Below are 57,671 nucleotides of genomic sequence, written 5' to 3' on the forward strand. Positions count from 1 at the left end.
TCGCCCCGCAGAGTTTCCGTGTAAAATGTTTGCTGCTCCGGCAAGGCAAAAAGCATAAAGCCCTTCAAGTAGGCCTGTTGCTGCGCGATAAGGGAAATAAAACGCTCGTGCACCGCCGGCGCGAAGGCGCCCTTGCCGAAGCCGGCCGCGCCCATGGCGCGCTCGATCCCGGCGCGCTCCTTGGCCTGCAGAAGATTAACGTAGGCCGCGATCTCGTCCGTGATGTGGACCTCCGAGCTCAGGATCGCCATGTCGCCCACGATGTCGAGCAGCTTCGTGATGGTGCCGGTGTAATACTTCGCCATATCGGGCACGGTGAAAGAAAGATCGCTTACCGAAGCCCGCTTCGCATCCAGTTCTGCGACGCTGGCGCGGGCCGATTTCAATTTGTTCGCGAAGTCCGCGCCGAAGCTCGCCGCATCGAAGGCGTCCATGATGCCATTAAAGTGAGTGCGAATCTTGTTGGTGGCTTCGCGCTGCGCCGTGAGCCGCTCATTGAAGACCGCCCCCCCTTGAGAGGCGATGAAACCGGCGGAGTTCCCACGTTCCTTTTGCAGTTCGTGAACCAGATCACTGATATCCGGCGCGACCTGTGCCAGTTCCTGGAGGTGCGACAGATCTCTCGAAGCGGTGTACTGCTTGACGACATTGATGCCGGCAAAGGCCAAAAAGCCCAAGACAGGCAGCAATAGCGCCAGGGCGATCCGGCTCCTGATTTTCAAGTTTTTCAGGAAATCGAGCATTGATTTACCACCTCAAGTAGCTATTTGTTGGCTCAATACTTGCCAATAAATTGTTTGACTAAATACAAGATACGCGGTTGTTCGTGAAGACGAGGTAAATTTGGCTCAAGTCCGTTAAAACAACGGAGAGGCAAAAAGTCATTAAGAGAGGACGCGTTATTTACCGGTAGTCAATATCGGTCGGGCGGTTTGTGTTGCCGCCACGCCAAAGAAACAACAAGTTTTGTCTTTCAGCACGTCGCAGACCTGAAGTCTAAATCGGCCCATTCTAGCGGAAGCGATGCACCGCCGCCCGCGCTATCCAGGGCGCGTCTGTCCAGGCGCCCCCCGATAGCGTGGTGCTCAGGCCTGGCGCAGAAGCTCGTCCGACACCCGGCTTCCGGAGTCCCGCAGCTCCTGCAGAATCCGGGTCATGCTCTGATCCAGTTTCTCAATATGCGCGGAGGTCGTGTCCGCATTTTCGGTGACGCTATTGGAGTGCGCGCTGACCTGTTCGGTTTCGCCCGCCACGTCGGCGATCTGAGTGGAAACCTCGGTCATATGCTGAACGGTGTTCTGTACACTGGAGCTGATTTCCTGGGTTGCATGGCTTTGCTGGCCGACCGCCGTGCTGATGCTCTCGGAGATTTCGTTGATCTGTTTGATGGTGCCGCTGATCGAGCGGATCGCCCCGACCGCGCCTTCCGTCTCGCTGCGGATACTGCCGATCTGTGAGCTGATTTCCTCGGTCGCCTTGGCGGTCTGATTGGCCAGGTTCTTGACCTCCGCGGCGACCACCGCAAAGCCCTTGCCCATTTCTCCTGCCCGGGCTGCTTCGATGGTGGCGTTCAGGGCCAGCAGATTGGTCTGCTCGGCGATATCCTGGATCATGTTGATCACATCGCCGATCTTTTCGGCTGCCTCGGCGAGACCACCCACGGTCTGATCGGTACTCTCCGCCTCTTTAGCGGCGGCCTGGGCGATGTTGGAGGACTGCCCGACCTGGCGGGTGATTTCGTTGATCGAGGTTGAGAGTTCCTCGGTTGCGGAGGCGACAGTCTGCATGGAATTGTTTGCCTGGTCCGCCCCCTCGGCAACCGTCGAGGTCCGCTCGCTCAGGCGGCCGATAACGCCGTTCATCTCCGAGGTGCTGCCCTTCATGCCGTCAGCCTTCTTGCTGATTTCCGTAACGGCCGCCTTTACCTCCTTATCAAGATCGTCGGCGATTTGGTTGAGCCGGGCTTTCAATTCCTCTTCCTGACGGATTCGATTGTCCTGCTCTTCGATTTTCAGGCGCTCCACCTCACAGATGTTCTCCTTGAACACCACGAGCGCCTGGGCCATTTCGCCGATTTCGTCCCGACGGCCCGTCGAGGGCACCTCCTGCTGTGTGTCGCCCTTTGCGAGTGCCGACATAAACTCGGTGACCTGACGGATCGGCGTCGCCATGCCCCGGGCAATCAGGAAACCGAGTAGCCCGACAGCGATCAGCAACCCGCCACCGATCATCAGCATCTCAACCAGCATCTGTTTGACCGGCGCCATGACCTCACGCAGTTCCGCCTCGACGATCATCGCCCAGGCGACCCCATTGAATTCGAACGGCCTGTAAGCCGCCAGAACCGTCTCACCCCGGTAGCCCTCGACGATTTTGACGCCGTCTTCCCCCGCAAGAGCCTCGCTGACTGCCTCGTTGGCGACCTCCTGTACCAGGATTGTCGGCTCCTCTTCCAGGCGCGCCTGGTTGCGCATCAGATTGTCGGCACCGACAATGAAGGCCTGTCCGGTGGAACCGAGGCCCGCCGGGTCGTCCTTTTCAGCCGCCTCATCCTTGCCGGCTTCCTCATCCTTGCCGGCGTCCTCATCCTTGCGGGGGTCGGCACGCATCACCGCGTTGATGCGGTCGATCGGCATCTGAAAGACCAGGACACCCTTCAGGCTGCCATCGGGCGTCATCAACGGTGTGGACATGAAGCTCGCCGGCGCGCCATGGCTCGGTCCGTAGGGTTTGAAGTCGAAAAAGGAGATCGACCCGGCCTGCGCGTTTTTCAAAGCGGCCCGGAAGGCATTGCCCAGATCGCTGTCTTTCCACTCGCCGCTGTTGAGATTGGTCGCGTAATCGAGTTCCTTGAACACGCTGTAGATCAGGTTACCGTCCGTATCGAACAGGAAAATATCGTAATAAGAACGCTCGAGCAGAAACTGGCGGAACCAGGGATGATAGGCCGCGTGCACCCTGCTGTAGCTGGAGCCATCGTCCGCAACGTCCAGCAGGTGCTTTTCTCCAAGGGCATGATCGTTTTCGGTGATGTAGAGCTTTTGAAGTGTCTCGGTCTGTCCCGAACCAAGATCTTGCCAGGCGGCCTCAAAAGCCCGCTGAGCCTCAAGCACCGCGGGATTGGTCGCTGTATAGCGAATATCCTGCTCGATTGAAGTGAGGTAATCGCTTAATGCGACCGCGCGCCCCTCAACGATCGCTGTCAGTTTTTGCTCAACGCCCTCCTTGACCTGGATGGACGCAGCCCAGTAATTGCTGATGCCTATTCCGGCCCCGAGAAGTAAAGCCGTTCCGACAATTGCGATCGGCAACTTCTGAGAAATCTTCAAATTCGCCATTAATGAAAACATGCCCGCGCGCTCCTCCATCGGTCAGCGCCTGAGCCGACCCCCGATATTCAGCCTTCGTTTCGGGACCTGTCCGCAGACAGCAGGTTTCCCGAACGAGGCGTCGCAACTACCCAAACAGATCTTGAGTTGTTGTGATAGAGCAGACTAATAACAACAACAGGTTTTAATAAAATCTAAGCGGTAGTTGTTTTTTCTTCAAAACACCTGAAAATTGTATATGAGCATATTATGATCAAAAATTATGCAGCGGCACAAATCAACCGGAAGGCGATCCGGCGCGTTTAATCGACAGGCATTTCCTCTTTTTTATGTTATACATCAGTATATTAAACTGTTTTTGCACAATTTTTACGCAGAAAGGTCCGGACAAAGGAGCATCCACTAAAATGCACGCAAAACCTGTGGTTAGACAATGACTCCCCACGCCGGAGGTGTGTTTAAGCGCAGGGATTTTTTTCGATTACTTACTAAAATTCTTTGCTGCAACCACTTCTATTTCCACTTTGAATATTTCTCGCGCGAAACCCGATACAATCATTAGGGTCGAAGCCGGCGGCGGCGATTCAATGAAGCTGTCCCGCACTGCCATATAGGCCGGAAGATAGGACCGGTCAGTGACAAATGCATTGATCCGGACCAGATCTTCGAAGCCCATTCCGGCATCGCGGAGTAACTTGCCAATACTTTCGAAACAGAGTTCGGCCTGCGCGGCAGCGTCCTCGGGAATCTTGTCGTCCTGGGTAATGCCCAACTGACCGGACCCGAACAGGACATGAGTTCCCGGCGGCACGACAACGCCATGGCTGTAGAGCGCGAAGGGCGCGCGCATAGACTCAGGTGTGTGGTGGCTCAACATTGCGCTACACTCAATCATGATTACAGTTCAACAAGAGGGCCTGATTACAGCCCGACAAGAGGGTAGGTAGAGTGCTGCGTTATTGGCAAGACCTGACAACCGACGACTTCGAAGACCTGGACCCAGCCATCACTGTGGCGGTCATGCCGCTGGGCGCTATCGAGCAGCACGGCCCGCATCTGCCGGTTTCCACCGATGCCGTGATCGCGGAGGAGATGGCTAAACGCGCCTTGACGCAGTTGCCCGCCGACGTCCCCGCGCTGCTCATGCCGACGCAAGCGATCGGAAAATCGAACGAGCATCTGGCCTTCGCGGGCACCTTGACCTTGAGCGCCAAGACTCTGATCGATGTCTGGTATGAGGTCGCCGAAGGCGTGAAACGCGCCGGACTCGCGAAGATTTTATTCATCAACGCCCATGGCGGCCAGCCGCAGATCATGGAAATCGTTGCCCGCGAGCTGCGGGTCAAACAGGAGATCCTGGTGGTCAGTTCCAGTTGGTGGCACATGGGCTTGCCTGAGGGGCTGGTCGATGCGGAGGAAGTTCGGCATGGCATTCATGGCGGCACCATCGAAACCTCGATCATGTGCCACCTGCGCCCGGACCTGGTCAAAATGGACAAGGCCGCCAACTTCGTGTCGATCCTGCCCGAAACCGAGGCGGCGAACGAACGCCTGCGCTATGTCGGCGGGGTCGGCATCGGCTGGCAGGCGCAGGATCTGCATCCGCTGGGCGTTGCAGGCGATGCGAGTAAGGCAACGCCCGAGATCGGCCGGGCCGTGGTCGAGCATGTGACCGCGGGGCTGGCGCGGCTGATCACCGAAGTCTCGCTTCACCCGCTGTCCTCACTGGTTTCGCGGTAGCGGCAAATCGCACCGCCATTGGTCCATCTGTTGTTCGAAAAACAAGCATGCTAGGCTACTGGTCAAACAAAGGGCAAATGACCAAAAATTAGACTGACTTGGGGAATACCAGCCTTCAATCCGGCTTGCCTGCATAAGAATTCCAGTCAAACGCACTGGCACCGGACTTGCAGCAAGCAGCAGGTTGGACTCAACGAAAACACAGTGCAGGCGCCGGTTCCTCTCCGGCTCCACCCCCGAAAGCAAGAACAAGGGAGACCCGGGACATGCAATTGGTGAGAGATAACCTTTATGTCGCAGAAAAAAGCGTTGCAGCCTTCAAAAAAAGCCTGAAACGCGCCGCCGCCGGGACTCTCGCCGCCGGCCTTTTTGTCCTGACAAGCATCACCGCGGCAAAGGCGCTGGATGAAGTGACCTTCGGCACCAACTGGGTGGCCCAGGCAGAGCACGGCGGCTTCTATCAGGCGGTTGCTGATGGCACCTATGAAAAGCACGGCCTGAAGGTCACCATTCTGCCGGGTGGCCCGCAGGCCAACAACCGCCTGCTTCTGCCCACGGGCAAGGTCGATTTCCTGATGGGCGGCAACATGCTGCAGGCTTTCTCGGCCGTGGAACAGGGTATTCCGACCAAGGCGATCGCGGCGGTCTTCCAGAAAGAGCCGCAGGTCATCATGACCCACCCCGGCCAGGGCCTGGACAGCTTCGAAAGTCTGAAGGACATCAAGCTTCTGATCGGCAAAGGCGGTCTCAACAGCTTTTATCAGTGGATGATCTCGGAATACGGCTTTTCAGAAGACCAGGTGCGGCCCTACACCTATAACTCCGCGCCCTTCCTTGCCGACAAACGGCTCGGCCAGCAGGGTTATCTGACCTCCGAGCCCTTTGCGATCGAACGTGAGACCGGCGTTGAACCCAATATCTTCCTGCTCGCCGACTACGGCTTCGATACCTATTCCACCACCATCGAGACCAGAAACGAATTGATCGAAGAAAATCCCGATCTGGTGCAACGCTTCGTCGATGCCTCGATCGAGGGCTGGTACAACTATCTCTATGGCGACAATTCGGCGGCCAACGATCTGATCAAGACCGACAATCCGGAAATCACCGACGAACAAATCGCCTTTTCCATCGCCAAGATGAAGGAGTACGGCATCGTCGATTCCGGCGATACCGAGGCCCTGGGGATCGGCGCCATGAATGACGAACGCATGACCAGTTTCTTCAACAAGATGGTCAAGGCCAAGGTTGTCAGCGCCGATGTCGATTACAAGCAATCCTACACGCTGGATTTCGTGAACAAGAAAGTCGGACTGGACCTGCGGCCGAAGTAAGTGGTGGGCGTCATGGCCGAGGTTAAAACAGCGCAGGGAAACGGCAATGTCGTTTCCCTGCGCCATGTCTCCAAGCGCTTCTCCAACGGCACTCTTGCCCTGCAGGACATGTCGCTCGACATCGGCAAGGGCGACTTCGTCAGCCTCCTGGGCCCCTCCGGCTGCGGGAAGTCGACGGCCCTGCGGATCATCGCGGGCCTGGGAGACACGACAGAAGGACAAGTTCACTGGCCGGACGGCAAGCCCGAACGCGGAGACATCGGTTTCGTGTTCCAGGAACCGACCCTGATGCCGTGGGCCAATGTTTTCGAGAATGTCTGGCTGCCGCGGCGCCTGGACGGCGCCTCGAAATCGACGGTCCGCGACGAAGTCAGCGAAGCTCTGGAGATGGTTGGCCTCGGCGGCTTCGCAGCCGCCTATCCGCGCGAACTTTCAGGCGGCATGAAAATGCGCGTCTCCATTGCCCGCGCCCTGGTGACCAAGCCGAAGATTCTCCTGATGGACGAGCCCTTTGCCGCCCTGGACGAAATTACACGTTTCAAGCTCAACGACGATCTTCTGCATCTCTGGGAGGCGCACCACTGGACGGTTGTCTTTGTCACCCATAGCGTTTTTGAGTCTGTCTACCTCTCGAACCGCATCGTGGTGATGGCAGCACGTCCGGGCCGGGTGGCCCAGCAACTCGGCAACGATGCGCCCCATCCCAGGGGAGATGGCTTCCGCACCTCCGAGGACTATGCCCACCTCTGCCGGAACGCGTCGGATGCGCTGCATGCCGCCATGGATGAACACACGACCCGAGCGGAGGTCACGGCATGAACGTCTCACCGACCGACCCGGCCGGTGGTACCGGCCCCAGACCAGCCGAAGCAGCGGGCTCAAGATCAAGTAAAGCGGGGAACATGACCAGCGCCCTCGAAGAAACCGCCTTAAAGTCCGGTCCCGACTTGAGAGCCGCCGCGGAGCGCCGGGACCGCTGGCTGCGGATTATCCTTCCCGTGGTTATCCTGACGAGCGCCATTCTCGGCTGGGAAGCGCTCGTGCGGATACAGGAAATTCCGCATTACATCCTGCCGGCGCCAAGCCTGATTATGGAAACCCTGGTCAAGGACTGGGCGGTGCTCTCCGGCTCGCTGATCACGACGCTGCAAATCACCTTTGCCGCCCTGGCAGTCGCGGTCGCGGGCGGTGTCGGACTGGCGGTGCTTTTCACCCAGTCGAAATGGGTGGAAATCAGTTTCTTTCCTTTTGCTGTCATCCTGCAGGTTACGCCAATTATCGCCATCGCGCCGCTGATCCTGATCTATGTGGACAGCATCCCAGTGGCCCTGCTGATCTGTGCCTGGATCGTCGCCTTTTTTCCAATCCTCTCCAACACGACCCTGGGTCTGAATTCGGCCGATCACAATCTGCGCAATCTATTCCAGCTCTACGGCGCCTCGCGCTGGCAAACGCTCTGGCACCTGCAGCTTCCCGCCGCCATGCCCTACTTCCTGGGTGGCCTGAAGATCGCCGGCGGATTGGCCTTGATCGGTGCGATCGTCGCGGAATTCGCCGCCGGCTCGGCAGGGCGCGGCGCGGGACTGGCCTACCGCATTCTGGAATCCGGTTACCGCCTCAACATTCCACGCATGTTCGCCGCACTGCTGCTGATCTCCGTAACCGGTATTCTGATTTTTCTGACCTTCAGCCTGCTGTCCCATCTGATGCTGAGAAAGTGGCACGAAAGCGCCATAAAGCGGGAGAACTGATCGTGCGCGAAAAGGCTGAACAACAGCACACCTGGATTACCAACGCAAAGCTGCCGGTCGCCCTGCTGGAGCCGGACACGGCCCTCGACCTTCAAAGCGCCGACCCTGAAGGGCTGATCTCAGCGGATATCCGCATCGAAGGATCGCGCATCGCCGAAATCACACCCCCGGCACGCCGGCAGGGGAAAGAGCAGATCGATCAGCGCGAAGGAATGATCCTGCCCTGCTTCGTGGACATGCATACCCATATCGACAAAGGCCATATCTGGCCCCGCAAACCCAATCCGGACGGCACCTTCGATGGAGCGCTCTCCGCCGTCCTGGAGGACCGAGAGGTTAATTGGGACGCGGCGGACGTCCGCCGGCGCATGGACTTCTCGTTGCGTTGCGCTTACGCCCATGGGACTGCCGCGCTGCGCACTCATTTGGACTCCTCGGATCCGCAGCACAAGATTTCCTGGCCACTCTTTGCCGAAATGCGTGAAGAGTGGGCGGGCCGGATCGACCTGCAGGCGGCCTCGATCCTGGGGATCGATCGCTTTCTCGAAGGCTTCGGGCCGGAACTGGCGGATCAGGTTGCGGCCTGCGGCGGTATACTGGGGGCTGTCACCTTCATGATGCCGGGCCTCGACGAAGCTCTGGATATCATTTTTCAGCTGGCCGCGGATCGGGGGCTCGACCTCGACTTTCACAGTGATGAAAGCCTGGACCCGGAGTCCAGGAGCCTGCGGCATGTCGCCGAAGCCGCGATTCGCAACGATTTCCCCGGGCGTGTCGTCTGCGGCCACTGCTGCTCGATAGCCTACCAGCCACCCGAAGAGGCCGAAGCCTGCCTCGACCTCCTGCTGGAAGCCAAGATCGCGATCGTTTCCCTGCCTATGTGCAACATGTACCTGCAGGACCGTGCCGAGCAGCGCACGCCGCATGCGCGCGGTGTCACACTTTTGCGCGAAATGCGGAACTGGGGTATCCCGGTGGCCGTTGCCTCGGACAACACGCGCGACCCCTTTTATGGCTATGGTGATCTGGACGGACTGGAAGTTCTCCGCGAGGCCATACGCATCCTGCAGCTTGATTGCCCGGTGCGCGAGTGGGTCTCGGTCATGACCCGCTGGCCCGCGGATATCATCGGCCGCCCCGACCTTGGACGTCTGGCGGTCGGGGGCCCGGCGGATCTGCTGCTGTTCGACGGACGCAACTACTCGGAGCTGCTGTCCCGCCCGGAGAGCGGACGGCGGGTAATACGAAGCGGCCGCATCATCGACAGCAGCTTACCGGACTACCGGGAACTGGACGATCTGATGACCGGAAAATCACTTAAGGGAGCGGCATGAGTCAGTACGAAATCTCCGCGTTGAAGCAGGAACTCACCGGTCTCGCGATGGTCGACGATCCGCGCCTCGTACGTCAGAAAAGCCGCGACTTCTTCTGGTATTCGCCGGTCCTGAAACGTCAGCTTGATCATGTTTCGGGCGATCTGGTGGTCACGCCCCGAAACGAGGCAGAAGTCATCCGGGTCCTCAAAGCCTGTTACGCCCAAGGGGTTCCGGTGACACCGCGCGGTGCAGGCACCGGCAACTATGGCCAGGCCATGCCGTTATCCGGCGGTGTCGTCTTGAACCTCGCGGAGATGCGGGCCGTACGCGAAATCGGCGAAGGCCGCGTGGTCACCGAGCCCGGCGCGATCATTGCCAAGATCGACGAAGAGACCCGCGCCCACAGCCGCCAGGAAATGCGGATGTTTCCCTCGACCTACCGTACTGCGTCGATTGGCGGATTTATCGGCGGCGGGTCCGGCGGGGTCGGCTCCATCACCTGGGGCGGACTGCGCGACTTCGGCAATGTTCTGCGCCTGCGCATCGTCACCATGGAGGCTGAGCCGAGACAGCTGGAACTGACCGGTGAAGACCTGCACAAGGTCATGCACGCCTACGGCACCAACGGCATTATCACCGAGGTCGAGGCGCCGCTTGCCCCAGCCTATGACTGGACTGAGGTCATTGTGGGTTTCGATGATTTCATGACCGGGGCGCGCTACGCCAACGACCTCGCACGCCAGGACGGGATCCTGAAAAAGCTGATCACGCCCATCGCCGCGCCGACCCCGCACGACTATCTGAGCCGAGACCATAGCTTTGCGCGCCGCGATCAATCGGTGGTGCTGTTGATGATTGCGCCGCATGCCATGGACGCTTTTTTGACGTTCCACCAGCGCGCAACCGGGAACGCGGCTGCGGGCGGCAAAAGCGAGATCCTGTTCCGTTCGGACAAAACGACGGAGGAAGAGCGCAAGAACCTTCCGCCGGTTTACGAACTGGCCTGGAATCACACGACCCTCTGCGCCCGCAGGGTCGAGAGAGACATCACTTATCTTCAGGTGCTCTATCCTTTCCCCGGTCAACTTGAACTGATTGAAAAGATCCACAAGCACTTCGGCGACGAGGTGCCGGCGCACCTGGAATTTGTGCGCTTTGACGGCGACATCACATGTTTCGGCCTTCCACTGGTGCACTTCTCGGACGAGAAGCGTCTGGAAGAGATCATGACCATCCACGAGGACATGGGTGCGCCGATCTTTAATCCGCACCGCTTTACGCTCGAAGAGGGCGGTATGAAGCAAACCGACGCCGTGCAATTGGCGTTCAAGCGCGAAGCCGATCCGCGGGGCCTTCTCAATCCCGGGAAAATGATTGCCTGGGACGACCCGGAGTTCGATTACAGCAGCCAGAAGACCTATCTCTTTCCTGGCATGCAAAGCGCTGAGTAGGCCGGGAAATGCGCGTCCTGGTCCTTTTCGCACATCCCGTCGAAACCTCATTCCAGGCCGCCCTTCACAGCCGTGTCGTCGAAACCCTCACTTCAGGCGGGCACGAGGTGGATGATTGCGATCTCTACGCCGAAGGCTTCGACCCCCGCCTGACGCGCGCCGAGCGCCTCGCCTACCACGACCTTACGGCAGACCGCTCCCCGGTGCAGGAATACATCGACCGCCTTCAGGCGGCGCAGGCTCTGGTACTGGTCTTTCCGGTCTGGAATTTCGGTTATCCGGCGATCCTGAAAGGCTTTTTCGATCGTGTTTTCCTGCCCGGAGTCGCCTTTCGCATGGAAAACGGCAAGGTCAGGCCGTCACTGGGTAACCTCAAACGCACGGCGGCCGTCGTGACCTATGGCGGCAGCCGCATGCGGGCGTTTTTGCTTGGGGATGCGCCCCGCAAACAGGTCACCCGTGTGTTGCGGGCGCAAACATTGGGCACTCCACAGGATTATCTGGCACTCTATGACCTTAACCGCGCCAGCGCAGATAAGCGCGCCGCGTTCTTGCAGCATATTCAAGCCGTGATGGAAAATTTTAAGTGAGAATTTTACTTGTCTACAGTCACCCGGTCCCGGAGAGCTTCAACGCGGCGGTAAGGGACACGGCCGTGGAAACCCTGAACCGGGCCGGACACGATGTGAAGCTGCTCGATCTCTATGCCGCCGGCTTCGACCCGGTGATGCATATGCAGGAGCGGCGCGATTACCACACCAGGGACCTCAACGAGGACCCGGTCAAGGACCACATCGAGCTGCTGAGATGGGCGGAGGGTTTGCTCTTCGTCTATCCGACCTGGTGGTACGGTTTGCCGGCGATGCTGAAAGGCTGGCTGGACCGGGTCTGGGTACCTCACGTTACCTTTACGATGCCCGAGGGCAATCAGCCGATCCGTCCGCTCATGACCCACATTCGCTTTCTGGGCGCGGTAACGACCTGCGGCGCACCCTGGTGGTGGAGCAAGGTCGTCGGAGAACCGGGACGCCGCACAATCCTGCGGGGTATAGGTGCGCTCTGCGCGAAGCGCTGCCGGAAGCTCTGGCTGGCGCATTACAAGATGGACGCTTCGACAGACAGCAGCCGGAGGCTTTTTCTCGAACAGCTGCAAAGCAAGCTCAGGCGGATTCGATAAAAACCGCAAATCGCCGGAAGCTTAAACCGGAGTGCGATCGCTCCCGATTCCGTGGATCACGCGGGAGCATCGCTCTCTCAGATCAACGCAAGGGGCTGGTTCTGCTTCAGACTCACTGCGATGAAGAACAACCAGCCTCTTTTCCTGTTCAGCCGTCTGCCAGAGTCCGGCAAAGCTGACGCAGAGCAAGCTGATGCTTGGCGTTCTCGATCCGGGAAAAATTCCGCACGAGATCCATGTGGTGCCGCTTCGGGCCGGTCTCATCGGCTTCGATGCCCTGCTCGATGCCCTCGTAAAAGTAGCTGACCGGAACGCCCATGACGCGGGCAATCTCGAACAGCCGACCCGCGGTCACACGGTTGGTGCCGCGCTCATACTTCTGGGCCTGCTGATAGGTCACTTTAATGCGCTGAGCCAGCATCTGCTGGGTAAAGCCAAGAGCAATACGCCGTTCGCGGATCCGGTTCGCGACATACTTGTCGACCTGCTGGTTGCTTGGCTCTGTGGCCGGTAATTCCTGATACATTTTTTTGATCCTTCTGGTCTCTCACACTCGGTTCAATTGGTCGGCCGGGCCATCGCATCGACCCGCGGTTCAACGAGGCTTCAACAGCCTCTAGGGTCGGCCTCGCGAGCAGCCAACCGACGGGACAGCAAAGAGCTGACATCCGCTTTGCTTATGGGTTCAACCATGACGTCAACATCCAAACCTACTTTCGCGGATGCGAGCTCACGGGCCGCACCTAGGAAAAAACTCTCCTTGCTCGACGTCAGGACAACGTGCGCACTCGAATCACGAGCATCCAGCCAGTTGACCAACTCAAACCCATCCATGCCTTGCGAAAAGAAGTCATAGACGATGACCGAAGGTGCGAAGCGCTCGTAAATCCGCAGAAACTCGCGGGTACTTGATGTCACCTCCACCTGATAGCCAAGGGCTTCGCCAACCTCGCGTGTTAGCTTTAGAAAGGAACAAGCCCCATCGAGCACCAGAAGTCTGCGGCCCAGATCACCCTTCGCCGGAGCGGCATCACCGTCCGTTGAATTGTCTGGGTTCGAGTGTGCAAACATTCCAGTGGTCTCCAAGTTGTTTGTTGCTAATAGCAAAGATACGTTTTACGTGTGCTCGCGTCAATAGATTTGTTGCTATTAACAACGATAATTAGTATGGTTTTTCTATGAGGGAAAATACCTATGCTCAATCCAAGTAGGGCCGATATGGGTCTTTCGCTGCTTCTCGAGCAGACGGCGCGGTCGATATACGACAAGCGTGGACCTACTGATATTCATCCGGGTCAGTGGTCAGCCTTGCGCTATTTTGCCCGCGCCAACAGAAAAGCACGCACGGTCGCGGGACTGGCAACATTCCTTGGGGTAACCCGTGGCCCCGCGTCGCGCGCAGCAAACAGCCTGGTCAAACAGGATTTTCTGCAGTCGGAAATCAATCCGCAGGATGGCCGCTCGCCGCTTTTCACCGTGACCGAGAAAGGCCGCGATGCTCTAAAGCATGATCCTATTATCCGGCTCGCCCGGGCGATCTCCGATCTGAAAAAGGATCAAAGGTCAGACCTCGCCGAGAGTCTGGAGCAACTCTACAGCTCATTGAACGGGTAAACCCCCGTTTCACAGACATCACTGTCGCCTCCCAACAGTCTCACTCCCCGACCTGTCCAGGCGTAGAAGTTCGCACTGAAGTCCAGATTTCCTCGAATTCGGCCGGAGGTCCCGGAACAGTCGGAACCGGGGCCGGGGCCGGCGAGCAACTTCCGTATCCCGGCACAGCCTCAAAGCAGCTCAGCGCACCTTGAGCCCGGAACAGCCGGAACACACACCACAACAGCGGCATGGACAACGCAGTTCCCAGCACCATAAAATTGCATAGAAATGGCCCGGCAAAGAATCTTGGACAGACACTCTCGCCGACCGCGGGCTTTGCGCTGACTGTTTTGGAAGCATCATGTGGAACTTCTCGCTAAGACGCCAGACAGCGGCTCGAGCGCCCGCTAACGAAGACGACCTGGCCGAGAAGCTTGCTGAACTGACAGAAGCCAACAAACAACTGCAGGCCCAATTAGAAGAGCAACGCAGAAAACAGATCCTCTTGGAGGAGAGTGAAGCCAAACTCAGCGACCACGCACGCGCCGCATCCGACTGGATGTGGATGCAAGACGAGAATCTGCGCTTCAACTACTTTTCAGATGAATTCGCCCTCGCGAACGGGAACACGACGAGTGAGTTTCTAGGGAAAACCCGCTGGGAGATGGGTGAAGTCGACCCAAGCAACGAAGAAAAGTGGCGCGCGCATCGGGCCTGCCTCGAAGCCCGTAAAGCTTTCCGCGATTTCCGATTCAGTTGCCGCACTCAAGACGGCAGGGTGCAACACTACAAGAGCAGCGGCGTGCCCTACTTTGACCGTGCCGGAAAATTTCTCGGGTACCGCGGAACCGGGAACTGCGAAACCGACGAGGTCTTGGCGCAGCAAAAAGCAAGGCAGCTTGAGCAGAGTTACCGCGAGATCTACGAGAACGCCGCTGTCGGCATCTTCCGCGCAACTCCGGAGGGCAAGTTCCTGCAGGCCAACCCGGCCCTTTTCAAGCTCTTTAATTTTCCCGACGAAGAAGAGTTCCTGGAAGCCGTCAACACCGCGCCGGACAACCTGTTTCCTGAGCCTGTCCTTCGGATCGCCGTCAAGCGGGAGATCGACAAAAAGGGCGTGCTCGACGGCTTCGAGACCAAGCTGCGGGACAAGACCCATGCAAAAAGTGTTTGGGTCAGCATCACCGCGAGCAAGATCTTAGACGAAAAGGGTGATGTAAAATATTTCGAAGGCATGGTTCAGGATGTCAGCAAGCATAAGAGCGCTGAAGCAGAGCTGAAACGGCGTGAGCGCGAACTGACTCAGGCCCAGCGCATCGGCCGCAGCGGCCATTGGCGCTGGTACATCAAAGAAGGTGTTATAGAGCGTTCCGAGGAAATGTGCCGACTGCTCGGCATCTCGACCGAAAATACGCTCTCATCCAAAGAGGATGGCGACGGATTCATCCACCCGGAGGACCGGGCAGCCTTTCAGGCCCGACAAAGGCATGCCATCGACCAGGGCATCGCCTACAAAAGCGAACACCGCGTGCTGATGCCCGACGGTGCGGTCAGATTCCACTCCTGCGAAGGCCACCCGGAACGCAATTCCGCCGGAGACATCGTCTCTATCTTTGGAATCAACCGGGACGTCACGGAGAAAAAGGAAGCCGAAAACGCACTGCGCGAGAGCGAGCGGCAACTCAATGAAGCCCAAAGACTCGGTCATATCGGACACTGGCGCTTTTGCGCCGGGCGGAGAATGACACAGTGGTCCCACGAGCTCTGGCGAATTTTCGGCCTCGAGCCTCAAGAGAGAGAACTGACGCTCGACGAAGTCTTTTCGAAAATGCATCCGCAGGACCGAAAGGCGATGCAGGATCAAAGCCGCAATGCCTGGGCACAGCAGCAGCATTTCATGCAGGAGTATCGAATCATCCGCCCGGATGAATCGATCAGATACGTGAAAGTCGAAGGACACCCGGAACTCGACAACAATGGCGACCTGATCGCTTATTTCGGCGTCACTCAGGATGTAACCGAACAAACGGAAGCGGATGCCGCGCTGAAAGAGAGCAATGCACGGAATCAGGCCATTGTGGAAGCTTTGGACAGGGCCAATGTCGGCCTGAGTATCGCGAACATCGAGCGCGGCATCATTGACGTCAACTCGGCCGTCCTGAAGATTGCCGGTCTGACCAGGAAAGATCAGATGATCGGCCTTAAACTGACCGATCTGAATCAATACAGCAAAACCGACTTTGCCGCGCTCCGGCGCGAAAACTATGATGCCATTGAAAAAGAAGGCAGTTGGGTCGGCGAATTCGATTGGCAGCGGCCGGACGGCGAAGTGCGAAGCCTCAGCGTCCGCTCAGCGCCCTTCATCGGCGATTCGATCGTGCATCTGATCGCGGATGTCACCGAGCAAAAAAGACGGGAGCGCCGCGAGGCCGAACTGGAAGAGGGGCTGAAGCAGAGCCAGAAGATGGAAGCGCTCGGTCAAATGGCCGGCGGGATCGCACATGAAATCAACAATCTTCTTCACCCGATCATTAATTTTACCAAGCTCACGTTGAACAAAACGACAGACGCACAGCTCAACCATTACCTCTCGCGCGCACTGGAATGCAGCCGCAAAGCTGCAGATATTGTGAATGATGTCCTAACTTTTGCACACAAGGGCTCGGGCGAACGTACCGCGGTGAACCTGGCGGAACTGACGGCGCGCACCATGCGCTTCGCACAGGACATCACCCCTCCCGACATCAGACTGACTCTCGAAACGAATGAGGACAACGTACCTGCGGAGGTTAACGAAACCGAATTCATTCAGGTGGTACTTAATCTTGTGCAGAATGCCAACGATGCCATGGGGGGTGCTGGAGAGGTCAAACTAAAACTGGACTGTGTTACACTGGCCCCGGGAGAAACGGAGAGATTGGAAATCGAACAAGGGCATTATGCGCGCATCACCATAAGCGACCGGGGACAGGGGATTCCCGACGATATTATGGATCATATTTTCGAGCCCTTCTTCACGACCAAGGAGGTGGGTCGCGGCACGGGTCTCGGTCTGGCCGTCGTCTATGGTATAGTCAAAGGCTGGAAAGGCGCTATTTCAGTAAACAGTGAAAAAGATGTAGGCTCTTGCTTCGAAGTTTATGTTCCTATCGTCCGCGAAGCTGCAGCAGCCCCGGAGAGTAAAGGCGTATGAAGAAAATACTGGTTGTAGATGATGACGAATTTGTTCGGGAAAGTATCTGCGCCGTCTTGAATGTGTCCGGCTATCAGACGCTGGAAGCCGGAAATGGCGAAGAAGGCGTCGTGCTCATCAAGGAGGAAGCCCCCGACCTCGCAATCGTCGACATCTGGATGCCGAAGGTTGACGGTCTGTCATTGCTACGTCAGGTGCGCTCGGAAAACTCCGATCTGCCCATCATTATCGTGTCCGGCGGCGGCCCCGGCGAGACACTCGAGCGTGCGACCGCCATCGCCGACGTCCACAGCGCCGACCATGTCCTCTTCAAACCCTTCGAAGACGACGAGTTGCTCGAGATGATCGAGAAACTCCTGGCGTGAACCCAAGCCCCCGTGCGCGAAACGACCGGCCTTCATACGGCATAGCCTGGCGAAGCCCGGCCCCACGCCCGGAACGCTGACAAACCCAATGGAACAGATCCGGCCCAAGTCTTACAGTTAGATCTGATCTAAGGCGCGGTGTAGCTGGTCTTCACCGTGGTATAGAACTCAACCGCATAACGTCCCTGTTCGCGCGAACCATAGCTGGAGCCTTTGCGGCCGCCGAACGGTACGTGATAGTCCACACCGGCGGTCGGCAGGTTGACCATGACCATTCCCGCCTCGGCATTGCGCTTAAAGTGGCTGGCGTGCTTCAGAGATGAAGTTGCGATACCTGCGGAGAGTCCGAAGCTTGTGTCATTGGCCGTCGCCAGTGCTTCATCGTAGTCCTTCACCCGCAACACGGTCGCCACCGGACCGAAGATTTCCTCACGGTTGATGCGCATGTGATTGCTGGTTTCGGTGAAGAGTGCCGGCTGCAGATAGAATCCCTCAGTCTCACGGTTCAGCCGCTCGCCGCCCCAGGCCAGCTTCGCGCCCTCTTTCTGACCGACGTCGATGTAAGAGAGATCCTGGTCCAGCTGACTCTGGTCGACCACCGGACCAATATGGGTCGAAGGGTCCAGGGCATTGTCGACTTTCAAGTCCTTGAGTTTCCCGATCACCGTATCGACGAAGCTGTCATGGATGCCCTCGGTCACGATCAAGCGGGACGACGCCGTGCAGCGTTGGCCGGTCGAAAAAAAGGCGCCGTTGACGGCCGCATCAGCCGCGACGCCGACGTCCGCATCGTCCAGAACCACAAAGGGATTCTTGCCACCCATTTCCAGCTGCACCTTCTTGAGGCTCTCCGCGCACTTGGCAGCCACGTGTTTGCCCGTGGCCACAGAACCGGTGAAGCTGATGCCATCGACCTCTGGAGAAGAAAGAAGTGCTTCGCCCACCACCGATCCGCGTCCCATCACCAGATTCAGCACGCCGGCAGGAAGACCCGCACGCACCAGAATATCCGCGACAGCCCAGGCGCAGCCCGGCACCAGATCGGCGGGCTTCAGCACGACGCAGTTCCCAAAAGCCAGCGCGGGCGCAAGCTTCCAGGCCGGAATTGCGATCGGAAAATTCCAGGGCGTAATAATGCCGATCACACCGAGAGGCTCGCGCGTGATCTCCACATCTACGCCGGGCCGGATTGAAGCGACTTTCTCGCCTGGCGTCCGCAGCGCTTCACCGGCAAAGAACTTGAAGATCTGGCCGGCACGCATAGTTTCGCCGATGCCTTCCGCCAGGGTCTTGCCTTCTTCACGGGAGAGCAATTCACCAAGTTCGGCTTTCCGGGCGATGATTTCGTTGCCGGCGGCGTCCAGGATATCAGCGCGCTGTTGTGGCGTGGTCGCCGCCCAGGCTGGGAATGCATCGCGAGCGGCGGCGATTGCCTGTTCGGCCTGGGACGCCGAGGCCCGGGAATAATGGCCCACCACATTGGAGAGGTCGGAGGGATTGATATTGTCGTTCGCATCGCTGCTCTCGATCCACTCTCCGCCGATGTAATTTGCCTGCACCTTCATAACGTAACTCTCCTCTGTCCAGGTCTTTCAAAAACCGCGGCTATAACCCAGATGCGTCGCGCCACTGCGAAATACCATTCATATCAGAGGCATAGCTTCACGGCGCGTGAAAGCAGCCGGTCAAGACAGCACTCCACCCGGCTCCGGAACCGATCCGGCAGGAATTGATTAACAACTTCGGAACGACAATAGCCGACGGCCCCGCTCCAAAGCAATGCGGGCCGTCCGACAAACCAATAGAGGCCGGAAGCGATGGGTGCCCATGACTTGGGGTATTTGTGGTCTGGAGTGGAGCTGTGTAAAAGAAACGCCGGGGAACGACGACAGATCGACCGGCGTGTAGATCGGATCGGAGCAGACTGAACGAGGTGAAAAGTCGCCGTCAGCGATTTTATCTGGTTGAGATCTGCTCCAGATGCAGGAGGACTCAATGCTGAAACGAGCCCTAAACGCGGCGGAAACATCGATCACGGCATTTGTCGGCTCTGCGGCGCGCGGCGCGTCAGACAAAGCCGTTAAAATCGACAGTCTTGCGGAATTCTCTGAGTGCTTCGGCGAAGTGTTGGACAAATATCCCCTCAGCCATGCAGTACGGCAGTTCTTTGAGAACGGTGGCCGGAAAGCCTTCGTCGTGCGCGTCGCAAACGAGAGATTCGCTGAGCCTTCCTTGTCGATTCGCCAGCAGGGACTCTGGGCGTTGGATCAGGTGGATGCCTTCAACCTGCTCGCCATCCCCCCTCTTGAACCGGGAAAGGATATTGATGTCCGCAGCCTGGGCACGGCATTGGCCTACTGTAAAAGCCGCCGTGCGATCCTTTTGGTCGATCCGCGGAGTAAATGGTCAATGCCGGTATCGGTCCTGGACCCTCAGGGCGGTATCGAAAGCCTTGGCCTGCGCGACCCCAACGCAGTTCTTTACTACCCCAACATTCTCGCCGCGAGTGCTTCGAACCGGGGGAAAAGTATCGCCTGCGCCCCCTGCGGCGCGATCGCCGGACTGATCGCACGCACCGACGCCTCCAGGGGTGTCTGGAAAGCGCCGGCGGGCGTTCACGCTGGCATCCTTGGTGCTCAAGGGCTGGAGCGGAACGTGAGTACGGCCGAGAACCGCCTTTTGAATCAGGCCGGGATCAACTGCCTGCGCAGCTTCGCGAAGACCGGCATCGTCAGCTGGGGCGCGCGCACACTCGACGGCGCCGATTTCCTGGGCTCGGATTGGAAGTATTTTCCCCTCCGCCGGGTGGCGCTCATGATCGAGGAATCGCTCGAGCGTGGTCTGAACTGGGTTGTCTTCGAGCCGAACGACGAACCGCTGTGGGCCGAGATCAGCGAGGCCGTCGAAGACTTTATGTTCCAGCTTTTCCGCGAGGGGGCTTTCCAAGGCAAAACGCTGAACGACTCATTCTTCGTGCGCTGTGACGACACAACAAATACCGAAGCGGACATCGACCGCGGCGTGGTCAATTTGCAGGTCGGCTTTGCACCTTTGCGACCTGCCGAGTTCACCATTCTGAATTTCCAACTGAAAACTGCTTCCTGTTCGGACGACGATCGCGCTCGTTGACTCATGAATGCCTTTGCGCAAAGGCGGCGGACCGGCGCAAGGTCGGGAACCGATAGTTTTGCCTTCAAGGCCGTCAAGGAGTTCTCAACCTAGAGCAGATCCGGTTTAGATGGAATCGCCTTCGGCGATCCGTCGTACCGGTGAATCTGCTCTAACACTATGATGTAGAGCGGGTTCACATGTTTTAGCGAAAACACAGAGTGTTTCCGTTAAAACATGACGCGCTCTAAGGCTTCGGTCCGGCAACGCCGGCTCCACCGTCGATGCCGCGCTCCCGCAGCGTCTCGGCCTGTTCTTCATTGACCAGACGGGAACTGCGCAATTCGCCCCGCCGGCTCAGGATCGGGTAGGCGACCGACGTCAGGTGCGAGTTAATACGCTTAAAATCGCGGAGCATGTCGAGGTGCAGGCTGCTGGTCTCGATGCTTTCGATCATGCCCGAGCGCAGCCTCTCGAGGTGCCATTCCGTGCCCTCCAGCTCCATTTTCCGGAACTGGTCTTTGCGCGCCAGAAGCAGGCGTGCCTGCTGCGCGTCCGGCGCGATGAAGACACTCAACGACAAGCGGACGGTCTCCATCAGCATGGAATGCACATCGGCCAGCTCCGCAAGGCCCTGGTCGGAGAAACTCAGCTTCCCTTTGATCTTTTTGGCGGCCAGTTCCATCAGGTTCTTGTCGATGATATCGCCGACATGTTCCAGGTTGGTCGTGAAGGTAATGATCTCGATGCAGCGGCGGCTCTCGTCGTCCCCCAGTTCATCCTGGGAAAGACGCATCAGATAGAGCTTCACGGCTTCGTAGAGCTGATCAATCTGCTCTTCTTGCGCTTCCACCTCTGACAACAACGCCTTGTCGTCTTCACGGAAGACCCGGATGGTCTTTGCCAGCATATCCTCGATGATATCACCCATCCGCAGGGTTTCGCGCGTCGCGCTGCTCAGAGCGAGTGAGGGCGTCTCCAGCAGGTGTTCATCCAGGTAGCGCGGCCCGCTGTCGCTCAGCTCAGCGCTCGGTTCGGGCAGGATTTTCTCCGTCAGCGCCGCGACCGGTCCGATGAGGATCAGGGACAAGACACAAAGAGCAGCGTTGAAGGCGACGTGAAACGCCACCACCTGCGCAGCAGGGCCCGGAACCAGCCGCGCGAGCTCGGGGGCCAGCCAGGGCAGCGCAATCCAGCAGGCGACAACGCCGATCAAACGGAAAATCAGATTACCCAACGGGATGCGGCGCGCCGACACCGGTTCCGCGATCGTTGCAGTGATCGCTGGCAGCGCGGCGCCCAGATTGACACCCAGAACGATCGTCATGAGAGCTTCGAGCGGGAAAGCTCCTGCTACAGCCAGGGATGACACCAGGAGCACGATGGCGACGCTGGAATAGGCCATCCAGGTCAGGACGACACCAACCACGACCGCCAGGAAGGGTTCGCTGGCCATGGCGTTCAGGATCAGGCCGACGATCTCACTCTCGCCGAGCGACCGCGAAGCGCCGCCCACCATATTCAGGGCAACCAGCAACATCGCAAAGCCGATCAGAATACGGCCGATATGCTTGATACGCGGGCTGCGTTTTGCGCCGGCCACGTGAATGACGTAGCCCAGGAACGCGAAGATAGGCCAGATCACGGCAATGCCGGAAGCCACGACGACGACCGCCGCCGCAGACCCCAGATCCGCCCCCAACATCACGGCAAGGGCAGGTGCCGTGGCGAGCGCGCCACGGCCGACGAAGGAACAAACGATCAGCGCCGTCGCGGTCGAACTTTGAATGAGCCCCGCAACAAGCGTACCGGCGCCGGCGGCAAAAACTCTGTTACTGGTGCAGGAGGCGACGATGCTCCTCAGCTCGGTTCCAAAGGCACGTGTCATGCCGGTCCGAATCATCCGGGCGCCCCAAAGCAGCAGCGCCACACCCCCCAAAATCGTCAAGAAAACTTCTGTACCGCTCAATCCTTGTTCCTTCGTTCAGTTCTTTCCATCGCATTTTAACCGGGCCATCGCGCTTCAACCGGGCCAGGGCAGCGAATAGGTTTTGATATTGGAGAAGCTCTTCATGGCTTCGAGCACGCCCTCCTTATACCCTAAACCGGAATCCTTAATACCACCGAAAGGCGACATTTCGATTCGATATCCCGGCACTTCCCAGATATTGACCGTCCCGACATTCAGGCCATTGACGAAAGCCGTGATGCGATCGAGGCGGTTTGTGCAGACTCCCGCGGAAAGACCGAAAGCCGTCGAATTGGAGATCCGCATCACCTCCGCATCATCATTCGGCACACGCACAATCGGAACGACCGGACCGAAGGTCTCCTCCATGACCAGTTCGGAGGCGTGATCGACTTTGTCGATGACAATCGGCGGCAGCAGAGCGCCCTGACGCCCCGGATTATAGAGTATTTCCGCGCCGGCTTCTGCAGCTTTATGAACGCGCGCCTCGAAGAGCTTCGCCGCTTCCTCATGCACGACCGTGCCCAGGTCGGTGTCCGGGTCAAAAGGATCGCCGAAAACGATCTTTCTGGCGCGCTCCTCCACCAACGGCACAAAGCGCTCCGCCACATCCTGCTGCACCAGGATCCGCTTGACCGCGGTACAGCGCTGACCCGAGTTCTTGGTTGCGCCGGCCACCGCAAGATCGGCGGCTTTGGCCAGATCATCGTCCGAAAGATCGTTCAGGATGATCAGCGGATCGTTACCCCCCAATTCCAGAACCGTCCGCCGGTAACCAGCGCGGTTCGCGATCAGCTTGCCGACGGGAACACCGCCGGTGAAGGTGATCAGCTCGATGTTGTCGTTGGTGATGAACTCATCCCCCAGATCCTCGGGCATGCCGGTTAGGACCGACAGCATTTCCGGGGGCAAACCGGCCTCGTAAAGAATGTCAGCCAGGATCAGCGCCGTCATGGGTGTCAGATCGGTGGGCTTGCAGACGATACAGTTGTTGGTCGCAACCGACGGTGCAATCTTATGGGAGATCATGTTCAGCGGATGATTGAAGGGTGTGATCGCGCTGATCGCCTTTAAGGGTTCGCGCATGGTGTAGATTCGCCGTGCCTTGCCCTGCGGGCTGACGTCGCAGGAGAAGATCTCGCCGTCGTCCCGGATGCAGAGCTGCGCGGTCAGAGTGTAGACGTCATAGGCGCGGCCCACCTCGTAGAGCGAATCCTTTTTCGAGAGTCCCAGCTCCAGCGAGATCAGATCCGAGATTTCGTCCCGCCGGGACTGAATGATCTCCGCGGTGCGGAAGAGGATCTGCTGCCGCTCGTAGCGGGTCAGTGTGGGCGTGTAGGCGCCCGCGATTTCGAAAGCTTCGCGCGCGTGGGCCGCGGTGCCCCGGGGCACGGTCCCGATCACCTGATTGCTGTAGGGGTAACGGACCTCGATCACGCCTTCGGCGTCGACCTTGCGCCCGGCGATGCGCATCATTTCGTGGCGCGGCTTACCAGCCATATCTTCGGCAAGACTCATTTCGTAAATTCCCAAGTGATGCTCGTAAATTCCCAAGTGATGCGGCAGTTGGCCTGCCACAGTGTATCAGAGTAATCTAATTCGTCCCGGATTCAGGAAGCGGTCCTTTAGTCCCGTCGTTACTGGGCTGCGCTCTGAACTTCGACGATGTGGTTTAGAGCAACATCGAAAGCATCGAAGTTCCTCAGCACACGATTTGTAAGATCCCGTACGGGCCGGTTCACCATAAGCGGCACGGTTTGCTCGGAGATGCCGCCATGAGAGCGCAAGGGCACCTCCAGATTGGAAAGATCGTGGCCCGACTGGCTGGTTCCCAGAACAACATGCCGTTTTGAGACCACGACCAAATCTCCGACCCGGTCTCGCGGCAGCTCGAAGCGGACGCAGGCCTCCGCATTCCGGGAGACGTATTCGATACCATCGAGCGCAGAGAGTCGATCGATCAGTGCCCCGGCATCGGCAGAGCCCGGCAGATAAACCGTGGCGAAGGACCCCAGTGCCCCATGATGAACCACATAGGGATCGGTGATCGGCAGAATGACACGGGCGACAGCCGCCCCCAACCAGCCGTCCAGCAGATCCTGCAGGTAGATCACGGAAGGCGCGCCGTCGGAATCGTGCTTGGCATTCATACCATGGTCCGCGGTCAGAGACAGGATACATCCCATGGCATCGAGTTGAGCCCAGTAACCATCCATCATGGCATAGAAAGCGTTCGCGCCCGGAGTTCCGGGTGCATGCTTGTGCTGCACGTAGTCAGTGGTGGAAAGGTACATCAGATCCGGTCGGTCACGCTCCATAAGCTTGACGCCCGCGGCGAAAACAAATTCGGAAAGCGCGGCGGAATACACATCGGGAACCGGCATACCAACCATCTCGACAACATCTGAAATGCCGTTCTCAGCCAGATTGGCCTGATCCGATTTCTCTGAGGAGAAACAGGTCGCCCCTTCGGCACCCAGGGTCAAGTCATGCCCGAGCAAACGGCGCAGTTTATCCTTCGCGGTGACGATCGCGATCTTCGCGCCCTGCTCCTGGAACGCCTTGAAGATGGTCGGCGCGCGCAGGAACTTCGGATCGTTCATCATCACTTCCTTACCACTGTCGGGATCGAGGAAGTAGTTACCCGAAATGCCGTGCACGGCAGGCGGCTGGCCGGTGACGATCGAAAGATTGTTGGGATTGGTAAAGCTCGGCACCACGCACTTCGCCCGCAAGTCAGCGCCTTGCGCCAGCATTGTGGCGGTAAAGGGCATGACACCGTCCGCGATCGCGGCTTCGATGTAGGCAGGTTCCGAACCATCGATGCAAACGACAACGACCGGCTGTGCCGGCCAGTCGTAGCTGCGATCGTTAACGGTGACTTTACGGTTCATGCTTTCGTCCTCACTTCATCGTCCGGTACTGACCCAAAATCTATTCTGCATCTACTCTGCGGCGGTGGTCTCACGTGCCGGCGCGGCGTCCCGCACGCCCATCTCGTTCAGCACGCTCCGCACAGCCTTCAGGAGGCCCCTGATATCCTCGGCCTCGATCGCGCCGATCGTGCCAATTCTAAAAGTCGGCGCGACGGTCAGTTTTCCCGGATAAACGACGAAACCGCGCGCAGCCAGAAGGTCGTAAAACCTCTCAAAACTGAAACGGGAGTCAGCCGGTTCCAGAAATGCCGTAATGATCGGTGACTGGACGGCATCGGCAAGCAGGGTTTCAAAACCCATCTCCCGCATGCCGCGAACCAGAACACCGTGGTTGCTGGCGTAACGGCCACCGCGCCCTCCTACACCACCTTCACCGGTATGTTCATCTATGGCCACGGCCAAAGCAGCCGCAGAGTGGGTCGGCGGCGTAAAGCGCCAACGGCCTGACTTTTCCATATAAACCCACTGGTCGTGCAGATCGAGTGACAGTGAATGCGCGTTCCCGGCAGTCGTTGCCAGAGCCTTCCTGCGCAGGATTGCGAAGCCCATGCCGGGCACACCCTGAATACACTTATTTGCAGAGGACACCAAACCATCGCAGGGCAACGCACGGACATCAATCGGCAGCGCGGCGAAGGAACTCATCGCATCGACCAGCAATGCACGTCCGTGACGTGCCGTGACGACGGCGATGGCATTGAGTGGATTGAGAACCCCGCTGGTGGTTTCGCAATGCACCGCGGCAACATGTGTGATCGTGCAGTCGTCGCGCAACGCCTCATCGAGCGCTGCCACGTCGTAGGCTTTCGTCTCAGGGCTGCGCAATATCGTGCAGCAGCGTCCCATGACTTCAAGGATCTTCACGATCCGCTCGCCATAAGCGCCATTGACCAAAACCGCACAGTGGCCGCCACGCGGCACCATCGTGCCCAACATCGCTTCGACGGCGAAAGTCCCGCTGCCCTGTATGGGCACACAGACGAAATCGTCTCCGCCTCCGGCCATGGTGTTCAGACCAGTGCAGATTTCAGCGGTCAGATCGATAAAGGGCTGATCCCAGGACCCCCAGTCTCGCTGCATCGCAGCCTTTACGGACTTAGATGTGGTCAAGGGGCCTGGCGTCAGAAGGAATTCGTGATTCTCCCCGGTCCGTCCGGCGCGTTCGAGAACATTGTAATCGGCGGCCATGGCTCTGAACTTCCCTGCGTCGTACATGTTGCATCCACCGGCAGAGTACGCTTGATGAGTTTCATATGTAAAATCGATGTTTTCGATATATATTATATTCCATGTCTATGATTTATTCTCAGATCCGCGCCTTTCATGCGGTCGCCAGTCACGGCAGCTTTACCCGCGCGGCGGCTGCGCTGAGTGTTTCTCAGCCGACTCTCTCTTCTCAGGTCAAGGCACTGGAAGCGAAGTATGAAGTCGACCTCTTCATTCCGGCGGGCCGGGGCATCGAGATCACCCCCTTGGGCCGGCGGCTGCACGCGATTACGCAAAAACAATTCCGCCTGGAAGCCGAAGCCGAACTCCTGCTCTCCGAGACCCGCAGCCTGAAAGCCGGTTTTCTGAGGATCGGCGCGGATTCACCCTATCACGCGCTGCCCCTGGTCGCGCGATATCAAGAGCGATATCCGGGCATCGAGATTTCGATGAACTTCGGCAATTCCCGCGATACGCTGGCAGATCTGATGGCGCGGCGCATCGACGTTGCAATCATCCCGCCGCCGCCCGAAGACGACCCGCGCCTGATTTCGCAACTGCTCATCGCCGACCGACTCGTCGCTTTTGTCCCCAAGGCGCATAAATGGGCGAAACAAAAAAGCGTAAACCTCAAACGGCTTGCCGGTACCCGGGTCATCTTGAGAGAGGAGGGATCCACAACCCGCGCCGTATTCGAAGCCGCCGTCGCCGCCGCCGGAATGACCCTCAAAGATGTTTTCGAGATCGGCAGCCGGGAGGCCGTCCGCGCCGCCGTTGTCGAAGGGTTGGGCGTCGGTGTGGTCTCGGAGGCGGAGCTGATCCGGGGCGATAATATCCACGTCCTCCCGATTTCCGGCGCAGACCTCCGGGTTCCGGAGCATCTGGTTTGCCTGGCCGAATGCGCCCCGCAGCGCACGATCAAAGCTGTATTTGATCTGCTGGAGGATTAGGTCGAAACCGCCGCGGCGCTCAACCCAGAATATAAACAACGAATTAGTCCACAAATTATCCACGGCAAATTTAACAAAAAAGAAAAGTTTTCGTCACATCTCCGTCAGCGCTTTTCGCCACCCTCTTTCGCAGATAAACGGGGAGAGTGGGGTTATGGGTTCAGCCATTAAGGTCGATGGGCTGTCGAAAACCTTTCGGAAACATCGTGCGCTGAATAATGTCTCGCTAACGGTTGATCGTGGCGAGATGGTTGCGCTGATCGGTGCATCCGGGTCGGGCAAATCGACTCTGATACGTCTGATTTCCGGACTGGAGCGCGGGGACAAAACCGGCGCCGCCAGTCAGGCGGGAAACAGTGGCCGCATTCAGGTGCTGGGTTCACCGGTCCAGGACGGCGGCCAGCTCAACCGGAGCATCCGCAATCTGCGCGCCCGCATCGGCGTGATCTTTCAGCAATTTAACCTGGTCAACCGGCTGTCGCTCTTGACCAACGTGGTGCTGGGTGTTCTGGGCCGCATCCCGGCCTGGCGCGGTACGCTCGGTCTCTTCACCCGCGAAGAAAAAATGCTGGCCATGGAAGCCTTGCGCCGGGTCGGAATGGACCAGTATGCCGGGCAACGCGCCTCGACGCTCTCCGGCGGCCAGCAACAGCGCGCAGCGATCGCACGTGCCCTGATGCAAGGCGCCGAAGTCCTGCTCGCCGACGAGCCTATCGCGTCGCTCGACCCCGAATCAGCCCGCCGGGTCATGGAAAATATGGCGCGCATCAACCGCGAAGACGGCATTACCATCGTCGTGTCCCTGCATCAGGTCGCCTACGCCATGCGCTACTGCCCGCGCACAGTTGCACTGCGTGCCGGTGAAGTGGTCTATGACGGGCCCAGCGAAGCGCTGACACCAAGCTTCCTGCGTGAACTCTACGGCGCGGACAGCGAAGAACTCGTGATGGACGAAACACTCAGCGGCGCCATTCACGGGGTCGAAGCACCACAGCAAATGCCGATTGCCGCCACGGCTTAACGACCCGGCCGCCCGCAAGAAAATGTGGCGGCAGACGCCGGGACGAGCTCGAGAAACGACCAACAAATATCTGTCTTACAAGGAGAAACTCATGTTCGCTAAATTCGCCGGCGCCGCGACCATCGCAGCGACCGCCCTCGCCACAACTCTGGCCTTCACGGGGTCCGCCGCGGCAGAAAAGCTTGAGACGCTCAACTTCGGCATCATCTCGACCGAGTCTTCGCAGAACCTGAAGACCGTCTGGGATCCGTTCCTGGCCGATATGGAAAAGAAACTCGGCATGAAGGTAAAAGCCTTCTTCGCGCCTGACTATGCAGGCGTCATCGAAGGCATGCGCTTCAACAAGGTCGACGTTGCATGGTTCGGCAACAAATCGGCCATGGAAGCCGTCGACCGCGCCGGCGGTGAAGTCTTCGTTCAGACCGTCGACGTCACCGGCAACCCCGGATACTGGTCGCTGCTGCTCGCTCATAAGGACAGCAAGCTCGAGAAGCTGGAAGACGTCCTGAGCTGCCAAGGCGACCTGGCTTTCGGCAACGGCGATCCGAATTCCACCTCCGGCTTCCTGGTGCCGAGCTACTACGTCTTTGCACAGAACAACGTCGACCCCAAGAACTGCTACAAGACCGTCCGCAGCGCCAATCATGAAACCAACGCGCTGGCCGTCGCCAACAAGCAGGTCGACTTCGCGACCAACAACACCGAGAGCCTGAGCCGGATCAAAGAAAACAATCCGAAGGCCTTCGAAAACCTCAAGATCATCTGGCAGTCTCCGTTGATCCCCGCAGATCCCATCGTCTATCGCACGAACCTCTCGGACGAGACCAAGGCACAGCTTAAAGCCTTCTTCCTCGGCTATGGCCGCCTGGGTACGGACGTCGAAAAGGAAAAGAAAATCCTCGCCGACCTGCAGTGGGCGCCGTTCCGCGACTCCTCCAACGCACAGCTCTACCCGATCCGTCAGCTGCAGCTATTCCGTGACAAAGTGAAGCTGCAGGGCGACGACCGGATGGACGCGAGCGAGAGAAACTCGAAGATCGCGGGCATCGAAGAGAAACTCGACACCCTGAAAATCCTGGCCAACAACTAAGGCCGGAATGGATAAAGCGGACGGTGGCGCTCCAATCGGGCGCCACCGTTTCTCTATCCGCTCTGGCTGTCGAAGCACTGGGTTGAGCACTCACAAGCACGCAAAACAAACGGCAGCGAAACCATCGCCGTTTGTGAGTCCTGAACCCCAGTGTGGTGGAACTGGTTCCACCCTACAGACCACTCTCAACTCCCGGACCCAGACCATGACAGACATCACGCAACACAATGGCCGGCAGAGCGGCCAATTCGGCACCCCCGGGGGTGAGAGCAAAAGCCTGGAACTTCCGCCACGTGATCTGAAGCGCAGCGTAACAAGTCTGCTCGGCTGGGGACTGTTCTTCCTGGTGCTGATGTGGTCCTGGGAAGGTGCTGAGATGCGTCCGCTGGACCTCTTCATCTATGCCGGCAACATGAGCGAATTCGCGGCCGGTTTCTTCCCGCCCGACTTCCACGAATGGCCAACCTTTCTGGAGCAGATGCTCATCACGGTCCAGATCGCCGTCTGGGGCACTGTGCTGTCGGTCATTTGCGCGATTCCCTGCGGCGTCCTCTCCGCCGAAAACGTTGCACCCTGGTGGATCGTGCAACCCATGCGCCGCCTGATGGACGCAGCGCGCGCGATCAACGAAATGGTTTTTGCCATGCTCTTCGTCGTGGCCGTGGGCCTCGGTCCCTTTGCCGGTGTGCTTGCGCTTTGGATTCACACCACCGGCATTCTCGCCAAGCTCTTCTCGGAAGCCGTGGAAGCCATTGACCCGCGGCCCGTCGAGGGCATTCGCGCCACCGGGGCAGGAAAGGTGCAGGAAGTGATCTTCGGCGTGATCCCCCAGGTCATGCCACTTTGGATTTCTTACTCGCTCTACCGCTTTGAATCCAACGTGCGCTCGGCCACGGTACTTGGTATTGTCGGCGCAGGCGGCATCGGAGTGGTTCTCTGGGAGTACATCCGCGGCTTCTACTACGCCGAGACCGCGGCCGTGATCATCATCATTATCGCTACGGTGACCGTGCTCGACTTAATCTCTCAACGTCTGCGCAAGATGGTTCTTTAATCTTGAGACAGAAGCCTCGCGGCACACTCGTTTTGGTGGTTGGGCCCTCTGGATCCGGCAAGGACAGTATTCTCAGCGGCGCAGAGGCCGCTCTTGGAAAGAATGATCTTTTCTTCTTTCCGCGCCGGGATATTACCCGTCCGGCCGCTTTGGGACACGAGCCCTATCACTCGCTTTCGCTGGAGGCTTTTGAAGACCGGCGCGCACGCGGCGCTTACAGCCTATCCTGGCCCGCGCACGGGCTCTGGTATGGCATACCGAGTGCCATCGAGAGCCATCTCGAGGATGGCCGCCATGTCGTGGTCAACGTCTCACGCGGTGTCATCCCGGAGGTGCGCCAGCGGCTTCAGCCGGCCCGGATTGTCTCAATCCAGGTGCCGCGCGAAACTCTGCGCGCGCGCTTGAAGGGACGGGAGCGTGAGTCCGAGAGTGATATCGAAGCGCGCCTGGAACGCGCTGCGACCTTTCACATCGACGGGCCGGATGTGGTACGGCTGCAGAACGACTCAAGCCTGGAGGCAGCAATCAACACCTTCGTTGCTCTGCTGACGAACCTCAACCCAGTAGAGGAAAACGCCCTCGCTCGATGAAGCGCGCGCCAGATTCCGGCTGCTCGACGAGGGAAACCGCCTCAATCGTGATCGGGTTTTCAATCAGCGGCGAGACAATGGGCCTCAGGATGGACAGCAGGCGGGACTGTCCGGTCTCGTCAAGCCGGGTGCTGAGCGTCATGTGGAAACGGAACTCCTCCATGACGTAGGGATAACCCCACTTCACCAGCAAGGCTTCCTGGCGTTCCGTCAAACCGACGCCACGGCGCAGCGCCAGTTCCTCGTCCGAGGCCGGCCGACGAAATTCATCAAGAGAGCGGACGGCGTCGGCTGCCAGAGCATCAACTTCCTCCAGCGGCTCTGACAGCCCAAGTGCGAGAAAATTACCCAGGACCTCGAACTGCAAATTCGGCAGGAGAATACGCGGGCGCGCGGCAGCAAACTCGGCAACCGCTGTTTCCAGCTCGGCAAGCTCTTTCCCCGATGCAAGAAAAAAGGGCGGCTTCAGGGTTGCGTGAAACCCGTAGGTCCGCGGTGCGGAGGTAATGGAACGCCGGTAGTCGGGATCGATCAATCCCGACCAAGGCACCTCGTCGCCGAACACCGTCGCCCCAGGCTCATCGTTGATCCAGGCATTGGCAAAGCGCGCCAGCTCACTGGAACGGTCGGGGGTAAAGTAAACTGCGTAACGCTGGGTCACATTATGTTTCTTTCAATTCAGGTCGGTCGAGCTTAAGCACGCTCTCGATATGCTCTTTGTAAGCTTCAAAACCGGGCACCACGGCAGCCACATCCTTTGCAGCATCGTCCCAACGGCGCAACTCTACGGCGTCGGCGGCACCCGGCTGCCGGTACCAGGCCTCCGCTTCTGCTGCCGAAAAAGCACCGCCCTGCAGTTCGAGGCTTCGAACAGATGCCGGCGAAAGAATCTCAGCATACCCCGGTTCGGCTGTGACAAGATAGCGCTTCGCGGCAACGTGATGACGGATTGCCTCGGTCACCTCGTCCCTGAACCATCGGCTCAAAAAGGCCGCGCCGCAACTCTCGTGCAGCGCATCTTCGCCCCGTTCTGCAGCACCCCGTTCATCACCGTTCAAAAGGTGACCGATATCATGCAATAGCGCGGCAACGATCAGGTGAGACGGGGCTCCGGATCGCTCCGCCAGCGCCGCCGACTGCAATCCATGTTGAAGCTGGGTGACGGCCTCGGCATCGTAAAGCTGGCCACCACCGTTCTCGTAGATGTCACGCATCAGTTCAAATGGCTTTTCCATCACGCCCTGATCTCCGATTTCTCCGCGCTCAGCAGTTTTGGCTCTTAGACGACCCGGACACCTTCGCGCCAGACGCAACGGACGACCGGCATGTCCTGGTGATCACTGACCCGCACCAGATCGGCGCGCAAACCCGGCGCAATCTCGCCGCGGTCATTCAATTCCACCATACGGGCCGGGTTCTTTGTTACGATCGCCAAGGCGTTCGGAAGCGGGAGTCCCACACGCCGGTGCAGGACAAAAGCGCCGTGCAGCAAACTGATCGGCGCGTAGTCCGACGAGAGACTGTTCAGGAGGCCCTGGCTCGCCAATTCCGATGCGGAAACATTGCCCGAATGCGAGCGTCCGCGAACCACGTTCGGCGCGCCGGCGACCGTTGCCATTCCCCGTTCGCAGGCGGCGCGCGCCGCCTCGAGCGTCGTGGGGAACTCGGAAATGGTGATGCCGAGCGAGACCGCTTCCTCGACATGATCTTCCGTGGCGTCATCGTGGCTGGCCATGGGTATGGATTGCGCGCTGCAGATCTCGGACAAGGCCTGCCGGTTCTTGTCGGCGTATTTAAAATGCTCTTCCAACTGGCTGTCGATGAAGCTCTCCAGCTCCGCATCGCTCATCTTATATTTTCCGCCGTAGTAGATCTTGAACTGCTCCAGGTCGACGAACTGGCGCTGTCCGGGCGTGTGATCCATCAGCGAGACCAGCTTCAGCGACGGTGCATCCTTGATGTTGTTAAAGCAATCGACAACGTTCTCGGTCGCCAGTTCACAGCGCAGGTGAATGTAGTGCTCGCTGCGCAGCAGGCCATGATCCTGGGCCTGCTCAATCCCTTCGATGGCCGCGTTGACGGTTTCCTCCATCGCGATATCAGAGGAGCGGTCCCCAATGCGAAGAGCGTCGAACACGGTCGTAATCCCGGCCGCGGCCAGAACCGAATCATGGGTAAAGAGCGCGGGAAGCATTGGCCAAACGACCCCCGGCCGAGGACAGACATGGCCTTCCAGGTTATCGGTGTGAACCTCGATCAGGCCGGGAACCAGATAGTCACCCTCCAAATCTACCGCCGAGGGGACCTGACTGTTACGCCCGTCGATATCCTTGATCATCCCGTCCTCGAGCGTCACCGACCCTTCGATGACGGCATCCGTTGTGACGATCTTGGCGTTCGTAAATATCGTTTCCGTTGTCATCCCGCGAGATCCTGTCTGTCGCCGCTGTTCACTTCATCTGCTCTCATGGAGGGTCCGTCGGCCGCCGCAGGCGCTGCGACCTGGTGCTGGGCGCTACAAACCGCATCACGCACCTCCTCGTCGTGGAAGATCCCAACGATGGCCGCGCCGCGTTCACGGGCTTCCAGAATTAAATCGATCACTGTGTGGCGGTTCTCGGCATCCAGGGACGCCGTGGGTTCATCGAGGAGCAGCACGGGATAGTCTACCACCATCGTGCGCGCGATGTTGATTCTTTGCTGCTCACCGCCGGAGAAGGTCGCCGGCGCCAGAGACCAGTGGCGTTCGGGAATCCGCAGCCGGGTCAGCAAGGCAGCAGCCTTTTCCCGGGCAGCTTCCGGATCGGCCCCGAGCGTCACCAGGGGCTCGCAAATCAGATCGATGGCCGGAATTCTCGGAATGACCCTCAGAAACTGGCTGACGTAACCAAGGGTCTCGCGCCGGATCGCCAGGACGTTGCGCGGCTCCGCACCCACAAGATTGATCATATGTCCCTTATGCCGGATCAGGATTGCACCGGCCTGCGGCAGGTAGTTCCCGTAGAGGCAGCGAAGAACCGTCGATTTCCCTGCCCCGGATGGCCCCATCAGTGCGACGCATTCGCCCGCCGACACTGTCAGATCGGTAGAACACAGAACATTAAGTTCGATACCACCCTGTGTGTGCAGGGTGAAGCTTTTGTGAAGATTGCGAACCTGGATCATCGGGGCCGCAGGCTCGGCGCGAGGCGTATTTTCAATCATTTCGGCTGCCGCCTTTTTCAATCGTCATGGCTTTCGCTCCCACAGGCATCACACCGGCAGGATCGATGAGACCAGCATCTGGCTGTAGGGATGCTGCGGATCGTCGAGGACCTGATCGGTCAGGCCGGTCTCGATGACCTCACCGCCCTGCATCACCATGATGCGATGGGACAGCAAACGCGCCACCGCCAGATCGTGGGTCACAAGAACGGCAGAGAGTTGGAGCTTACTCACCAGACTGCGCAGCAAATCCAAAAGTCTTGCCTGTACGGAGACATCAAGACCACCGGTGGGTTCATCCATGAAGACGAGGCGCGGGTGGGTCACCAGATTGCGGGCTATCTGCAGACGTTGCTGCATGCCGCCGGAGAAAGTGCCCGGCTGATGATCCACGCGTCCGGGATCCAGCTCGACCTGATCCATCCAGTTCTCTGCTGTACCGCGAATCTTGCCGTAGTTCCGTCCACCGACCGCGATCATGCGTTCCGCTATGTTGGCGCCCGCACTCACCCGCATGCGCAAACCATCGCGTGGATTCTGATGAACGAAGCCCCAGTCGGTGCGCATCAAAAACCGGCGTTCCGCCTCGCTGAGGCCATGGATATCCCGCAGGATACCGTCACGCATCAGGTACTCGATCCGGCCGTCATCACAGGCGAGTTGAGCGGAGATACATTTCAGCAATGTCGTTTTGCCCGAGCCTGATTCTCCAACGACAGCCAGTATTTCTCCCGGCCAAAGGTCGAAAGACACATCACGGCAGGCAGCGTTGCCACCATAACTCTTGGCCAGATTTGTAACGCGCAGCAATGGCTGATCGAGCGTTTCTTCTGTGGAACTCATTCCGCGGCCTCCCGATTGCGGGTGCAGTGATCCGTATCGGAACAGACGAACATGCGCCCACCGCGGTCATCGGTGACGACCTCATCGAGGAAGGTGTCCGTTGCGCCGCAAAGCTCGCAGGGCTGTTCCCATTGCTGGACCTCAAAGGGATGATCCTCGAAGTCCAGGCTGTAGACCGCCGTATGCGGAGGGATGGCATAGATCCGTTTTTCACGGCCCGCGCCGAAAAGCTGGAGCGCGGGCATACGGTGCATCTTCGGATTATCGAACTTGGGTGTCGGCGAAGGATCCATGATGTAGTGGCCGTTCACCTTGACCGGATAGGCGTAGGTGGTCGCGATGTGTCCGTGAGTGGCAATGTCCTCGTAAAGCTTCACATGCATGAGGCCGTATTCGCCCAGGGCATGCATCTTGCGCGTCTCGCTCTCGCGCGGCTCCAGGAAGCGCAACGGCTCGGGGATCGGCACCTGATACACCAGGATCTGGTCTTCGCTGAGCGCTTTTTCGGGGATCCGGTGCCGCGTCTGGATAATCGATGCATCCTCGGTCCGGGTCGTGGTTTCAACGTCGGTCGTGCGCTCAAAGAACTGCCGGATACTCACAGCGTTGGTTGTGTCGTCGGCCCCCTGGTCGATGACCTTCAGAACGTCATCGGGTCCGATGATACTGGCAGTGACCTGCACGCCACCCGTGCCCCAGCCATAGGGCATGGGCATTTCACGGCTAGCGAAAGGCACCTGGTATCCCGGAATCGCCACAGCCTTGAGCATCGCGCGCCGGATCATGCGTTTGGTCTGTTCGTCCAGATAGGCGAAGTTGTAATTGGGGTCCGGCCCGGAGCCGGCATCAATTTCAGCCGGCTCATCCGGTATTGCGGCTCGCTGTGCTGCCTGCGTCATGGTTTTGCTCGGCTCCTATTCCGCCGCTTCGACGATTTCGTCGTTCGCATTATCGGCGTCCGCGCGTGCCGCCTTGCGCCGCATCTTGCGGACCAGCTCCAGTTCGGCCTGGAAGTCTACGTAGTGCGGCAGCTTAAGATGCTCGACGAAGCCGGTGGCCTGGATGTTGTCGCTGTGCTCCATGACGAACTCCTGGTCCTGGGCCGGTCCTTCCACGGTTTCGCCCAGCGCACGCCCCTTCAGAGCGCGGTCGACCAGTGCCATTGCGATGACCTTGCGCTCACAGTGTCCGAAGCTCAGGCCGTATCCCCGGGTAAACTGGGGCGGGGCCTCGGCCGAACCCTTAAACTGGTTGACCATCTGGCATTCGGTGAGGGTCAGCTCCCCGATCTCAATCGGGAACCCCAGATCTTCAGGCGTAAACTCCACAGCAACCTCTCCCAGCCGGATTTCTCCGGCAAAGGGATGACTGCGCCCGTAACCACGCTGGGTCGAATAGCCGAGCGCCAGCAGAAAACCCTCGTCACCACGCGCCAGGTTCTGCAGCCGGATGTCCCGCTCCACCGGGAAGCTCATAGGCTCGCGGGTCAGGTCGCCCACGTCTTCATCGCCGTCGCCCGGCTGCTCGTCCTCGATGAGCCCTTCGTGCTTCAGGAGATCGACGACGCGTGGCATGGCCTCGTCCAGCAAGGCCTTCTCGCCGATTGAGCCGGCATCCTCATCAAGCGGGTTCCCGTCGCCGCCACCGCCTTCCGCAGCGAGCTTAAAATCGAGCAGGCGATGCGTGTAATCGAAGGTCGGCCCCAGGATCTGGCCACCGGGAATATCCTTGAAGGTCGCCGAGATCCGGCGCCGGATCCCCATGACAGCCGTATCAACCGGGCGCGAGGACCCGAAGCGCGGCAACGTCGTCCGGTAGGCGCGGATCAGAAAGATCGCCTCGATCAAATCGCCACGGGCCTGCTTGATGGCAAGCGCGGCCAGCTTGCGGTCGTAGAGCGAGCCCTCGGTCATCACCCGATCGACCGCGAGGCTGAGCTGTTCGTCGATCTGGTCGACAGAGAGTTCGGAGACAGAGGGATCGCCCCGGCGTTCTTCCGCCAGGAGCTTGTGTGCTTCGTTGATCGCCGCTTCACCGCCTTTGACAGCAACGTACATCGCTCACACCTCCACTTGCGTCGAACGGGGCAGCGCAGCAATGCGATCCTGCGCGCAGAAAATCATGTCGACACCCCGCGGAAAGCCGGCGTGATTCTCCTGCACCTGCTGCCAGAAACCCTGCGGCAGGCCCTTTGCCTGAAAGGTCTGTTTGCACTCAATTCCGGGTCCGCGCAGGATCACGCCACGGCTGTCGTCCAGGCGCTCAACCTGAATCAGCAGGGTTGCGGAACGATCGGGATATTCGTCGGTGCCGGCCGCAAAGCTGTCCAGCGGCGGAAGCTCGGCAGGGTCTGAAATGATGGCAAAGGCCGCATTGCCGATGGCCTCGACAAGCGGACAGCCACAGTGAAAACGCAGGTAGTCACCAAGCGCATGCGCCGCAGCGGCACCGGGATTCAGCCAGAGCGGCGTATCGAAATCCAGCAGGGTGAGCGCCGCAGCGGCGGTGGTCGGCCAGAGTGGGGTCGGAACATCCAGCGACAGTTCACAGGATAGGATACGTCCAGGCTGCGCCATGGCGCCAAGAAGCTTGCGATACATGGCCTGAGACTGCAGAACGGGATTATCAAAGCCTGCATTGGGTGCCCCGATGCCGTTCAGATCCAATCCTGAGGCCTCGGTGTCTGCTCCGATCATCAGTCTTCCCCCCTGACAAGCGTAAAGAAGTCTACCTTGGTCGCGGCTGACTTTGCCGAAGCCGCGCGCCGCCGCGCTGCAAGCCCGTCCGCGAGAGGCTTGAGGAGCGTGTCTTCCAGCGCGGAGCGCCTGGAGGAATCCTGCAGAAGAGCATCGAAAAGCGCGGCCAGCTCCGCATGACGGCGATCCCGTCCCGCCAGATAACCCTGACCAGTAAAACCTTGGTTGCCATCACCACTCTCGGTGACGACCGCGCAGCGGGTCACGGTCATCTCGCCAAGATTGAACGCGGCGCCGGTCCCTCCGGCGCGGCCGCGCACCATGACAAGGCCGGTCTCGGGTTTTCGCAGCCAACGCCACGTGGGTTTGTCGTCCAGGCTGTCCCAGGCGCGGCTCAATTCGCCGGGGTCCGCCTTCGCGAGGATCGACATCCAGGCGCCGCGGTCGCTGTTTTGCGCGTTGGCATTGCCCGGCTCTCTCTGATCTTCGGAACTTGATGCTATATGATTTGACATATTCATCTATTCATCCATATGATTTAATCTAAAGTGAGGCAAAAGACCTGCGCCGTAAAGACTCAAAAAGTGAAGTTTTGATGACTTCGCGTTTCGACGGCAGAGATGAGGCATTTGCTGACGGTGCGGCAAAAGACAGAAACGGCGTTGACGACATGATCGAACGGGGAACGGGTATCGCGCTGTGGCGCCAGATCGAACAGCAGCTTGCGGAGGATGTCGCGGCGGGGGTCTATCCGGAGGGCAGCCGCCTGCCCACGGAGCCCGAACTGGCCGAACGCTTCGGGGTTAACCGGCACACACTCCGGCGCGCCGTCGCGGGCCTGGTCGAACAGGGTTTATTGCGCGTCGAGCAGGGACGGGGCACCTTCGTTCAGGAGCACGTGGTCGACTACCTGATCGGCAAGCGCACCCGCTTTAGCGAGATCATAACCAAGCAGCACCGCAATCCCGCGGGCCGCCTGCTGCGCGCGCAGGAATTCGAGGCCGATCAGACCGTTGCCAAGGGCCTGAAACTAAAACCGGGGACGCCCTGTATCTTGCTGGAGACCCTCAACGACGTCGACGGGCGGCCACTATCGGTTTCCTCGAACTACTTCCCCGCCGGACGTTTTCCTGAACTGATCCCGGTCTATGCCGAGACCCGTTCGATCACAAAGGCCCTGACCCATCACGGCGCCGGAGACTATACCCGCCGCACCACCAAGGTCATGGCCCGCCTGCCCGAGGCGGAAGACGCCAAGGCCCTGAAGCAACCCGCCAGCAAACCGGTCCTGGTGGTCGAAAGCATCAATGTCGACCAGGACGGCAAGCCTGTACAGTTCTGCATCGCCCGCTTCGTCGCCGACCGTATGCAGATCGTCTTCGAGACCTAGGTTGAGGGCTCACATTCCTTGATGCCTTAAAGACGAAGCCATCCCTTTCCAGAGCTACCTCCGCCCACAGGACATCACTCATTGAGAACATTCATCTATATGTTTTTAGTGAGATGCATCCGGGTTGACTGGCAGTTCAGACTCCTGTTCATTTCAAACGTCTACACATTAATTATGTTTGTTAACAAATGATATTCACTGTAAACTGAGCTCCGGTATCAGTCGTCGGCGATGGAGCCGTTGTGAAGTAACTGACCACATCGAGGGACATCTCGGGGGAGCTGAAGATGGGGACAATTCCAGACGAATATATGCATCCGGAAATGATGGCGATCGGGGATTCGCTGTATCAGGGGGTGCGGTCGCTGACCATGAAGAACGGCATGATGCAGCTCTCGCCGCCGGCCCTTGCAGCCGAGGCGTTGGGCATCCGTCATAAATTCTCCTGCCCCGACCCGCAGCGGCCGATTGTGGTTGATATGGAAAAGTGGCTGCGCATGCTGCCGGATATCAGCGGCATCAGAGAAGACCTGGGAAAGAACCTGGATTACTGGTTCGGCAGAGCGCCGGCGTCACCTTCCGGCAGACTGTTCTTCGAGAACATCTCCGTCGCCTCGGCCACCATCGCGGATCTCTACAGTCAGACCTGGCAGACGTCCGACGATTTTCTGAAAACCCTGCCGCCGGGTGCGAAAAACAAGATCAAAAAGCTCAAACTCGGTCAGATTAAACTGAGCCCGACCATTCAGTCGCTCAACGCGCGCTTCACCCTGAACCCTTCCGGCAAAGCCGCGTTCCGGAACCTCAGCCAGGTCGGCATGGTCGCGGCGCGCAAGCCCAAACGTCTGCTGGTCAACATTGGTAGCAACAACGGGCTTTGGGATATCGCGTTCGAATGCAACCCGAACGGACGCATGACCTTCAGAGCTGAACTGCGGCGGCTTGCAAGAGAACTCAATGCCCTGCCGCCGGAGGTCGAACACATATACTTCAACAACCTGGGGCTCCCGAGCACCGTCCCAAACCTCATGCCCGTGCCGGATATGGTCGAATGGCACGAGGCCAAGAAACCGGGCAGAGGCAAATATTACGACAAGTACGAAAACCGCTTCGGCTTCGGTTACGGCCAGATGACCGGCAATCAGCTGAAAAAACTCGATGAACACATCATGGCCGTGAACAAGGAAGCGCAGCAAATTCTTAAATCCGCGTTTGACAACCCGGCGCGGCTGCACTTCGTCGACGTCGCAAAGCTGCTCCTCTCTTACGATTCGAAGCACCAGAAACGCACGGCCAACAACGTCGTAAAGCTGAACAACGGCAAGACCATCACCAACGTCATGATCAACGCCAGCCTCTTCGGCAACTTCCGGCGCGGCGGCACGCAGGGGCTCGACGGCATGCATGCCACGGTCGTGGGTTACGGCCTGATGGCCCAGCAGGTTCTGGACTGCATCAAGAGGGCGGAGGCGGGAGTCAATTCGAAGAAGATCGACCTGGATGCAGCTTTTGACCGGGACAAATTGCTCAACGATATGCCCCAGATCTGGAATGCCGGCCTCTGGCTCTGGCGCGACATCCGCCGGGCGCGTGCCGACAACCGGCCTGATCCGGTCGATGGCTCGGATGACGAGGCCTTACGGGATGTCATGACCCTGGCGAGCCAGGCGGCAGGGCAAGCCTAGAGCGCGTTATGTTTTAACGGAGACACTCTGTGTTTTCGCTAAAATATGTGAACCCGCTCTAAATCGTATAGTGAGAGCAGATTCACCGGTACGACGGATCGCCGAAGGCGATTCCATCCAAACCGGATCTGCTCTAGCCAAACACCGACGGCACGGACCCAGTCTCAGCGTGCCATCTGGCGCGCTGGAAGCCTTGACTTGACTTCGAATGTTATATCAACATGTCATTAGAACAATAAACGATTGCGCTTCAGACTCGGGCTGGCAATTGCCCGGGAGGAAACCCAGCAGGGAATGGCATGCTTCAGATTGCATCACTCCGGCGGGCGCCGGAGACGGGCAGCGGAACACCGCATGCCGGCACCACTGACTCGAACCTCTCTACGCAGCTGGGGTCTCAAGGCCTGAAGACCCCGCTCTATCACCAGATTTATCTGATCCTGAAGGGGCAGATTACAGACGGAGTCTATAGCACCGACGCACGCCTGCCCAGCGAACAGGATCTGACGGAACGCTTCGGTGTCTCGCGGATCACAGCAAAACGAGCCATGGACGAACTGGCAGCAGAAGGTCTGGTGGTGCGGGAACGCGCCCGTGGCACAAGGGTGATTTATCAGCCGCCGTCCGCACCCATCGCGTCCTCCGTCGAGGGATTGCTGGAAAACCTGATTGCAATGGGCCTGGAGACCACGGTCAAGCTTTTGGAATTTGCCTACTTGCCCGCCCCGAACTCCGTCGCGGAAGCTCTGGAGATCGAGAGGGGCGCAGAAGTGCAGAGAGCGGTGCGGGTGCGCACCCTCGACAGTGCTCCCTTCTCCCATCTGACAACTTACGTCCCGAGCGCGCTCGGGCGTCAGTTCAGCGCGGAGGAGCTCTCGAGCCTGCCGCTGCTTTCCCTGCTGGAGCGCTGCGGCGTAAAGGTCGATTCTGCCTCGCAAACGATCTCCGCAACCCTGGCAGACCACGTGGTTGCAAAATGCCTGGGTACCGACCCGGGCGCTGCACTGATGAAGATTTCGCGGGTGGTCCGCGATCAGAACGGAATGCCGGTTGAGTTCATCACCGCGCTCTACCGTCCGGACCGCTATCAGTACCGCATGTCGCTCTCGCGGGTGCAGGGCGAGACGGAAAAGCGATGGGCGGCCGACGACAACGCCGACAAGTCCGAGCTGCTAAAAGCCGGTGCATCCTGATGTCGGATCAAGCTCTTCACGCACCTGCCCGTCAAACCCTGGCGGAAAAGATCATCGCGCGGGCTGCCGGGCACTCCAGGGTCATGGCGGGCGAGATCGTCACCTGCAACGTCGACCTGGCGATGATCCACGACAGCGGTGGACCGCGCCGGGTGAAACCCATGCTGGAACGCCTGGGTGTGAAGGTTTGGGATCCGGCCAAAATCGTGCTGGTTTCGGACCACTATGTCCCGGCTGTCGATGCGCAGAGCGCAGCAATCCTGAAGCTGACCCGGGATTGGGCGCGGGATCAGGAGATCGAAAAGTTTTACGACCAGCAGGGCATCTGCCACGTGGTGCTGCCTGAGCGCGGACACCTGGCCCCGGGCATGTTCGTGGTCGGTGGCGACAGTCACTCGCCAACGGGCGGCGCATACGGCGCCTACATGTTCGGCGTCGGTGCGACCGATATGGCCGGCGTCCTGGCGACCGGCAAAACCTGGATCAAGGTGCCGGAAACCATCCTGTTGCGTTGGCACGGATCACTCGGCGAGGGCGTGACGGCGAAAGACATGATGCTGAAGCTCTGCGCAACCCTGGGCATGGATGGCGGCGACTATCAGGCCATCGAATACAGTGGCGCCACACTCGCCGGGCTTTCTATGCAGGAACGCATGACGCTGAGCAACATGGCTGCCGAACTGGGGGCGCAGACCGGACTGATCGCACCGGACGAAGTCACCGCCAGGGCCATCACAGATGCAGGGGGCGATCCAGGTGATTGGGAAAACTGGTCGGGTGATGAAGACGCGACCTATCGGGCGATCCATGACTTCGATGCGGCGGAACTGCCGCCCCAGATCGCCGCACCCCATAGCCCGGCAAACGCGGGATCGGTCGAGGATGTGGAGAAGGTCGCAGTTGATCAGTGCTACATCGGCGCCTGTACCGGCGCGAAGCTGGTCGATCTGCATGCCGCCGCGCGCGTGCTCAAAGGCCGCAAGGTGGCCAGCACCACCCGCCTGATGATCGCGCCTGCCTCGACACGGACAACCGCGGCGGCGGCATCGGATGGCTCGCTGGCCGCGCTGACGGAAGCAGGCGCGATCCTGCTGCCCTCCGGCTGTGGCGCTTGCGCGGGCTATGGCGCGGGTGTGCTGGCCGAGGGCGAAGTCTGCATGGCCTCCACCGCACGCAACTTCAAAGGCCGTATGGGATCGCGGGAGTCTCTGGTCTATCTGGGATCGCCCTTCAGCGTGGCCGCGACGGCGGTCATGGGCCATATCGCCGACCCGCGGCCTCTGCTGGCGGAAGGATCGGAGCTATGAGCAGCGAACTCACCGCGGGGGGAGTCTGGAAATATGGCGACGGGGTTGACACGGACCTGCTGGCGCCCGGCATTTACATGAAAGGCTCCATGGAAGAGCTCGCAAGCCATTGTCTCGAAGCGATCGATCCCTCTTTCGCGCGCCAGGTCAAAAGTGGCGACATTGTCGTTGCAGGCAAAAACTTCGGCATCGGCTCCAGCCGCGAACAGGCCGCCCAGGTCCTGCGGATGCTGGGAGTCACCGCCGTTATCGCGAGGTCGTTCGGAGGCATCTTCTACCGCAACGCCTTCAATCTAGGCCTCTATGCCCTGGTGTCCGACGACGTCGATCGGATCGAAAAGGATCATCGGATATCGGTCGATCCGCTCGCGGGCCGCATCCTCAACGAAACGACCGGCGAGACCCTTACCTGCGAAAAAGTTCCGGAGCACCTTGCCGCCATCGTCTCGGCGGGCGGGCTGATCCCCCATCTCGAAAAAACACTGAGGAAAACTTTATGACGCCGCAGAAACGGCTCAGGCAACAGCTCGCTGGCGACGGCATCGTAGTCGCGCCGGGAGTCTACGATGCCTTCGGCGCCATGATGGCCGAGCGCGCGGGCTTTGAGACACTCTATCTCTCCGGCGCTTCGATCTCCTACACTCAGCTAGGCAGCCCGGATATCGGCCTGACCGGCATGGACGAAGTTGCGGGCGTGGTCGGACGGATCCGAGAGCGGGTGGATCTGCCGATCGTCGTCGACGGAGATGCGGGCTTCGGCAACGCCCTGAACGTACAGCGCACGGTCCGCGTTTTCGAACGCAGCGGCGCGAGCGCCATCCAGCTGGAAGATCAGCAACTGCCCAAACGCTGCGGGCACCTGGACGGCAAGAAGCTTGTCAGCGTAGGCGAGATGAGCGGCAAGATCAAAGCCGCCACCGACAGCCGGACGGATAGCGACACGGTCATCATCGCCCGCACCGACGCTGTCACGGTGGAAGGTCTGGACGCGGCCCTGGAGCGCAGCGAGGCCTATGTCGAGGCCGGCGCGGACATGCTTTTCGTCGAGGCGGTCAAGACCGAAGAAGACATGCGCCGGGTGATCGAGCAGTTCGCCGGGCGGCTGCCCATCATGGCCAACATGGTCGAAGGTGGCAAGACACCTGTTATGCCCGCCGCACAACTCGCCGGGATCGGCTTCAAGCTGGTGATCTTCCCCGGCGGCCTGGTCCGGGCTATCGCGAAAACCATGAGCGCCTATTTCGAAGCCCTGCACCGCGAGGGAACGACCGCATCCTTCAAGGAGAACATGCTCGATTTCACCCAGCTCAACGATCTGCTCGGCACCCAGGCGATCCTGGACGGCAGCAAAAAGTACGAGGACTGAACGCATGACATCGATTGATCCCGTCACGCTCTCGGTCCTGAAAGGCCGGCTGGAACAGATCGCCGACGAGATGGACGCGACCCTGTTCCGCTCGGCCTTCAATCCGATCATCGCGGAAGCCCACGATGCCAGCCACGGTCTTTACGACGCAAAGACCGGCGACACGCTGATCCAGGGCAAGAGCGGCCTGCCGGTCTTCGTCGGCGCCATGTCCTTTGCCGTAAAGGCCGTCATCGACAAGGCCGCCGCCGCGGGCGAAGTCCCACAGGAGGGCGATGTTTACATCTTCAACGATCCCTACGACGGCGGCACCCATCTGTCGGACTTCAAGCTGGTGCGCCCCTTCTACCGGAACGGCGAGCTCTTCTGCTATCTGGCCTCGGTCGGGCACTGGCACGATGTGGGCGGTAACGTCCCCGGAAACTACAATCCCGTGGCCACCGAGTGCTTCCAGGAAGGCATGCTGATCCCGCCGGTCAAGCTCTATGACAAGGGCGAGCTGCGGCAGGACATCATCACCATCCTGCAGGCCAATTCGCGCCTGCCCGGCAGCCTTTACGGCGACCTCAACGGGCAGCTCAATGCGCTGGATCTGGGTGTGCAGCGCCTGCACAAGCTGCTCGACGAATATGGTGAAACGCCGATTTCGGAAACCCTGGTCGAACTGCGCAAACGGGCCGCGCAGCTGATGTCCAGTTTCATCTCGGAACTGCCGGAGGGACGCTACGCTGCGGAAGACTGGCTGGACAACGACGGCATCACCGACGAGCCCCTGAAGATCGCCCTGGATATGGAGATCCGGGACGGGCGCATGACCCTGGACTTTTCCCGCAGTTCACAGGCTTGCGCCGGACCGGTCAACATCGCGCGCTCGACCACGGTTGCGTCCTGCTACGTTGCCCTGAAGCATATCTTCAAGGACGTCCCCGCGAACGCCGGTGTGCTCGATCCCATCGACTTCGTAATCCCGGACAACAGCCTGCTGAGTGTAAAGGCCCCGAAACCGGTCGGCGGTTATACGGAGACCATCCTGCGCGTCATCGACGTGATCTTCGTCGCCCTGTCACAGGCAAATCCGGCGATCACCAACGGCTGCGCCTACGGCACCATCAATGCCCTGTCGCTGGCGGGCCATCGCAAGGACGGCCGCCGCTGGGTCATGTTCTCCTTCTTCGGCGGCGGCCACGGCGGCCATCCGGACGGCGACGGCCTCAACCACGGCAATGCACCGATCTCCACGGCGACCATTCCTCCCCTGGAGATTCTGGAAGCCGCCTATCCCGTGCGCTTCACCCAATGGGCGCTGCGCCCGGACAGCGGCGGTGTCGGCGCCCATCGCGGCGGCTGCGGCGCGATCTATGAACTCGAGCTTCTGGAGGAAAAGGCGGAAGTCTTCCTCTTTGGCGAGCGCGGCAAGTTCGCCCCGCCCGGCGTGGCCGGAGGATCGGAGGGCGCGAAGAATCTTTTCAAATACCAGCAGGACGACGGCGAGCATTCGCCGCCCATGGCCTCGAAGATGGTCGGCATCAAGCTCACAAAGGGGCAACGGCTGCATCTGGAGACGCCGGGTGGCGGCGGTTATGGCCCCGCCCTGGAGCGCGACCCGAAAGAGGTCGGTGAGGACGTGCGCCTGGGTTACGTCAGCCCCGAGGCCGCGCGCGCAGACTACGGCTGCGTCATCGACGATCAGGGCAGGCCTGACATGAATGCGACCGAAGCCTTGCGCCGGGAGAGAGTTTCGTGAGCCCTCAGGACCGCAAAACCGTCGTCGGCGTAGATGTCGGCGGAACCTACACCGATGTCTTTTTCCTGAACGAGGCGGACGGCGCCTGCGATGTGGCCAAGGTGCCCACCACACGCGGCGACCAGTCTCAGGGCATCCGCAACGGCATTCAACAACGGCTCGACCATTTGGGCGGTATCTCGACCATCGTCCATGGCACCACCGTCGGCACCAATGCGCTGCTGGAACGCAAGGGTGCGCGCTGCGGCGTGATCACGACGAAGGGCTTTCGCGACGTGCTGGAAATGCGCCGCCGCGACCGGCCGCAGACCTGGGGCCTTTGGGGCAAATTCGAACCCATCGTGCCACGGGATCTGCGGGTAGAGGTGGATGAACGGGTCCTCTCCGACGGCACGCTTCTGGAACAGGTTGATCCGAACCAGGTTCAGGCCGCCGCGCGCCTGCTGCTCGAGCGGGGCGCAGAGTCGGTTTGTGTCTTCTTCATCAATTCCTATGCAAACCAGGAAAACGAACGGGCCGCAGTGCAGGCAGTCCGGGAGATCTGGCCAAGCGAACATGTCACGGCATCCTCGGAAATCCTGCCGGAAGTGCGGGAGTTCGAACGGGCATCGACCGCGTCGCTGAACGCCTATCTCCAGCCGCCGGTGGGTGACTACCTCGAGCGCCTCGAAGCGGGGCTTCGGGACGGCGGCTTCGGCGGGCAGGTTCTGATCGTCCAGTCGAACGGCGGTGTCATGGCGGTGGAGACCGCCCGGCGTTTTCCGGTGCGCACGGCTCTCTCCGGCCCGGCGGCGGGCGTTATCGCCGCGGCGCATATTGCGGGCTCGGCAGGTTTTCCGAACGTCATCACCTGCGACATGGGCGGCACCAGCTTCGACGTGTCCCTGATCGCGGACGGCAAGAGCGCGCTCTTCCCGCAGACCTCCATCGATTTCGGCATGGTGATCCGCACGCCTATGATCGAGATCACCACCATCGGTGCAGGCGGCGGCTCCATCGCCTGGGTCGACCGCGGCGGCCTGCTGCAGGTTGGGCCTGAGAGCGCGGGTTCCGATCCAGGACCGGTCTGTTACGGCCTCGGCAATGACAGGCCGACCGTCACCGATGCCAACGTGGTCATGGGCCGGATCAACGCGGAACGGCCAATAGGCGGCAAGCTTGACCGGCTCGACGTCGAAGCCTCCAAGGCCGCGATCCTGAAGCATGTTGCCGAACCGCTCGGCCTTGATGTAATGAGCGCTGCGGAAGCCATTATCCGGGTGGCCAACGCCAAGATGGCGGGTGCGATCCGGCTGGTCTCGGTCGAGCGCGGACACGACCCGAAAAATTTCTCCGCCATGCCTTTCGGTGGCGGTGGCGCGCTGCACACCGGCGCTCTTATCAAGGACGTCGGGCTCAAGTCTGCCCTGGTGCCACGCTACCCCGGCGTGACCAGCGCCCTTGGCTGTGTGATCGCGGACATGCGCCACGACCGGGTGATGACGATCAGTCAGATGCTCGAAGATCTCGACGTCCCCGCCTTGGACCGGCAGATGAGCGAGACCGCTGCCGCGGGACAAGAATTGCTAAACGCGGCAGATGTCGTATTTGAAGGGACAGAATACCTTTTTGAACTCGATATGCACTACCTCGGGCAGACACATACGGTATCTGTTTCGCTGCCTCTCAAGTTCGAGGGCGGGACGACCGGGGTCACCGGTGAGATAATCCGGACCACCTTCGAGGATACTTACCGTCAGACCTATGGCCGCCTGCTTGATGGAATCGCGATCCGGATCATGAACCTGCGTGTGACCGTGGTGGGCAAACGTCCGAAGTTCGATCTCTCGATCCTTGCCCCCAAAACCGATGGCAAGAGCCGGGCCAAACCGACCGGCACCCGCGAGGTCTGGGCCGATGGCACCTGGCATGAGGCGGCAACTTACGAACGCCTGGTGCTGCCGGAGGGAACCAGGGTGCCCGGCCCGGCGATCCTGGAACAGCCGGATACGACGATCTTTATCGATCCGGACCTGGAAGGGCTGGTCGATGGCTTCGGCAATCTCGTGATCACACGAAAGGAAGAAGGCTGACATGAGCGCCATAGAGCTTGGACAAACCGCGTTGCTGCTGGTGGATATGCAGAACGACTTTCTGCATCCGGAAGGAGCCTACGCACGCGGCGGCGCGAAGTCGGATGCCATCGCCGCCTTGCCCGCGCGTTTGAAACCAGTCGCGGAGATGATGCGCGAGAAGGGCGGATGGATCGTCTCGACACAGTTCACCCTGGTGCCCGGCAAGAACGGCGCCCCCTTTATCTCTCCTCATCTCAGAGAGCTGCGGCCTTTCCTGGGCAAAGGCGACTTTGCACCGGGCTCTTTCGGCCAGGCCCTGATCGACGATCTTGCGCCGGCGGATATCTCGGTCGAAAAGGTTGCCTACTCCGCCTTTTATATGAGCCGTCTCGAATGGGTGCTGGGGCGCGCGGGGATCAAACACCTGGTCTTCGCCGGGATTGTAACCAACGGCGGGGTCGCCTCCACCTTACGTGACGCGCATGTGCGCGACTTTCATACGACGGTTCTCAGCGACGGCTGCGCAGCTTTTGACCAGAGCGTTCACGAAACGGCCATCGCCAGCATGAAGGGAATCGCAGAGATCAATAGCTGTGCCGATTTCCTGGCCAACCTGGATTAAACTGCCGTGACTATTCTCGCATCAGAGGGCGTCAGCTTTCCCATCACACTCCCGATCGTGATCATCGGTTCAGGCGCCTGCGGCCTGACCGCGGCCCTCGCGGCGAAAGATGCCGGTGCCGAGGTTCTGGTGCTGGAACGCGACCCGGTGCCCTCCGGTTCCACCGCGCTGTCCTCCGGACTGATCCCCGCCGCAGGCACCCGCTTCCAGACATCCGTCAAGGTCGAAGACACACCCGCCATCTTTGCGGAGGATATCCAGGCAAAGGCAGGCGGAGATGCCGAGCAGGCGATCGTAGACTGCGTGACGGAAAATGCCGGTCCCTGCCTCGAATGGCTCGCCGACCGCCATGACCTGGAGTGGGTGGTGCTCGATGACTTTCTCTATCCCGGCCATTCCCGCTACCGGATGCATGCGGTTCCGGAAAAGACCGGTTCAGCCCTCATCGGCCGCCTTATCACCGCAGCGCAGACTGCTGGGGTCGACATCATGACGGATGCCCTGGTCACGGCTCTCTATGCGGAGAGCAACACTGCCCGCATCTGCGGACTGCAGATCACGCGGCCGGACGGGACGAAGGAAGACATTGGCTGTGAGGCTTTGATTCTCGCCTGCAACGGTTACGGCGGCAATGCGGAAATGATCCGGAAATACATCCCCGAAATGGCCGGTGCCGACTACTTCGGTCACGCAGGAAATCAGGGCGACGCCGTCATCTGGGGCCATGAGCTGAGCGCCGCGACGCACCATCTCAGTGCCTGTCAGGGCCATGGGTCCGTTGCGACACCTCACGGAATTCTCATCACCTGGGCGCTGATGATGGAGGGCGGTATTCAGGTCAATCTGGCCGGTGAACGTTTTTCGAACGAGCACCAGGGTTATTCCGAACAGGCGGTGGACGTGCTGAAACAGCCTGAAGGCGTGGCCTGGAACATCTTCGACGAACGCCTGCACTATCTCGGCATGGCTTTCGAGGACTACCAGAATGCGGTGCTGCAGGATGCCGTACGCAAGGCCGACTCTCTGGAGGACCTGGCCGCAGTCACCGGACTGCCTCTCGATGCCCTGGGTAAATCCATCGCCGAAACGGCGGGCGGTTCCACGGATCGTTTCGGCCGGAATTTCGCCGCCACGAAACCTCTTGAGCCGCCCTACCGCGCCGTCAAGGTCACCGGAACTCTCTTTCACACCCAGGGAGGCTTGCGGATCAACGACGATGCGCGCGTTCTGAATGAGGACGCATCGCCGCTGCCCAACCTCTTCGCGGGCGGTGGGGCCGCCTGCGGCGTATCGGGCCCGCGAATCAACGGTTATCTCTCGGGAAACGGCCTTTTGACTGCCGTCACCCTGGGGCGCATCGCCGGTCAACGCGCCGCTGAACTTGTCGCGGGACACAGCCTGAAGCTGGTCATGGGTGGTGGCCGTCGCTCGACGCTGGGGTAAAACTAGGGCAAGCTTCCAATGTTACACTGGTCAGGAGGGATAGACCCTCCGGCCCTGGATCGGGAGCAAAGCTATGCGACCGGGTCGTCGCTCCACGTCTCTCCTTCTGGCGACCGGTCTGCTTGCGGCCACCACAGCGTCGGTGCAGGCAGAGATGGGCGCGCAGTACCTGAACAACTACGGCAGCGGCTGGGGTGTCTGGATACGCGGCCACAGCACTTTGAGGGAGACAGAGCAAGACTATGTTCTGGAGGTCGAGCGTATCTCGATCGAACCCAATCGCGCCTATCCGCAGAATTTCGAAATTTCCGGCTTCAAGCTGGCCTACTACTTCAAGGATAAAGAAAGCGGGGAACCCCTGGACGAGAGTTCGGTTTCAGGAACCTCCGCGCCCTATCCCGCGAAACTTCACCCAAGCCAGCCGCTCGTTGTGGAGAATATGACAGTCTCGGTGACGAAACCCACGCAGGCGGATTTCGCCCAAGCTTTGGTGCTCGAACTTCACGTCGTGACAGCGTCGGGAGTCTCAATCGGCGTAAAGGTCAGCGAATTGTTCGAGCCGTAACGCCTGACCGGACGAGGACAAAGAGGTCTTGCGCTTCAATCCTGGTCCCAGTCCGGCGAAAATTCGAAATCACAAATGCGGTAATTACGGCTGCGCAAGGCCGAAATCGCCGTCATCTCTTCCTGGGTCAGCGCAAAGTCGAAGATCTCGAAATTTTGTTTAATGCGCCCGGCATTACTGGAACGCGGAATGGCAACCACGCCGTCTTGCTGCACATGCCAGCGCAGGACGATCTGCGCCGGGCTCTTGCCATAGTCTTGAGCTGGCCCGGCAACCTCCGGCGACTCGAACAGTTCGGAGCCGCGCGCAAGCGGACAATAGGAAACCAGTGCCATGCCGTGTTTTTTACAGGCAGACATGACGCGGTCCTGATTCAGAAAGGGATGATACTCGACCTGATTGCAGGCCAGAGGATGCTCTGAAAGAGCCACAGCTTCTTCAATCAGCGCCGAGGTAAAATTCGAGACCCCAATACTGCGCACCATACCCCGATCCCGCACCTCGTTCAGCGCCTTTATCGACTCAGCCAGGGCGATGGATCTAGAAGGCCAGTGGATCAGCGCCAGATCGAGATAGCCGACGCCGAGCCGTTTCAAGCTGGCCTCCACCGAGCGCTGCAGATCCCCTTCGGCAATGTCCGTCGGCCAGACTTTGCTGGTCAGGAAGACTTCATCCCGCGGCAAGCCGGAAGCCCGGACGCCGGCGCCGACAGCCTCTTCATTCTGGTACATTGCCGCCGTGTCGATGTGGCGGTAGCCAGCTGTGAGAGCACCTTCGACAAGTTCGCTCGCAGCACGATCTTTTAAGGTCCAGGTACCCAGGCCGATCGCGGGAATGTTGGCGCCGTTTGCGGATACTCTATGCATGGGTTTGGTCCTTGCAGGATAAGAGGTCAAGTCGAGAGAGCCTACAGAATCATAATTTAAAGGACCGCACCCGCAAGTAAACGCCTCTCTGCAATTCTCTGCCGGAGCGGTCAAGGTTGGCTGCCCGGACGCAACCAGGGTTGGTTAAGCACGACCTTGCCGAAGCCTTGACTGTACAAGTAGAGCCCTGGCTCAGTAATCTGGTCACATTTCATACTGCGCCGGGAAAACAGAGAAAATGACCGATATTCCAACCGTGACCGGACTTAAAAGCCGCGCCGTTATTGCGCCTCTCCAACGGCCCGTGCGCACGGCTGTCGGCACGCTGCCGAATGCACCGCTGGTGCTCATCGACGTGGAAACCGACCTGGGCGTGACCGGACAGGCTTATGTTTTCGGCTATACCCCGGTGACCTTGAAAGCGATTGTCGCATTCCTGTCGGAACTTGAAGAGAGCCTGATCGGGCAGAGCGTTGCACCGGTCGAGCAGGCGCGGTTCTACGAGAATCGCTTTCGGCTTTTGGGACGTCAGGGTCTGGTTGGCATGGCTCTCTCCTGTCTCGATATGGCGCTGTGGGACGCGCTGGGAAAGGCCGCCGGGTTGCCGGTGGTCAACCTGCTCGGCGGCCGGGCGCGGCCAATTCAGGCCTACGACAGCTATGGCGTTGTCGATCCGAAGGAGGACCGGGAAGACTTGGAGCGCTCGCTTGAACGCGGTTTCCGGGCAATCAAGATCAAGATCGGGGATGGCGATCTGGTGCGCGATATCGCAATGGTCTCCGGCGTGCGCGAAATCATCGGGCCCGACGTCGAGTTAATGGTCGACTTCAATCAGTCGCGCAGCGTTCCCGATGCCGTCCACAGGATCGAGGCTTTGAGCGAATATAATCTGGCATGGGTGGAAGAACCGGTCCCTGCCGAGGACTTCGTGGGCCATGCCGAGGTCCGCGCCGCCTCAACGCCGCCGATCCAAACCGGCGAGAACTGGTGGTTCCCGCAGGATATGGCCAAGGCGATCGATGCTGGCGCCTGCGACTGCGCCATGCCGGATCTCATGAAGATCGGCGGCATTACGGCCTGGCTCCGGGCCGCGGGAATTGCCGAAGCCAACGCGATTCCGGTTTCCAGCCATCTCTTCGTGGAAGCCAGCGCCCACGTTCTGCCGGTCACACCAACCGCGCATTATCTGGAGTTCCTCGATATAGCCGGCTCGGTGCTGCAGGAGCCAATGGAGGTGAAGGACGGCCACGTCACGGCGCGGGGTCCCGGTCTGGGAATGACCTGGGACGAAGATGCCGTCGCACGCTTCACCGCGTGAGCGCTGTGATGGTCCGATTGCGGATAAGAAAGAGTCGGCGAGGGAACCGCCTTGCTGGTGATATCAGGCTAACATCTGCTGAGATTCAGGATATCCTCGTGGCGGAGACTCTGTTTTGACAATCTCAAAAATCCTGGACTTTCTCCACGGCCTGTCCTTCGACGACCTGCCTTCTGACGTCAAACATCAGGCCTGGCGTTGCCTTCTCGATCTTTGCGGGGTCGCCGCGGCGGGCAGCGGCACGGAACTGTCCAGGATCATTCGCGATCATGCCGCCAATCACTTTGGAGCGGGCAACGGATCGGCTGTCCGTATGCTTTTCGACGGCCGCCGCGTCAGTCCGGCAGGCGCGGCCCTCGCGGGAGGTATGGCCATAGACAGTGTCGATGCCCATGACGGTTATCCCGCAGCCAAAGGCCATGCGGGTGCGGCGGTCCTACCGGCCCTGCTGGCCCTGGCCGAGGGCCCGGACGAGAAAACGTGCATGGACGCGGCAGAATTCATGACGAGTTTAGTGATCGGTTACGAGCTGGCCATTCGCGCGGGCGTGACACTCCATGCAACGGCGCCGGACTATCACACGTCCGGCGCCTGGGTGGCGGTTGCCTGCGCAGGTCTGGGTGCCCGGCGCCTGAAGCTTGACCCTGGGCGGAGCCGCCACGCCCTCGGGATTGCCGAGTATCACGGACCGCGCAGTCAAATGATGCGCTGCATCGATCACCCTACCATGCTGAAGGATGGTGCAGGCTGGGGAGCCATGGCCGGAGTATCTGCTGCCTATCTTGCTGCCGACGGCTTCACCGGAGCGCCGGCCATCACGCTCGAATCCGGGGACGCGGCTGGTCACTGGTCAGATCTTGGAACCCGCTGGCTCATGCTGGATCAGTACTTCAAACCCTATCCCGTCTGCCGCTGGGCGCAGCCCGCTACCGAGGCAGCGCTTGATCTGCGCAAGGCCCATGGCCTCAAGGCATCCGATATCGATCATGTCGAGGTTGTCTCTTTTCATGAGGCATGCCGGTTGGCGACACGCGAACCGGTGGATACCGAAGCGGCGCAGTATTCTCTGCCCTTTCCCCTGGCTGCGGCATTGGTACATGGCGAACTCGAGCCAGCGCAGATCGATGGGGCGGCCCTTAGGGACCCCGAAACCCTGCGTCTCAGCCGCGGCATGATCCTGTCGGAAGAGGCCAGCTACAACGCCCACTTTCCGGCGGAGCGTTTCGCGCATGTAGCACTCTATCTCAAAGACAGAAGGATACTGACGTCCGAACCTTCTTGCGGACGAGGTAACGCCGAAAACCCTCTCAGCGACGCAGAGATCCGCGCAAAATTCCGGCGTTACACCGCAAGACGGCTCTCGGGCGCCGCAAGCGACGAGCTGGAGAAAGCGATCCAAGAAATCTCCACTGGCCGTGGCACGGCAACCTCTCTGCTGAAGGCAGTGACCGCACCGGCTCTCGTGGAGCAAGCTGACAGCCCTTAGGAAGCAGAGACGGAGCGGGACCGCATGAGGTCGAAAACACCCACGCCATCCAATGAGAAGGGCCGCTCGACCAAAAGAAACAGGGCGGCGGAAACGGCACTGGACGCCAGAAACGCCGGTAGGAACAAAACCCAGAACCACAATGAGCTGGCATAGATCTCTGCCGGCAGCAGGATCCCCATGACCAGAAATATGAATTTCAGCGTCAAACCGTGGATCAGGTAGAAAGAATAACTCATGTTGCCGAAGTACCGGAAGTACCGGCCTGAAAAGCAACGCGACAGCCAACCGTCTTTGCAGAAGACCGCAATGCATAGAAGATAGCAGGCTCCGAACAGCAGCACCTTGCTGAGCTTGCCCGCATTGTTGAAGGTCACCACGTCGAGATAGATCGAGGCCTTGAAAGCCAAGACCGCGGCAAAGGCGGTCAGGGCACAGAGGGTTATGGAGGCGGAGCCACGGTCCCGGCTGATCAGTTGCGAGGTCTCGAAGACCAGAATCCCGACGATGAGCATGGACGCCCGGAAATGATCCGGCGCGACGAAATACACCCCGACCCACAACAGGAACCACATTAAAATCCGCAGCGTGCCCGGCACTTTTCTCAAACCGCAAACCGTCATGATGATCGGAATCACGAGATAGAAGAACATTTCGTAGCTGAGCGACCAGGCGACGACGATCATAGGTTCGATGTCGAATATGCCCGGCAGAAGCAGATAGTTAGCGATCAGATACCAGACCGCCTGTTCCCCGCCGGTGGGGATCTTGCTTTCGCTCGGCACCACGAAGGACAAGGCGGTGTAGATCAGCATGACCGCCAGAAAGACAGGATAAATCCGGGCAATCCGACGCTTTGCATAAGGCAGAAAGGGGCGTTCCCTGCGAATCAGCATGGCATAAATCAAGAACCCGCTGATGGCGAAAAAGATATCGACGCCGACGTTGCCGATGGAAAACAGGGTCTCACTGACATAGTAGGTGATAGATTTTTCGGGCATCCAGGGCCTGATCAGGGTCGCATAGTGCACCAGATAGACCAGAAAAGCCGCAAAACCTCGTAAACCCTCAATCGAGTGAATCCAACCCTTGTAACTTCCCTGGAGCTCAAAAGCCGAGGCCGCCGCACGATCCAATGGTGTAAAAATACTCATTCAGGAAGTCCGCTGCAGCGAGGCCCCGTCCGTTGAACTTGCAGTCAACGAACCAAATGCATCTTAAAATTGTGCGGACCATGCCGCCAATAGAGTCAGTATGAGACGGACTTAGGTTGAGAAGTTCTAAATTTCGATAGCTGCGGTAAAAAATAATGCTTTGGCAAAGAGTTAAGATAGAGTTGCTCCTGACGTAGCAGACAACTGCAACGATAATTTCGACCATATGGCCTGCCACGTGTCCCCTAACCGTGGTGTAGGGATCATCGCACTCTATGAAGCCATCGGACTGTGGTAACCGGACTGGACGGCCCCTGTCTTCTCCGGCATTCTCCCGGCCATGAGCAACTCAATCCCCTTCAATCACATCTACCTCATCGACGGCTCCGGTTACATCTTCCGGGCTTTCTACGGGATTCCGCCCATGACCCGGCCCGACGGTACACCTGTCAACGCGGTTTACGGCTACACCAACATGCTGATCAAGCTTTTGGCTGATCATGAGTCCGACGGATTCGCGGTGATTTTCGATGCCGGACGCGAGTCGTTCCGCAACGAATTCTATCCGCAGTACAAGGCGCAACGCCCTGACGCTCCGGAAGAACTCATCCCGCAGTTCGGTCTGATCAGAGAGGCCACCCGGGCGTTCAACCTCCCGTCGATCGAAATGAAGGGTTACGAAGCCGATGACCTGATCGCGACCTACGCACGCGAGGCCAAGGAAGCCGGTGTCAAAGTCACCATTGTCTCCTCGGACAAAGACCTGATGCAGTTGGTCGAACCGGATGTTGAACTTCTCGACCCCATGAAGAACATCGCAATCGGCGAAGAACAGGTGCTCGACAAGTTCGGTGTGAAACCTGACCGGGTCGTCGATGTTCAGGCCTTGGCAGGTGATTCCGTGGACAATGTGCCGGGTGTCCCGGGTATCGGTATCAAGACCGCCGCGCAGTTGATCAATGAGTATGGCGATCTGGAGTCGCTGCTGAACCGGGCGGAAGAAATCAAGCAGCCGAAACGCCGGCAAAACCTGATCGAACACGCGGAATTGGCCCGCATCAGCCGGCGCCTGGTCGAACTGAAACGCGATGTCCCTGTCGACGACGATCTCTCCGGGTTCGATCGCATGGATCCTGACGGCAGTGTCTTGCGCGCCTTTTTGGAGGAAAACGGCTTCCGCTCGATCATCGCCCGGCTGGGCGAAACGCTGGGCGGCGGCAACGAAGCCGGCCAGAGCGCCGAAGCGGAAGCGGCACCCGGGGAATCCGAATACGAACTGGTGCAGACAAAAGACGCGCTGGCGCGCTGGATTGCCGAAGCGAACAAGGAAGGTATCGTCACGATCGATACCGAAACCACCGGACTGGATGCCCACAGCGCAGAGTTGGTAGGAGTCAGCCTTTCCTGCAAAGCAGGCAAGGCCTGCTACATTCCCGTCGGTCACCGCTCCACGGAAGCCGCCGCGGCGGCAGATTCCGATCAGGGCGGGCTGGATCTCGCCGGCCCCACAGATGGATCGGACGACACGCCCAGCCAAATTCCACGGGACGAAGCAATCG

General features: G+C 59.5%; 52 protein-coding genes (2 of these 52 cut by a window edge). 31 read left to right on the forward strand and 21 right to left on the reverse strand.

Annotated elements, in window-relative coordinates; genetic code table 11:
- The 3 genes from FKG95_RS21045 to FKG95_RS21055 form a co-directional block, all read right to left on the reverse strand.
- Nucleotides 1-743: the beginning of a methyl-accepting chemotaxis protein gene (locus FKG95_RS21045; protein ID WP_142898396.1), read on the reverse strand. It extends 1,618 nt beyond the left edge of the window; only the first 743 of its 2,361 coding nucleotides appear in the window; it begins with the start codon at nucleotides 741-743; its stop codon lies beyond the left edge, outside the window.
- Between the two features lie 342 nt (nucleotides 744-1,085).
- A complete protein-coding gene (locus FKG95_RS21050; RefSeq protein ID WP_179954204.1) occupies nucleotides 1,086-3,350 on the reverse strand; it encodes a methyl-accepting chemotaxis protein in 2,265 nt (754 codons plus the stop codon).
- Between the two features lie 460 nt (nucleotides 3,351-3,810).
- Nucleotides 3,811-4,206: a RidA family protein gene (locus tag FKG95_RS21055; RefSeq protein ID WP_142898398.1), complete on the reverse strand. Its 396-nt coding sequence runs from the start codon at nucleotides 4,204-4,206 to the stop codon at nucleotides 3,811-3,813.
- Between the two features lie 71 nt (nucleotides 4,207-4,277).
- Here FKG95_RS21055 and FKG95_RS21060 point away from each other — a divergent pair, with 71 nt between their 5' ends.
- From FKG95_RS21060 to FKG95_RS21090, 8 genes are all read left to right on the forward strand, one after another.
- Nucleotides 4,278-5,069, forward strand: a complete 792-nt coding sequence (locus FKG95_RS21060) for a creatininase family protein (RefSeq protein WP_142898399.1) — start codon at nucleotides 4,278-4,280, stop codon at nucleotides 5,067-5,069.
- A 266-nt stretch (nucleotides 5,070-5,335) separates the two neighbouring features.
- A complete protein-coding gene (locus FKG95_RS21065; RefSeq protein ID WP_142898400.1) occupies nucleotides 5,336-6,403 on the forward strand; it encodes an ABC transporter substrate-binding protein in 1,068 nt (355 codons plus the stop codon).
- 12 nt (nucleotides 6,404-6,415) lie between these two features.
- Entirely contained in the window at nucleotides 6,416-7,222 is an 807-nt protein-coding gene (locus tag FKG95_RS21070) for an ABC transporter ATP-binding protein (RefSeq protein ID WP_142898401.1), read from the forward strand.
- Nucleotides 7,219-8,154 (forward strand): ABC transporter permease, encoded by a 936-nt coding sequence (locus FKG95_RS30020; protein ID WP_246116844.1) that lies wholly within the window; start codon nucleotides 7,219-7,221, stop codon nucleotides 8,152-8,154. The genes FKG95_RS21070 and FKG95_RS30020 overlap by 4 nt, the downstream gene beginning before the upstream one ends.
- A gap of 2 nt (nucleotides 8,155-8,156) precedes the next feature.
- Nucleotides 8,157-9,488 (forward strand): cytosine deaminase, encoded by a 1,332-nt coding sequence (locus FKG95_RS21075; RefSeq protein WP_218940311.1) that lies wholly within the window; start codon nucleotides 8,157-8,159, stop codon nucleotides 9,486-9,488.
- Nucleotides 9,485-10,921, forward strand: a complete 1,437-nt coding sequence (locus FKG95_RS21080) for an FAD-binding oxidoreductase (protein WP_142898403.1) — start codon at nucleotides 9,485-9,487, stop codon at nucleotides 10,919-10,921. The genes FKG95_RS21075 and FKG95_RS21080 overlap by 4 nt, the downstream gene beginning before the upstream one ends.
- Before the next feature lie 8 nt (nucleotides 10,922-10,929).
- Nucleotides 10,930-11,511: an NAD(P)H-dependent oxidoreductase gene (locus FKG95_RS21085; RefSeq protein WP_142898404.1), complete on the forward strand. Its 582-nt coding sequence runs from the start codon at nucleotides 10,930-10,932 to the stop codon at nucleotides 11,509-11,511.
- Nucleotides 11,508-12,098, forward strand: coding sequence for an NAD(P)H-dependent oxidoreductase (locus FKG95_RS21090; RefSeq protein WP_142898405.1), 591 nt, complete (start codon nucleotides 11,508-11,510; stop codon nucleotides 12,096-12,098). Before FKG95_RS21085 ends, FKG95_RS21090 begins: the two co-directional genes overlap by 4 nt.
- A gap of 148 nt (nucleotides 12,099-12,246) precedes the next feature.
- On the opposite strand, the gene FKG95_RS21095 is transcribed toward FKG95_RS21090, so the two are convergent.
- The gene (locus FKG95_RS21095; RefSeq protein WP_142898406.1) at nucleotides 12,247-12,624 is read right to left on the reverse strand and encodes a helix-turn-helix domain-containing protein; all 378 of its coding nucleotides are present in this window, start codon (nucleotides 12,622-12,624) and stop codon (nucleotides 12,247-12,249) included.
- 80 nt (nucleotides 12,625-12,704) lie between these two features.
- A complete protein-coding gene (locus FKG95_RS21100) occupies nucleotides 12,705-13,169 on the reverse strand; it encodes a response regulator (RefSeq protein WP_142898407.1) in 465 nt (154 codons plus the stop codon).
- 123 nt (nucleotides 13,170-13,292) lie between these two features.
- On the opposite strand from FKG95_RS21100, the gene FKG95_RS21105 reads away from it, so the two are divergent.
- From FKG95_RS21105 to FKG95_RS21115, 3 genes are all read left to right on the forward strand, one after another.
- A complete protein-coding gene (locus FKG95_RS21105) occupies nucleotides 13,293-13,712 on the forward strand; it encodes a MarR family winged helix-turn-helix transcriptional regulator (protein ID WP_142898408.1) in 420 nt (139 codons plus the stop codon).
- 547 nt (nucleotides 13,713-14,259) lie between these two features.
- Entirely contained in the window at nucleotides 14,260-16,887 is a 2,628-nt protein-coding gene (locus FKG95_RS21110) for a PAS domain-containing sensor histidine kinase (RefSeq protein WP_425456771.1), read from the forward strand.
- Entirely contained in the window at nucleotides 16,884-17,252 is a 369-nt protein-coding gene (locus FKG95_RS21115; protein ID WP_142898410.1) for a response regulator, read from the forward strand. Before FKG95_RS21110 ends, FKG95_RS21115 begins: the two co-directional genes overlap by 4 nt.
- A gap of 128 nt (nucleotides 17,253-17,380) precedes the next feature.
- Here the strand turns inward: FKG95_RS21115 and FKG95_RS21120 are convergent, their stop codons facing one another.
- Nucleotides 17,381-18,817 (reverse strand): aldehyde dehydrogenase family protein, encoded by a 1,437-nt coding sequence (locus tag FKG95_RS21120; RefSeq protein WP_142898411.1) that lies wholly within the window; start codon nucleotides 18,815-18,817, stop codon nucleotides 17,381-17,383.
- A gap of 430 nt (nucleotides 18,818-19,247) precedes the next feature.
- Between FKG95_RS21120 and FKG95_RS21125 the strand changes: the two genes are divergently transcribed.
- Complete coding sequence (locus tag FKG95_RS21125) at nucleotides 19,248-20,381, forward strand: phage tail sheath family protein (protein WP_179954205.1); 1,134 nt, start codon at nucleotides 19,248-19,250, stop codon at nucleotides 20,379-20,381.
- Nucleotides 20,382-20,607: 226 nt separating this feature from the next.
- On the opposite strand, the gene FKG95_RS21130 is transcribed toward FKG95_RS21125, so the two are convergent.
- The 4 genes from FKG95_RS21130 to FKG95_RS21145 form a co-directional block, all read right to left on the reverse strand.
- Complete coding sequence (locus FKG95_RS21130) at nucleotides 20,608-22,329, reverse strand: Na/Pi cotransporter family protein (protein ID WP_142898413.1); 1,722 nt, start codon at nucleotides 22,327-22,329, stop codon at nucleotides 20,608-20,610.
- A 54-nt stretch (nucleotides 22,330-22,383) separates the two neighbouring features.
- Complete coding sequence (gene phnY, locus FKG95_RS21135; protein ID WP_142898414.1) at nucleotides 22,384-23,847, reverse strand: phosphonoacetaldehyde dehydrogenase; 1,464 nt, start codon at nucleotides 23,845-23,847, stop codon at nucleotides 22,384-22,386.
- A 119-nt stretch (nucleotides 23,848-23,966) separates the two neighbouring features.
- Nucleotides 23,967-25,223 (reverse strand): phosphonoacetate hydrolase, encoded by a 1,257-nt coding sequence (gene phnA / locus FKG95_RS21140; protein ID WP_142898415.1) that lies wholly within the window; start codon nucleotides 25,221-25,223, stop codon nucleotides 23,967-23,969.
- Nucleotides 25,224-25,274: 51 nt separating this feature from the next.
- On the reverse strand, nucleotides 25,275-26,480 hold the full coding sequence (locus FKG95_RS21145) for a 2-aminoethylphosphonate--pyruvate transaminase (RefSeq protein ID WP_246116845.1): 1,206 nt from the start codon (nucleotides 26,478-26,480) through the stop codon (nucleotides 25,275-25,277).
- A 74-nt stretch (nucleotides 26,481-26,554) separates the two neighbouring features.
- On the opposite strand from FKG95_RS21145, the gene FKG95_RS21150 reads away from it, so the two are divergent.
- The 5 genes from FKG95_RS21150 (at nucleotide 26,555) to phnN (ending at nucleotide 31,176) form a co-directional block, all read left to right on the forward strand.
- Nucleotides 26,555-27,421, forward strand: a complete 867-nt coding sequence (locus FKG95_RS21150) for a LysR substrate-binding domain-containing protein (protein WP_142898416.1) — start codon at nucleotides 26,555-26,557, stop codon at nucleotides 27,419-27,421.
- A gap of 154 nt (nucleotides 27,422-27,575) precedes the next feature.
- Complete coding sequence (gene phnC, locus FKG95_RS21155) at nucleotides 27,576-28,442, forward strand: phosphonate ABC transporter ATP-binding protein (RefSeq protein WP_142898417.1); 867 nt, start codon at nucleotides 27,576-27,578, stop codon at nucleotides 28,440-28,442.
- A gap of 91 nt (nucleotides 28,443-28,533) precedes the next feature.
- Nucleotides 28,534-29,532 (forward strand): phosphonate ABC transporter substrate-binding protein, encoded by a 999-nt coding sequence (gene phnD, locus FKG95_RS21160; RefSeq protein WP_142898418.1) that lies wholly within the window; start codon nucleotides 28,534-28,536, stop codon nucleotides 29,530-29,532.
- Between the two features lie 205 nt (nucleotides 29,533-29,737).
- Nucleotides 29,738-30,586 carry a phosphonate ABC transporter, permease protein PhnE gene (phnE, locus tag FKG95_RS21165; RefSeq protein ID WP_142898419.1) on the forward strand — a complete coding sequence of 283 codons (849 nt, stop codon included), beginning with the start codon at nucleotides 29,738-29,740 and terminating at the stop codon, nucleotides 30,584-30,586.
- A 2-nt stretch (nucleotides 30,587-30,588) separates the two neighbouring features.
- The gene (gene phnN, locus FKG95_RS21170) at nucleotides 30,589-31,176 is read left to right on the forward strand and encodes a phosphonate metabolism protein/1,5-bisphosphokinase (PRPP-forming) PhnN (RefSeq protein WP_179954206.1); all 588 of its coding nucleotides are present in this window, start codon (nucleotides 30,589-30,591) and stop codon (nucleotides 31,174-31,176) included.
- On the opposite strand, the gene FKG95_RS21175 is transcribed toward phnN, so the two are convergent.
- From FKG95_RS21175 to phnG, 9 genes are read right to left on the reverse strand one after another with little or no spacing between them, the layout of a single operon-like run.
- A complete protein-coding gene (locus FKG95_RS21175) occupies nucleotides 31,142-31,837 on the reverse strand; it encodes a DUF1045 domain-containing protein (protein WP_142898421.1) in 696 nt (231 codons plus the stop codon). The two genes, phnN and FKG95_RS21175, sit on opposite strands and share 35 nt — an antisense overlap.
- A 1-nt stretch (nucleotide 31,838) precedes the next feature.
- Nucleotides 31,839-32,411, reverse strand: coding sequence for an HD domain-containing protein (locus FKG95_RS21180; RefSeq protein ID WP_142898422.1), 573 nt, complete (start codon nucleotides 32,409-32,411; stop codon nucleotides 31,839-31,841).
- A 44-nt stretch (nucleotides 32,412-32,455) separates the two neighbouring features.
- Complete coding sequence (locus FKG95_RS21185; protein ID WP_142898423.1) at nucleotides 32,456-33,598, reverse strand: alpha-D-ribose 1-methylphosphonate 5-triphosphate diphosphatase; 1,143 nt, start codon at nucleotides 33,596-33,598, stop codon at nucleotides 32,456-32,458.
- Nucleotides 33,595-34,380, reverse strand: coding sequence for a phosphonate C-P lyase system protein PhnL (gene phnL, locus FKG95_RS21190; RefSeq protein ID WP_142898424.1), 786 nt, complete (start codon nucleotides 34,378-34,380; stop codon nucleotides 33,595-33,597). The genes FKG95_RS21185 and phnL overlap by 4 nt, the downstream gene beginning before the upstream one ends.
- Before the next feature lie 48 nt (nucleotides 34,381-34,428).
- Nucleotides 34,429-35,223: a phosphonate C-P lyase system protein PhnK gene (gene phnK / locus FKG95_RS21195; protein ID WP_142898425.1), complete on the reverse strand. Its 795-nt coding sequence runs from the start codon at nucleotides 35,221-35,223 to the stop codon at nucleotides 34,429-34,431.
- Complete coding sequence (locus tag FKG95_RS21200) at nucleotides 35,220-36,122, reverse strand: alpha-D-ribose 1-methylphosphonate 5-phosphate C-P-lyase PhnJ (RefSeq protein ID WP_142898426.1); 903 nt, start codon at nucleotides 36,120-36,122, stop codon at nucleotides 35,220-35,222. The genes phnK and FKG95_RS21200 overlap by 4 nt, the downstream gene beginning before the upstream one ends.
- 15 nt (nucleotides 36,123-36,137) lie before the next feature.
- Entirely contained in the window at nucleotides 36,138-37,280 is a 1,143-nt protein-coding gene (locus FKG95_RS21205; protein ID WP_142898427.1) for a carbon-phosphorus lyase complex subunit, read from the reverse strand.
- A 3-nt stretch (nucleotides 37,281-37,283) separates the two neighbouring features.
- Nucleotides 37,284-37,919: a phosphonate C-P lyase system protein PhnH gene (gene phnH, locus FKG95_RS21210; RefSeq protein WP_142898428.1), complete on the reverse strand. Its 636-nt coding sequence runs from the start codon at nucleotides 37,917-37,919 to the stop codon at nucleotides 37,284-37,286.
- On the reverse strand, nucleotides 37,919-38,440 hold the full coding sequence (phnG, locus tag FKG95_RS21215; protein ID WP_246116846.1) for a phosphonate C-P lyase system protein PhnG: 522 nt from the start codon (nucleotides 38,438-38,440) through the stop codon (nucleotides 37,919-37,921). Before phnG ends, phnH begins: the two co-directional genes overlap by 1 nt.
- Nucleotides 38,441-38,514: 74 nt before the next feature.
- Between phnG and phnF the strand changes: the two genes are divergently transcribed.
- The 11 genes from phnF to FKG95_RS21270 all read left to right on the forward strand — a co-directional run bounded on the left by phnF (nucleotide 38,515) and on the right by FKG95_RS21270 (nucleotide 51,288).
- Nucleotides 38,515-39,309 (forward strand): phosphonate metabolism transcriptional regulator PhnF, encoded by a 795-nt coding sequence (gene phnF / locus FKG95_RS21220; RefSeq protein WP_218940312.1) that lies wholly within the window; start codon nucleotides 38,515-38,517, stop codon nucleotides 39,307-39,309.
- A 287-nt stretch (nucleotides 39,310-39,596) separates the two neighbouring features.
- The gene (locus FKG95_RS21225; protein ID WP_142898429.1) at nucleotides 39,597-40,994 is read left to right on the forward strand and encodes a hypothetical protein; all 1,398 of its coding nucleotides are present in this window, start codon (nucleotides 39,597-39,599) and stop codon (nucleotides 40,992-40,994) included.
- 299 nt (nucleotides 40,995-41,293) lie between these two features.
- Complete coding sequence (locus FKG95_RS21230; protein WP_142898430.1) at nucleotides 41,294-42,187, forward strand: GntR family transcriptional regulator; 894 nt, start codon at nucleotides 41,294-41,296, stop codon at nucleotides 42,185-42,187.
- Complete coding sequence (locus FKG95_RS21235; protein WP_142898431.1) at nucleotides 42,187-43,494, forward strand: 3-isopropylmalate dehydratase large subunit; 1,308 nt, start codon at nucleotides 42,187-42,189, stop codon at nucleotides 43,492-43,494. The genes FKG95_RS21230 and FKG95_RS21235 overlap by 1 nt, the downstream gene beginning before the upstream one ends.
- The gene (locus FKG95_RS21240; protein WP_142898432.1) at nucleotides 43,491-43,994 is read left to right on the forward strand and encodes a LeuD/DmdB family oxidoreductase small subunit; all 504 of its coding nucleotides are present in this window, start codon (nucleotides 43,491-43,493) and stop codon (nucleotides 43,992-43,994) included. The genes FKG95_RS21235 and FKG95_RS21240 overlap by 4 nt, the downstream gene beginning before the upstream one ends.
- Nucleotides 43,991-44,860 (forward strand): isocitrate lyase/PEP mutase family protein, encoded by an 870-nt coding sequence (locus FKG95_RS21245; protein ID WP_142898433.1) that lies wholly within the window; start codon nucleotides 43,991-43,993, stop codon nucleotides 44,858-44,860. Before FKG95_RS21240 ends, FKG95_RS21245 begins: the two co-directional genes overlap by 4 nt.
- Before the next feature lie 4 nt (nucleotides 44,861-44,864).
- Nucleotides 44,865-46,604 carry a hydantoinase B/oxoprolinase family protein gene (locus tag FKG95_RS21250; protein ID WP_142898434.1) on the forward strand — a complete coding sequence of 580 codons (1,740 nt, stop codon included), beginning with the start codon at nucleotides 44,865-44,867 and terminating at the stop codon, nucleotides 46,602-46,604.
- Nucleotides 46,601-48,676, forward strand: coding sequence for a hydantoinase/oxoprolinase family protein (locus tag FKG95_RS21255; protein WP_142898435.1), 2,076 nt, complete (start codon nucleotides 46,601-46,603; stop codon nucleotides 48,674-48,676). Before FKG95_RS21250 ends, FKG95_RS21255 begins: the two co-directional genes overlap by 4 nt.
- Nucleotide 48,677: 1 nt before the next feature.
- The gene (locus FKG95_RS21260) at nucleotides 48,678-49,280 is read left to right on the forward strand and encodes a cysteine hydrolase family protein (protein WP_142898436.1); all 603 of its coding nucleotides are present in this window, start codon (nucleotides 48,678-48,680) and stop codon (nucleotides 49,278-49,280) included.
- Nucleotides 49,281-49,286: 6 nt separating this feature from the next.
- The gene (locus FKG95_RS21265) at nucleotides 49,287-50,723 is read left to right on the forward strand and encodes an FAD-dependent oxidoreductase (protein ID WP_142898437.1); all 1,437 of its coding nucleotides are present in this window, start codon (nucleotides 49,287-49,289) and stop codon (nucleotides 50,721-50,723) included.
- Nucleotides 50,724-50,796: 73 nt separating this feature from the next.
- Complete coding sequence (locus FKG95_RS21270) at nucleotides 50,797-51,288, forward strand: hypothetical protein (protein ID WP_142898438.1); 492 nt, start codon at nucleotides 50,797-50,799, stop codon at nucleotides 51,286-51,288.
- Between the two features lie 35 nt (nucleotides 51,289-51,323).
- Here FKG95_RS21270 and FKG95_RS21275 read toward each other — a convergent pair whose 3' ends face one another.
- On the reverse strand, nucleotides 51,324-52,154 hold the full coding sequence (locus FKG95_RS21275; protein WP_142898439.1) for an aldo/keto reductase: 831 nt from the start codon (nucleotides 52,152-52,154) through the stop codon (nucleotides 51,324-51,326).
- Between the two features lie 238 nt (nucleotides 52,155-52,392).
- Between FKG95_RS21275 and FKG95_RS21280 the strand changes: the two genes are divergently transcribed.
- Both FKG95_RS21280 and FKG95_RS21285 read left to right on the forward strand, forming a co-directional pair.
- Complete coding sequence (locus FKG95_RS21280) at nucleotides 52,393-53,472, forward strand: enolase C-terminal domain-like protein (RefSeq protein WP_142898440.1); 1,080 nt, start codon at nucleotides 52,393-52,395, stop codon at nucleotides 53,470-53,472.
- Between the two features lie 115 nt (nucleotides 53,473-53,587).
- A complete protein-coding gene (locus tag FKG95_RS21285) occupies nucleotides 53,588-54,958 on the forward strand; it encodes an MmgE/PrpD family protein (protein ID WP_246116847.1) in 1,371 nt (456 codons plus the stop codon).
- Here FKG95_RS21285 and FKG95_RS21290 read toward each other — a convergent pair.
- Complete coding sequence (locus tag FKG95_RS21290; protein ID WP_142898441.1) at nucleotides 54,955-56,112, reverse strand: acyltransferase family protein; 1,158 nt, start codon at nucleotides 56,110-56,112, stop codon at nucleotides 54,955-54,957. The genes FKG95_RS21285 and FKG95_RS21290 overlap by 4 nt on opposite strands.
- Nucleotides 56,113-56,452: 340 nt before the next feature.
- On the opposite strand from FKG95_RS21290, the gene polA reads away from it, so the two are divergent.
- On the forward strand, nucleotides 56,453-57,671 hold the start of the coding sequence (polA, locus tag FKG95_RS21295) for a DNA polymerase I (protein ID WP_142898442.1). It continues 1,589 nt past the right edge of the window; the window shows 1,219 of its 2,808 coding nt (coding positions 1-1,219); the start codon lies at nucleotides 56,453-56,455; the stop codon falls past the right edge of the window.

It is taken from the genome of Denitrobaculum tricleocarpae, from assembly GCF_007004665.1.
Lineage (GTDB): Bacteria > Pseudomonadota > Alphaproteobacteria > Kiloniellales > Kiloniellaceae > Denitrobaculum > Denitrobaculum tricleocarpae.

Bases quoted from the DNA above. Each gene is read 5' to 3' on its own strand.
- FKG95_RS21050 (WP_179954204.1), bottom strand. From the start codon at position 3,350: ATGTTTTCATTAATGGCGAATTTGAAGATTTCTCAGAAGTTGCCGATC.
- FKG95_RS21055 (WP_142898398.1), bottom strand. From the start codon at position 4,206: ATGTTGAGCCACCACACACCTGAGTCTATGCGCGCGCCCTTCGCGCTC.
- FKG95_RS21065 (WP_142898400.1), top strand. From the start codon at position 5,336: ATGCAATTGGTGAGAGATAACCTTTATGTCGCAGAAAAAAGCGTTGCA.
- FKG95_RS21070 (WP_142898401.1), top strand. From the start codon at position 6,416: ATGGCCGAGGTTAAAACAGCGCAGGGAAACGGCAATGTCGTTTCCCTG.
- FKG95_RS30020 (WP_246116844.1), top strand. From the start codon at position 7,219: ATGAACGTCTCACCGACCGACCCGGCCGGTGGTACCGGCCCCAGACCA.
- FKG95_RS21080 (WP_142898403.1), top strand. From the start codon at position 9,485: ATGAGTCAGTACGAAATCTCCGCGTTGAAGCAGGAACTCACCGGTCTC.
- FKG95_RS21085 (WP_142898404.1), top strand. From the start codon at position 10,930: ATGCGCGTCCTGGTCCTTTTCGCACATCCCGTCGAAACCTCATTCCAG.
- FKG95_RS21095 (WP_142898406.1), bottom strand. From the start codon at position 12,624: ATGTATCAGGAATTACCGGCCACAGAGCCAAGCAACCAGCAGGTCGAC.
- FKG95_RS21100 (WP_142898407.1), bottom strand. From the start codon at position 13,169: ATGTTTGCACACTCGAACCCAGACAATTCAACGGACGGTGATGCCGCT.
- FKG95_RS21105 (WP_142898408.1), top strand. From the start codon at position 13,293: ATGCTCAATCCAAGTAGGGCCGATATGGGTCTTTCGCTGCTTCTCGAG.
- FKG95_RS21110 (WP_425456771.1), top strand. From the start codon at position 14,260: ATGCAAGACGAGAATCTGCGCTTCAACTACTTTTCAGATGAATTCGCC.
- FKG95_RS21115 (WP_142898410.1), top strand. From the start codon at position 16,884: ATGAAGAAAATACTGGTTGTAGATGATGACGAATTTGTTCGGGAAAGT.
- FKG95_RS21120 (WP_142898411.1), bottom strand. From the start codon at position 18,817: ATGAAGGTGCAGGCAAATTACATCGGCGGAGAGTGGATCGAGAGCAGC.
- FKG95_RS21125 (WP_179954205.1), top strand. From the start codon at position 19,248: ATGCTGAAACGAGCCCTAAACGCGGCGGAAACATCGATCACGGCATTT.
- phnY (WP_142898414.1), bottom strand. From the start codon at position 23,847: ATGAGTCTTGCCGAAGATATGGCTGGTAAGCCGCGCCACGAAATGATG.
- phnA (WP_142898415.1), bottom strand. From the start codon at position 25,223: ATGAACCGTAAAGTCACCGTTAACGATCGCAGCTACGACTGGCCGGCA.
- FKG95_RS21145 (WP_246116845.1), bottom strand. From the start codon at position 26,480: ATGTACGACGCAGGGAAGTTCAGAGCCATGGCCGCCGATTACAATGTT.
- FKG95_RS21150 (WP_142898416.1), top strand. From the start codon at position 26,555: ATGTCTATGATTTATTCTCAGATCCGCGCCTTTCATGCGGTCGCCAGT.
- phnC (WP_142898417.1), top strand. From the start codon at position 27,576: ATGGGTTCAGCCATTAAGGTCGATGGGCTGTCGAAAACCTTTCGGAAA.
- phnD (WP_142898418.1), top strand. From the start codon at position 28,534: ATGTTCGCTAAATTCGCCGGCGCCGCGACCATCGCAGCGACCGCCCTC.
- phnE (WP_142898419.1), top strand. From the start codon at position 29,738: ATGACAGACATCACGCAACACAATGGCCGGCAGAGCGGCCAATTCGGC.
- FKG95_RS21180 (WP_142898422.1), bottom strand. From the start codon at position 32,411: ATGGAAAAGCCATTTGAACTGATGCGTGACATCTACGAGAACGGTGGT.
- FKG95_RS21185 (WP_142898423.1), bottom strand. From the start codon at position 33,598: ATGACAACGGAAACGATATTTACGAACGCCAAGATCGTCACAACGGAT.
- phnL (WP_142898424.1), bottom strand. From the start codon at position 34,380: ATGATTGAAAATACGCCTCGCGCCGAGCCTGCGGCCCCGATGATCCAG.
- phnK (WP_142898425.1), bottom strand. From the start codon at position 35,223: ATGAGTTCCACAGAAGAAACGCTCGATCAGCCATTGCTGCGCGTTACA.
- FKG95_RS21200 (WP_142898426.1), bottom strand. From the start codon at position 36,122: ATGACGCAGGCAGCACAGCGAGCCGCAATACCGGATGAGCCGGCTGAA.
- FKG95_RS21205 (WP_142898427.1), bottom strand. From the start codon at position 37,280: ATGTACGTTGCTGTCAAAGGCGGTGAAGCGGCGATCAACGAAGCACAC.
- phnH (WP_142898428.1), bottom strand. From the start codon at position 37,919: ATGATCGGAGCAGACACCGAGGCCTCAGGATTGGATCTGAACGGCATC.
- phnG (WP_246116846.1), bottom strand. From the start codon at position 38,440: ATGAATATGTCAAATCATATAGCATCAAGTTCCGAAGATCAGAGAGAG.
- phnF (WP_218940312.1), top strand. From the start codon at position 38,515: ATGACTTCGCGTTTCGACGGCAGAGATGAGGCATTTGCTGACGGTGCG.
- FKG95_RS21225 (WP_142898429.1), top strand. From the start codon at position 39,597: ATGGGGACAATTCCAGACGAATATATGCATCCGGAAATGATGGCGATC.
- FKG95_RS21230 (WP_142898430.1), top strand. From the start codon at position 41,294: ATGCTTCAGATTGCATCACTCCGGCGGGCGCCGGAGACGGGCAGCGGA.
- FKG95_RS21235 (WP_142898431.1), top strand. From the start codon at position 42,187: ATGTCGGATCAAGCTCTTCACGCACCTGCCCGTCAAACCCTGGCGGAA.
- FKG95_RS21240 (WP_142898432.1), top strand. From the start codon at position 43,491: ATGAGCAGCGAACTCACCGCGGGGGGAGTCTGGAAATATGGCGACGGG.
- FKG95_RS21245 (WP_142898433.1), top strand. From the start codon at position 43,991: ATGACGCCGCAGAAACGGCTCAGGCAACAGCTCGCTGGCGACGGCATC.
- FKG95_RS21250 (WP_142898434.1), top strand. From the start codon at position 44,865: ATGACATCGATTGATCCCGTCACGCTCTCGGTCCTGAAAGGCCGGCTG.
- FKG95_RS21260 (WP_142898436.1), top strand. From the start codon at position 48,678: ATGAGCGCCATAGAGCTTGGACAAACCGCGTTGCTGCTGGTGGATATG.
- FKG95_RS21270 (WP_142898438.1), top strand. From the start codon at position 50,797: ATGCGACCGGGTCGTCGCTCCACGTCTCTCCTTCTGGCGACCGGTCTG.
- FKG95_RS21275 (WP_142898439.1), bottom strand. From the start codon at position 52,154: ATGCATAGAGTATCCGCAAACGGCGCCAACATTCCCGCGATCGGCCTG.
- FKG95_RS21280 (WP_142898440.1), top strand. From the start codon at position 52,393: ATGACCGATATTCCAACCGTGACCGGACTTAAAAGCCGCGCCGTTATT.
- FKG95_RS21290 (WP_142898441.1), bottom strand. From the start codon at position 56,112: ATGAGTATTTTTACACCATTGGATCGTGCGGCGGCCTCGGCTTTTGAG.